Origin of the sequence: Streptomyces sp. NPDC085524 (assembly GCF_044541755.1) — a bacterium.
In the GTDB taxonomy this organism is placed as follows: domain Bacteria; phylum Actinomycetota; class Actinomycetes; order Streptomycetales; family Streptomycetaceae; genus Streptomyces.
Genome location: NZ_JBITTH010000025.1, coordinates 1 through 56,909, shown reverse-complemented (window position 1 = coordinate 56,909; position 56,909 = coordinate 1). Strand labels below are relative to the sequence as shown.

The following is a 56,909-nucleotide window of genomic DNA, read 5'->3' as shown; positions in this document are numbered from 1 at the left end:
ATGCTGCCGATGCGGAAGTTCGCCGCCGGGTCCTGCGACAGCGGACCGGTGGCCCCGGTCCAGCGCACGCCCGAGCCGCCCAGCCGGACCAGCGTCCCGCTCGCCGTGTCGCCCGGGGCCATCAGCCTGGCCAGCTCTGCGGTGTCGGGTGCCTGGGGCCCGTGGGGGGCGGCCGTCACCGGTGCGGGAGCCCGCTCGGCGGCAGAGGCCGGCAGGGCGCCCGCCGCGAGCGATGCGACGGCCGCGCCGGCGGCGACGAGGGTGATCCAACGGGTCCTGCGGGTGGCGGGGTGCGCGGCGTTCTTCGGGTTCGTCATGGCTGTAAGCCTGGCGTGAGCAAGATCCGAAGCCCATGGGTGACCGCCCCCAGCCGCCCCTGAGGAACCCCCGAGTACGCGTAAGGCCCGTACCCCGAGAAGGGGTACGGGCCTCGGCGGTCCACCGGCCGCGGACGAGGCGGACGGACGGAGTCCGGAGCAGCGTCGCGAAGCGCGGGAGGCCCGCCAGGGCCGAGCGCTGCGAGCGGCGCGTCAGAAGGTCAGAAGCGGCGCGTGATCAGCGCACGCTTGACTTCCTGGATCGCCTTCGTGACCTCGATGCCACGCGGGCACGCGTCGGTGCAGTTGAAGGTCGTGCGGCAGCGCCACACGCCGTCCTTGTCGTTCAGGATCTCCAGCCGCTGCTCGCCGGCCTCGTCACGCGAGTCGAAGATGAAGCGGTGCGCGTTGACGATCGCCGCCGGGCCGAAGTACTGGCCGTCGTTCCAGAACACCGGGCACGAGGACGTGCACGCGGCGCACAGGATGCACTTGGTGGTGTCGTCGAAGCGCTCGCGGTCCTCGGCGGACTGCAGGCGCTCGCGCGTCGGCTCGTTGCCCTTGGTGACCAGGAACGGCATGACGTCCCGGTACGCCTGGAAGAAGGGCTCCATGTCGACGACGAGGTCCTTCATCACCGTGAGGCCCTTGATGGCCTCGACGGTGATCGGCTTCTCCGGGTTGATGTCCTTGATCAGCGTCTTGCAGGCGAGCCTGTTCTTGCCGTTGATCCGCATCGCGTCGGAGCCGCAGATGCCGTGCGCGCACGAGCGGCGGAAGGTCAGCGTGCCGTCGAGGTCCCACTTGATCTTGTGGAGACCGTCGAGCACGCGCTCCTTCGGGTCGATCTCGACCTGGAAGTCCTGCCAGGTGGACTCCTCCGAGATCTCCGGGTTGAACCGGCGGATCCGGAAGGTGACCGTGATGAACGGCGAGGCGGCGGCCGCCGCCTCCATCTTGTCCAGGGTGGGGGTGGCCATCAGTACTTACGCTCCATCGGCTGGTAGCGGGTGACGACGACGGGCTTGTAGTCCAGCCGGACGGAGTCCTTGCCGTCGGCGCCGACCTCGCGGTACGCCATGGTGTGGCGCATGAAGTTGACGTCGTCGCGGTTCGGGTAGTCCTCGCGGTAGTGACCGCCGCGGGACTCCTTGCGCGCCAGGGCGGACACGGCCATGACCTCGGCCAGGTCGAGCAGGTTGCCCAGCTCGATGGCCTCCAGCAGGTCCGTGTTGAAGCGCTTGCCCTTGTCCTGGACGGACACGTTCTTGTAGCGCTCGCGCAGCTCCGCGATCTTCTCGACCGCGGTCTTGATGGTCTGCTCCGTACGGAACACCATCACGCAGGCGTCCATCGTCTCCTGGAGCTCCAGGCGCAGGTCCGCGACCCGCTCGCTGCCCGTGGAGGTGCGCAGGCGCTCGACGAGCTCGACCACCTGCTGCGCCGGGTTCTCCGGCAGCTCGACGTAGTCGTTGGCGTGGGCGTAGGCCGCGGCCGCGATGCCCGAGCGCTTGCCGAAGACGTTGATGTCCAGCAGCGAGTTGGTGCCCAGGCGGTTCGCGCCGTGCACCGACACGCACGCGACCTCGCCGGCCGCGTACAGGCCCGGGACGACGGTGGTGTTGTCCGCCAGGACCTCACCCTCGACGTTGGTCGGGATGCCGCCCATGGCGTAGTGCGCGGTGGGCTGGATCGGGATCGGGTCCGTGTACGGCTCGATGCCCAGGTAGGTGCGCGCGAACTCGGTGATGTCCGGGAGCTTCGCGTCGAGCTGCTCCGGCGGGAGGTGCGTCAGGTCCAGGTACACGTGGTCGCCGGCGGGACCGCAGCCGCGGCCCTCGCGGATCTCCGTGTAGATGGAGCGCGAGACGACGTCACGGGACGCGAGGTCCTTCATGACCGGCGCGTACTTCTCCATGAAGCGCTCGCCGTCCTTGTTGCGGAGGATGCCGCCCTCACCGCGGGCGCCCTCCGTCAGCAGGATGCCCATGCGCCAGATGCCCGTCGGGTGGAACTGGAAGAACTCCATGTCCTCCAGCGGCAGGCCGCGGCGGTAGCAGGCCGCCTGGCCGTCACCCGTCAGGGTGTGCGCGTTGGAGGTCACCTTGAAGAACTTGCCGGTGCCGCCGGAGGCGTAGATGACGGCCTTCGCCTGGAACACGTGGATCTCGCCGGTGGCGAGCTCGTACGCGACCACACCGGCCGACTTCTTGACGCCGTCCTCCTCGACCAGGAGCTGGTCCAGGACGTAGAACTCGTTGAAGAACTCCACGCCCTCCTTGACGCAGTTCTGGTACAGCGTCTGGAGGATCATGTGGCCCGTGCGGTCCGCGGCGTAGCAGGACCGGCGGACCGGCGCCTCGCCGTGGTTGCGGGAGTGGCCGCCGAAGCGGCGCTGGTCGATGGTGCCGTCCGGGGTGCGGTTGAACGGCAGGCCCATCTTCTCGAGGTCGAGGACCGCGTCGATGGCCTCCTTCGCCAGGATCTCGGCGGCGTCCTGGTCGACCAGGTAGTCACCGCCCTTGACCGTGTCGAAGGTGTGCCACTCCCAGTTGTCGTCCTCCACGTTGGCGAGCGCGGCGGCCATGCCGCCCTGCGCGGCGCCCGTGTGGGAGCGGGTGGGGTAGAGCTTCGTCAGCACGGCGGTGCGGCTGCGCTTCGTCGCCTCGATGGCGGCGCGCATGCCCGCGCCGCCGGCGCCGACGATGACGGTGTCGTACTTGTGGATCTTCATTTGGTTCGCCTCAGCCCCGTTGCCTAGCGGATGTTCGGGTCGAAGGTGAAGATCACCAGCGTGCCCAGAAGGATGGTGAACACCGTGGCGGTGTAGAGCAGGCCCTTCAGCCACAGCCGCGTGTTGGCGCGCTCCGCGTAGTCGTTGATGACGGTACGCAGACCGTTGGCGCCGTGCAGCATCGCCAGCCACAGCATCAGCAGGTCCCAGACCTGCCAGAACGGGGAGGCCCAGCGACCGGCGACGAAGGCGAAGCCGATCTTGGACACGCCGCCGTCGAGCACCAGCTGGATCAGCAGGTGGCCGATGACGAGGACGACGAGGACGATGCCCGAGAGGCGCATGAAGAGCCACGCGGCCATCTCGAAGTTGCCGCGGGTCGAGCGCGGGGTCTTGCCCGTGCGCTTGCGCGGGGCCTCGATGTACGGGGCCGGGTTGTCGACGTCGTAGAGGGAAACGCCCTCCACGGAACCGACCTGAGCGGAAGAAGTGTCAGAGGACATGCGTGTCACTTCCCGAACAGTTCGAGGTAGGCGTGGCTCAGGACGGGGTACACGGCCCCGGCCATCAGCACGATCCAGACGCTCACGACAGTCCAGAGCATCTGCTTCTGGTAGCGCGGGCCCTTGGACCAGAAGTCCACGGCGATGACACGGAGACCGTTGAGCGCGTGGAACAGGATGGCGGCGACGAGGCCGTACTCCAGCAGCGCGACGATCGGAGTCTTGTAGGTAGCCACGACATCGTCGTACGCCTCGGGGGAGACGCGGACGAGAGCGGTGTCGAGGACGTGTACGAACAGGAAGAAGAAAATGAGGACGCCGGTGACTCGATGAGCCACCCAGGACCACATTCCTTCCCGGCCGCGGTACAACGTTCCAGCCGGCACGGAAAACCCTCCGGAAGCGGGGCGGGGGCCAGCCGGCTTCTTTGTCGGTCGGGCCCGGCCGGGTACGGTCCACCGGCCCCGGACATCGTAGCGACGCTTTGTCGGTTCCCTCGCCCGGGGTCCGCCGGTGTGATCAAACAGGCACGGACGGGCTATCCCACAGGAGCAAATAGCCCGAATTCAGCCGCAGCCACCCCATCCGCCGAGGTCAGTCGGCGTGTCAGTTCGGCCAGTCGGGTGCGTGCGACGCGGCGCAGCTCGTCGGCGGAGATGGAGCGCTCCTCGTCCGCCTCGTGGGCCATCCGGTGCCGGATCGCCGCCAGCAGCTGGTTCGCCCGCTCCTCCAGGGGGTGCTCGTCGAGGCTGATCACGAAGGCGTGCCCGAACTTGCGCGCGTACTCGGCGTTGGCCGCGTCGAGCGCCAGCAGGGCCGCGTACGGTGCATCGTGTCCCAGTTCCGCCGGGCACTCGACGGCCAGCGCCTCCGTCAGATCCCCCTGCGAGAGGTCGTACGAGGCCTCGTCCGCGGCGGCGAGCAGGGCGCCGACGTCGGGATACGGGCGGTGCGCGGCCACCCGGTGGGCCCAGCGCCGGCTTCCGCAGCAGTGCAGCAGGACGGCCCGGGCGGCATCGGGGGTGAGGGCGTTGAACCGCGCCAGTCCGGAGCAGTGGGCAGGGTCGGAGCAGCCGCGGGCCTGTGCCGGAAGGTGGCTGGACAGCGGGGGGCTCCTCGGGGCGCGACGCGGGTGTCCCGCCACGCTATCGACGCGGGGCCGGGAGTGTCGTACCCATTCGGGGTTTTCACCCGGAAGTGAGCCGAAAGGATGACGTGGGCGAGGAGAGTGACGCGAGGGGCGTGCGGGACGGCCGTGGTGGCCGTGCGCCTCGCGGAGGGAGAGGGGTGGAGGACGACCGAGGCCGCCACCCCCCACAGGAGAGGCCCCGGTCGCCATCCGTCACGGGCTCGTGCGACAAGCCCGTACTCCTGTCAGCGCCCCGAGTGCGTTTTGTGTCACACCCCGCTCCGCGCAGGAATGGTTGCAGGTTGTACAACACATGGACGAGGGGTGCGGAAAGCCGTAACGTGCTGATTTGCGCCACACGGACAGGACGTTGAACGGGTTGGGGACTTTGCTGGGGGACGACGCGGAGCTGACCGCCGCGGTGCTCGCGGCACAGGACGGCGACGAGAACGCGTTCCGTGCTGTGTACCGCGCCGTGCACCCGCGCCTGCTCGGATACGTACGCACGCTCGTCGGGGACGGCGACGCGGAGGACGTGACCTCCGAGGCCTGGCTGCAGATCGCCCGCGACCTCGATTCCTTCACCGGCGACGCCGACCGCTTCCGCGGCTGGGCCGCCCGCATCGCGCGCAACCGGGCCCTCGACCACATCCGCATGCGCGGCCGCCGCCCCGCCATCGGCGGCGACGAGACGGAGCTGACCGGCTGGGCCGCCGAGTGCGACACCGCCTCCGCCGCCATGGAGTCGCTCTCCACCGGCTCGACCATGGCCCTGATAGCCCAGCTGCCCCAGGACCAGGCGGAGGCCGTGGTCCTGCGGGTCGTGGTCGGACTCGACGCCAAGAGCGCGGCCGAGACCCTGGGCAAGCGCCCCGGCGCCGTGCGCACCGCCGCCCACCGCGGTCTGAAGAAGCTCGCCGAACTGCTCGGCGCGCAGGACGGCGAGGGCGGGGGCCCTCCCGACGCCGACCTCGGCATCACCGTCGGCCATAATGCCGGTGGCCGGCCACGGGGCGGCGGGGGCAGGAGGGATCTCGACGCCGTTCCCGCGCAACGCGGCCACAGTGGGGGCCTCGTGGAACAAACCGGTGTGACGCATTCACGTTGGCGGACGCAGAAGGACATGTGATGGCCGACGAGCGCGACAGGCGGTGGCTCGACGAAGCCGCGGCTGAAAAACTGCTGCGCGGTGAACCGCTGGAACCCGTGGGACCGGCCGCCGACCCCCGCGCCCGGGCCGAAGCCGCCCGGCTGCGGGCCGCACTCGACTCGCTCGCCCGGCCGCAGGCCCCCGGGGGCGCACTCGCAGGCGAAGCCGCGGCGATGGCCGCCTTCCGCGCCGCACGCGGCACCGGCCGCCCGGCGGGCCTGCCCACCACCGTGCCGTCCCTCGAACCCCTGGTAAAGCTCGGCCACGCGGGCCCTGCCGGCCACGCCCCCACCTCCGCGCCCGCGTTCCGGCGCGGCCGGGCCGTGCGCTTCGGCCTGGCGGCCGCCGTGGCGAGCGTCACGGTCGGCGGACTGGCCGCCGCGGCGGCCGCGGGACTGCTGAGCCAGAACCGGTACGACGCGGCAGGGCCCGGGCCGGCCGTTTCCGTCAGCATCGACGAGGACCCGGCGAAGGGCATCGGCAGCGGCGCCCCGACCCACTCCCCGCAGGTCCGGCCCACCCCGCACCGGGGCGACGGCGCGGTCCCGGAGACGACCCCGGACCTGACGCAGTCCCCGGGGACGGACGGGCGCACCTTCCCGGACGGCTCCGGAATTGGCGGAAACTCGTCGGGTACCTCCGCCACGGGAGGCCCCGGCCGCGAGACCCGCGGCACCCGGGACGGCGAGATCGGCGGCGGGACCGGAACCCGGGAGACCCTCGGCACCGAGGGCGGCGTCAAGGAGAAGGACAGGGGCGGACAGGGGCAGGACGACGTCCTCCTCAAGGCCGCGGACCTGTGCAAGGAGTACCGGGCGGGCCGCCTCACCATCGAGCGCCGCGACCGGCTCTCGCTGCTGGCCCGCGGGATCTCCCGGATACCGGCCTACTGCGAGTCGCTGCTGAGCGGCGTCAGCACGGGCGGCCCGCGCGGGAACTCCCCGGTGGAGGGCGGCCGGGCGAAGCCCGGGACCCTCGCCCCGAGCGCCCCGGCGGCGACTCTCCCGACGCCGTCCGAAACTCGTGTCGGATCGCTGTAACACTTTTCGAGGCGGCGGCGCAGTACATAACGAGCCGACTGGTCATCGGCCGCGCATGAGCCGGGGTTCCCCCCGTACCCCTGGGCTCTGCGCAACCGGCGCGGGCGGGGCACGTTCCCCCGGCCCCGCCCGCGCCCTCTACTTCACGACCTGCCCGGCCCGGCCCGGCAAGCTGCATTCCGCGGCCCGGCCCCGGGCAGCCCGGCCCGACGCGGCCCGGCCCCGGCATCCCGGCCCCGCACCACGACCCCGCCCTTGCGCGGGCAGCACTGTACGGCCCGGCCGGAGCGATCCGCCCGGCCAGGCAGTACCGGCCGGACTCACCAGTAGACGACGACCTTGTCGCCGGTCTGCACCTGGGCGAAGAGCGCGGACAGCTTGCCCTTGTCCCGGACGTTCACGCAGCCGTGCGAGGCGCCGGCGTAGCCGCGGGCCGCGAAGTCGGCCGAGTAGTGCACCGCCTGGCCACCGCTGAAGAACATCGCGTACGGCATCGGCGTGTGGTAGATCGTCGAGACCCAGTCCTTCTCCTTGCGGTCCACCTTGAACTCGCCCTCGCGGGTCGGAGTGTTCTCCGAGCCGAAGCGCACGTCCATCGTGGAGACGATCTTTCCGTCGATCATCCAGGCGAGGGTCCGGCTCTCCTTGCTGATGCACATCACCCGGCCCGTCATGCAGCGCGGGTCCGGAGCGTCGACCTCGTTGACGGTCGGCGGGCGCAGCTCGTCGTCGGTGGGCTTCTTCGAGAGCTTCTGGATCTTCTTCCAGGTGTCCTCGTCGACCGCACCGCTGGCGGTCAGCGCGTTCTTCGACTGGAAGGACTTGACCGCGGCGGTCGTCTTCGAGCCGTAGAAACCGGTCGGTGCGACCGTCATCAGCTTGAGCTGCTTCAGCCGCGCCTGGAGCTCGCGCACCTGCTCGCTCTCGTCGCCGTTGGCCATGATCGACTTCACCGAAGGCGTGGCGGACGGCGAGGGCGAGGCGGAGGCGGACGCCGACGGCGAGGCCTCGCCCGGCTTGTTGTCCGTGGAAGGAGAGGCTTCAGGGGTCGCACCCGCCGTGGGCGACGACGAGACCGAGGAAGAGGAGCCTGCCGACTCCGACTTCTGCGGCCCGCAGGCGGTCGCGGCGAGCGCGACGGCGGTGGCGACCCCGAGCGTGCGGATTATGACTCTCTGGCGGTGCATGAGCGGTCCCCCGATTTCTACGTTGTGTATCTAGGTGATGCCTCACGCGCGTGGAGAGTTGCACTGGGCCGGGGGATGTTGCGCCATTGTGACCAGCGGCCGTCCGCAGCCTTACGAGGACATGTGCGCGTCGGTTGTACCAGTCCCGGGCCCCACTGCTCCACGGAGGATCGACGTGACGGCGCACACCGAGAGCGGAACCCCCATCGAACCCGTCTACGGACCCGGCGACCTGACGGGGTGGGACCCCGCCCAGTCCCTCGGGGAGCCCGGCGGGTTCCCCTACACGCGCGGGGTCTACCCGAACATGTACACCGGCCGGCCCTGGACCATGCGGCAATATGCCGGATTCGGGACGGCCGCCGAGTCCAACGCCCGGTACCGGCAGCTCATCGAGGGCGGCGGCACCGGGCTGTCCGTGGCCTTCGACCTGCCGACCCAGATGGGGCACGACTCCGACGCCCCGCTCGCCCACGGCGAGGTGGGCAAGGTCGGCGTCGCCGTCGACTCCGTCGACGACATGCGCGTCCTGTTCGACGGGATCCCGCTCGACCGGGTCTCCACCTCGATGACGATCAACGCACCCGCCGCGCTGCTCCTGCTGCTCTACCAACTGGTGGCGGAGGAACAGGGCATCTCGGGCGCACAGCTGACGGGCACGGTCCAGAACGACGTCCTGAAGGAGTACATCGCCCGCGGGACGTACATCTTCCCGCCCGGCCCCTCGCTGCGGCTGACGGCCGACACCTTCCGCTACTGCCGGGCCGAGATCCCCAGGTGGAACACCATCTCCATCTCCGGCTACCACATGGCCGAAGCGGGGGCCTCGCCCGCTCAGGAGGTGGCCTTCACCCTCGCGGACGGGATCGCGTACGTCCGTACGGCCCTGGCCGCGGGGATGGCGGTCGACGAGTTCGCGCCCCGGCTCTCCTTCTTCTTCGTCTCCCGCACCACCCTGCTGGAGGAGGTCGCGAAGTTCCGCGCGGCCCGTCGGATCTGGGCCCGCGTCATGCGCGAGGAGTTCGGTGCGCGCGACCCGAAGTCGCTGATGCTGCGCTTCCACACCCAGACGGCGGGGGTCCAGCTGACGGCGCAGCAGCCCGAGCTGAACCTCGTACGGGTGGCCGTGCAGGCACTGGCCGCGGTCCTCGGCGGCACCCAGTCGCTGCACACCAACTCCTTCGACGAGGCCATCGCGCTGCCGACGGAGAAGTCCGCCCGCCTCGCGCTGCGCACCCAGCAGGTGCTCGCGTACGAGACGGACGTGCCGCACACCGTCGACCCGTTCGCCGGGTCGTACGCGGTGGAGCGGATGACGGACGAACTGGAGGCGGCGGCGCTCGCGCTGATGCGCCGGGTCGAGGACCAGGGAGGGGCGGTGGCCGCGATCGAGAACGGCTTCCAGAAGGCCGAGATCGAGAAGAACGCCTACCGCATCGCGCAGGAGACCGAGAGCGGCGAGCGCGTCGTCGTCGGGGTCAACCGCTTCACGCTCGAACAGGAGGAGCCGTACGAGCCGCTGCGCGTGGACCCGGCGATCGAGGCGCGGCAGTGCGAGGCCCTCGCCCGGCTGCGCGCGGAGCGGGACGGGGCGGCGGTGGATGCGGCGCTCGCCGCCCTGCGGGAGGCGGCGGCCGGGACGGAGAACGTGCTCTACCCGATGAAGGAGGCGCTGCGGGCGCGGGCCACGGTGGGGGAGGTGTGCGGGGCGCTGCGGGAGGTCTGGGGGACGTACGAACCGGTCGATTCCACGTGGTGAAACACAGTGGACCGACAGGTGCGTCCCTATGGGACACTCCTGCCCATGCTGGGTGTGACAGATCTTCCGACTTATCTCGCCGGCCTGGTACTGATCATTCTGCTGCCGGGCCCGAACTCGCTCTACGTGCTGTCCGTGGCCGCCCGCCGCGGCGTCCGCACCGGGTACAAGGCCGCAGCCGGGGTGTTCACCGGCGACGCCGTGCTGATGCTGCTGACGGCCCTGGGCGCCGGGGCGCTGCTCAAGGCGAGCCCGCTGGTGTTCACCGTGGTGAAGTTCCTCGGCGCCGGGTACCTGGCCTGGCTGGCCGTGGGCATGATGCGCGGCGCCTGGGCGCTGTGGCGCACCCGCCGGGAGCGGGCCGCGGTGCTGGAGGAGGCCCCCGCCGAGGCGGGCGAGCACGAGCGGCCCTATCGGCGGGCGCTGCTGATCAGCCTGCTCAACCCGAAGGCCATCCTCTTCCTGATGTCCTTCTTCGTGCAGTTCGTGGACCCGTCCTACGGCTACCCGGCGCTCTCGTTCCTGCTGCTGGGCGGTCTGCTGCAGACCGGCAGCTTCCTGTACCTGACGCTGCTGATATTCGGCGGCACCCGCCTCTCGGACGCCTTCCGCCGCCGCAAGCGGCTGTCGGCCGGGGCCACCTCGGCGGCGGGCGTGCTGTTCCTCGGCTTCGCGGCCAAGCTCGCCGTCAGCTGAGGCCGGCCGAGGGGCGCCGGGCGGGGCTTGCCGGCCGAGGTCCGTCGGCCGAGGCCCTCAGCCGAGGGCGCGCCGCAGCCGGCGGGCCACGCGCCGCACCACCCGGCTCCGCGGCAGGAACGACAGCCGGGCGGGGACGCCGCCCGGCAGGCCCAGGCCGGTCAGCCGGCGCCGGGTGAAGTAGCGCCGGGTGCGCGGGGTCAGGTGCCGGGCCAGGTAGGCCTCGGCGTCGGCCCGGCGCCCGGCGAGCATCTGGGGCTGCATCGTGAAGCCGACGGCCGTGAGCAGCCCCGCCGTCTCCTCCCGCACCCGCTCGGGGGCGGGGAAGGTCCAGGACCGCACCGCACCGGCGTCCGCGAGGTCGGGGAGCAGGGCGTCCACCAGCGCGAGCGGGACGCGGTTGCTGTTCGGGTACGGGGTCAGGCGGGCCAGGACGGCGTCCGTGCCGGTCCGGGCCACCGGGAGCCCGTACAGCGTGGCGGCGGTCAGGAGCCCGGTGGAGAAGCAGCCGACGACCAGCGCCGGGCGCAGCCGCTGGTAGAGGGCCTCGGCCAGGACCGGGGTGCCGATCACGGTGATCCGCGCGCCGAGCCGCTCGGCCTCCGCCTCCGCGCGGCGCGAGTAGGCGGCCGGGGCGCCGGGGTGCGGCTTGAACACGAGCTCGGTGTGGCCCAGCGCGTGCGCGCCCCGGACCATCGAGACGTGCAGCTCCTCCTCCTCGTCCGGGCTCATCAGGTCGAGCGCGGAGAGGTACTGGCCCAGGAGCAGGGCGGGGGCTTCCCCGGCAGCTTCCGCAGGCTCGGCCGACCCGGCCAGTTCGGCCATGACCTTGTGGAAGGCCTCCGTCGGCACCAGTTCGGCCCGGGCCCCGAACTCCGTCAGCAGCAGCGGCTCCAGCCCCGGTACGAGGTCCAGGTGCAGCACCCGCCGGACGCGCATCCCGAGCTGCGGGTCGAGCCGGAAGCGGGTGGGCCCGTAACTCATCAGACCGTCGGCGTAGACGTCGACGGCCGCCCCGGGGAAGAGCCGGCACAGCGTCTGCGCGGGCGGCACCTGGAGGGATTCCACGATCAGTTCGACGCGGTCCTCGCCCAGCCCCCACAGGGCGCGCAGCTGCCGCTCCCACAGCGGGACGTCCTCCGCGCGCGGGGCCCAGGTGCTCGGGTGCTGCGGTTCGACGACGCGGTTCCAGTCGAGCACCTCGTCGAACCGGGAGCGCAGGGCGGCGAAGCCCGGCATGTCGGCGACCCCGGGGGTGACCTCGGCGGCGACCGCGTGGTTGCTGGTCAGCAGGATCCGCCGGCCGGCGGGCGGGAAGGAGCCGGCGTCGACGCCCGCGGCGAGCGTGGCCGCGCCGTAGAGGGTGGAGGCGAGGAAGATCTGCGTGGGCATCAGGCGGTCGCCCCCGACGGGGTGCGGCGGCCGCCGCGCACGCGGCGCAGGACGCCGGCGCGTTCGGCGTCCATCGAGTCGAGCACCCGGTCCAGTACGTCCTGGGGCATGCGTGCGAGCGCGGCCGCGCTCATCGCGCGGAGTTTCCTGGCCACGGCCGGTTCGAACCTCTCAATGGAACCGAAATGGTGCGCGATAATGGCGCAATATGTTCGTACGGCTTTCGGCAGCAAAATCCCGGATTCGCGGTCGCCGTGCACCCCGGTGAGGACCTCGTCGAATGCCTTGATGAAATCGAGCTGCCGTTCGTCCCCGATCTGCGTGAGCGAGGTGGGAACTCCGCGCCGGTAGAAGATCCCCGGCAGCCCCACCGCGGCGAAGGACTCCGCCTCCCGGTGCAGCCGCCAGATCCACGGCCGGTCCTCCGCCGTCCGCAGCCCGTCGGTGAAACGCAGCAGGCCGCTGTCCAGCAGCCGCCGGTGGTACAGGCCGGCCCAGGCGTACGGATAGTCCACCGAGGTGGCCCGGTCGGCGGGCAGGATCGCGGTCCGCGGATCGGCGACGACCCCCTGCGGCCCGTACGGGACCCGCTGCACGCTGCGCGCCCGGCCGGTGACCTTCACATGGTCGGTACGGATGAAATCGCAGCTCAGAGCCTCGATGGCGGCCAGCATCCGGGCCAGGTGGCCGGGTGCCAGCCAGTCGTCCCCGTCGAGGAAGGCGAGGTACTCGCCACGGGCCGCGTCCAGCCCGGTGTTGCGCGCCGTCGCCAGGCCGCCGTTCCGCTCGTGTCTGAGGTGCACCGCCCCGGGCAGCTCGCGCGCCGCCCGCTCCAGCAGACCGGGGGTCCCGTCCGTGGAGCAGTCGTCGACCAGCACGAACTCGAAGTCGCCCCGGGCGTTGAGGGCGAGGCTTTTCAGGGCATCCGGTGCGTATGTCTGCACGTTGTAGAACGGCACGACAACAGAGAGCTTGGGCACCCGCGAGACATTAGAGTGGCGCCCGGCATTCATCATGGCCCCGATGCGTATTCCATGTGAACGACGCACGGCAGGCGTGTTAACCCGTCCGGTTTCGCATTCAATCGACGCGTTGTTAACCCGCTGTTGTGCGCTCGTTGGGCCGATCAATCAATTCGCGGAATAGCTTCTGCGGCGTGTCGATCCGCAAACGCGTCGCCGTACTGGCCGATTCCGATACGCGATGGAAATGGGGTGCGCTCACCGCCCGCCGTCTCGTCCCCGACGACCACGACCTCACCGGATACCTGCTGCGCGGCCGGGCCACGCCCACCGCGCGCCAGCTCGGAGAGGTGGGAGTGCGGGCCGACCGGCTGTCCGAGGTGACCTGCGCCGGATTCCTCGCCGAAATCGGGCGCGAGCGGCACGACGTGGTCGTACTCGCCCTCGTCGGCGGGGCCGTCCAGGCCGTCCTGCACGGGGCCCGCGCCCTGTGGCCGGACCCGGCGCGGCGGCCCGTGTTCGTCACCGGGTACGTGGGCGTCGTGTACGAGAAGCTCGCCGACGGGCTGCTGCTGCGGCACGGGGCGGACCTCGTACTCGCCAACTCCCGCCACGACGCCGAGCGGTTCCGCGCCGTGTACGAAGGGGTCGGCGCGGACGCCGCCGCCGTCACCGAGACCGTGCTGCCGTTCCTCGGCGGAGCCCCGTACGAGCAGGCCGGGAGCCGGGCCCGCACGGTGGTCTTCGCCGTGCAGCCCTCCGTGCCCGACAGCCGCGCCGACCGCGCGTACCTGCTGGAACGGGCGGCCGGGCACGCGCGGCTGCACCCCGGCCGCGAGGTGCTGATCAAACTCCGCAGCAAGCCCGGGGAGCACACCACGCACCTCGAGGAGCAGCCGTACCAGCGCCTCGCGGAGCGGATCCCCGGCGGGCTGCCGGCCAACTGCCGCCTGGTCTACGGGAACATGGGCGAGGTCCTGGACGGCACCGACCTGCTGGTCACCGTCTCCTCCACCGCCGCCCTCGAATCCCTGCACCGGGGCATCCCCACGGCCGTCCTCACCGACCTCGGCATCCGCGAGGCCCTCGGCAACCACCACTTCCTCGGCTCGGGCTGCCTGGCCTCGTGGGACCAGCTCGACGCCGGCCTGCTCCCGCAAGGGGACCCGGACTGGCTGCAGGCGCAGGGAGTCCGCCATTCGGCTGCGCCGGCGCTCCCAGGGCAGCCCCCTGCCGACCCGGCCGCGCCGACCGCGCGGGCCTCGGCCGCGCCGACCGACGCCGCCCGGGCCTCGGGCGGGGACGCCTACGCCGGCGCGCGGGCGAGGCTCGGGGCGCTGCTGGCCGAGCCGGTGCTGCCGTCCCCCGCGCCGTACTACACGCTCGAGACCGCCCCCGGATACCTGCCCGGGATCCTCGCGCGGCAGCACCTCGGGCCCGACGGCACACCGCTGCCCGGCGCGGTGCGGGAGGCGGCGGGGGAGTCCCGGCTGCGCCGCTGGGTCCGCTCGCACCTGCGCGAGGCCGCCCGCGGGGCGTACCGGCACGGGGTGCAGCGTGTGGCCCCGGTGATCCGGCGGCTGGGGGAGCTGTGAGGGTCCTCGCCGTGATCCCGGCCCGAGGCGGCTCCAAGGGGGTCCCCGGGAAGAACACCGCCCCCGTCGGCGGGGTGCCGCTCGTGGCCCGCGCCGTGCACGCCTGCCGCTCCGCGCCCACCGTCACCGACGTGGTCGTCTCCACCGACTCCGAGTCGATCGCCGCCGCCGCCCGCGCGGCCGGCGCCGACGTCATCGCCCGCCCCACCGCGATCTCCGGCGACACCGCGAGCAGCGAGGCCGCCGTCCTGCACGCCCTCGAATCCTTCGAGGAACTGCACTCCCTCACCGTGGACGTGGTCCTCCTCGTCCAGTGCACCAGCCCCTTCCTGACCCCCGGGGAGGTGGAGTCCGTCGCCGCGGCCGTGGCCACGGGAGCCGCCGACTCGGCCCTGACCGCGGCCCCCTTCCACGGCTTCCTGTGGCGTGCGGACGCCGACGGCTCCGCGGCCGGCGTCAACCACGACGAGGCGTACCGCCCCCGCCGCCAGGACCGCCCCCAGGACCTGCTGGAGACCGGCGCCGCCTACGCGATGGACGCCGCCGGCTTCCGTGCCGCCCGCCACCGCTTCTTCGGCCGGACCGTGCCCGTCGCCACCGACCCGGCCCGGGTCCTGGAGATCGACGACCCGCACGACCTGGCCCGCGCCCGCCTCCTCGCCCCCCTGTTCGACGGCGAACGACCCGACCCGCAGCGCACACCCCTCCAGCACACGCCCCCGCACCGGACATCCCCGCACCGAAGGACGCCTCCTGCCATGACCTCCACCCCCGCCGACCCCCGCCACCGCACCTTCGGACCGCGCACCGCCGGCCCCGGCCGCCCGGTCTACGTCGTCGGCGAGATCGGCATCAACCACAACGGCGACCTCGGCAACGCCTTCGCCCTCATCGACGCCGCCGCCGAAGCCGGCTGCGACGCCGTCAAGTTCCAGAAGCGCACCCCGGAGATCTGCACCCCGCGCGACCAGTGGGACATCGAGCGCGACACCCCCTGGGGCCGGATGACGTACATCGACTACCGCCACAAGGTCGAGTTCGGGGAGACCGAGTACCGCGCCATCGACGAGCACTGCGCCAAGCGCGGCATCGACTGGTTCGCCTCCCCGTGGGACACCGAGGCCGTCGCCTTCCTGGAGAAGTTCGACGTCCCCGCCCACAAGGTGGCCTCCGCCTCCCTCACCGACGACGAACTGCTGCGCTCCCTGCGCGCCACCGGCCGCACGATCGTCCTGTCGACCGGCATGTCCACCCCGAAGCAGATCCGGCACGCGGTCGAGGTGCTCGGCAGCGACAACATCCTGCTCTGCCACGCCACTTCCACGTACCCGGCCAAGGCGGAAGAGCTCAACCTGCGGGTGATCAACACCCTGCGCGAGGAGTACCCCAACGTCCCGATCGGCTACTCCGGCCACGAGACGGGCCTGCAGACCACGCTGGCCGCCGTCGCCCTCGGCGCCACCTTCATCGAGCGCCACATCACCCTCGACCGCGCGATGTGGGGCTCCGACCAGGCCGCCTCCGTGGAGCCCGGCGGCCTCACCCGCCTGGTCCGCGACATCCGCACCATCGAGACCGCCCTCGGGGACGGCGTCAAGCGCGTCTACGAGTCCGAGCTCGGGCCCATGAAGAAGCTCCGCCGCGTCCAGGGAGACCTGGTCACCGCCTGACCCCCGGTTCCGCCGCGATGAGGTTCCGTCCCCTGACGAGGAGTACGCCGTGCCCCGTTCCGCCTCCACCCTGGCGTTCGTCGAGAGCCCGGTCCAGCTGCTGAACGTGCTGGAGTGGGCCCATGCGCGCAGCACCGTCCCGGCGGACGGACGACCGCTGCTCGACGGCGTCCCCCGCCAGGCGCGGAGCGCGCGGACACCGCAGGGCGGACCCGATGCCGGGTCCGCCGTCCCGCGCGGCGCGGCCGGCGTCCCGCACGGCGCTGCCGCCGCAGCCGGGCCCGATCCGCGTGCAGCCGGCGCAGCGCGAACGCGGATCGTCGTCCTGCCGCCCACCGACCCCATGTCCCGCGGCCAGTTGCGCCGGATGGCGGCGCTGGCCCGGGACGAGGGGCACGAGGTCCGCTGGCAGGAGGCGCGCGGCGGCCGTCTCGCACCCTTCAAGGCACTCGCGGCGCTGGCCCGCGACGTCCGCGCCGCCCGCACCGTCGTCGTCGGCGACCCCTTCTCGCGCTACGTGCAGCTGCTGCTCACCCTCGTACGGGCCGAAGAGCTCGTGGTGGTCGACGACGGCACCGCCACCATGGAGTTCGTCGCCCAGACCGCCCGCGGCGAACGCCTCGTACGCTGGCACCGCGTCGGCGGCGGAGGGCTGCCGGCCCGCGTGCGCGAGCTGGCGTACGCGCCGGTCTCGGCGACCGCGCGGCGCCGCTTCACACCGGCCGCGGGCAGCGGCCGCACCGTCGAGGTGTTCAGCTCGATGCCCGTCACCCCGCACGGCGGCATGACCCTGCGGCTCAACGACTTCGCCTGGACCCGCGCCCGGTTCGGCCCGCCGCGCCTGACCAAGGGCACCGACCTGGTCGGCACCTCCCTGGTGGAGACCGGCGTGGTGGACCCGGACCGCTACCTGGACGCCGTGCGCGCCCTGACCCGCGAGCACGGTGCCACCCGCTACTTCGCCCACCGCCGGGAGTCCGCCGAGAAGCTGCGCGCGCTGAGCGAGGCGACCGGGCTGGAGATCGTACGGCCGGACCTGCCGCTGGAGCTGATCGCCCGGCGCGGTCCCGTCGGCCGGACCGTCGCCAGCTTCCCGTCCACGGTCGTGCACACGCTGCCCTACGCCCTGGCCGGCACCGGAGTCACCGTGGCCGTATGCGATGTGGACCCGGACTGGCTGACCGCCGCCGCTTCGCCCCGGGCCCGCGGATTCCTCGCGGGAGTCACCGACACGGCCCGCGACGTCCACAGACTTCCTGCTCAGGCGGCACCCGCGGCCGGATGAGCGCGTGAGTCTACCCGCGGGCCGACCCGGTCATGCGTCCAGAGGCCGGGAATCTTTCCCCTAACGGCATGAACTTTTGTGGATCCCCAGTCAGTTGACCTATCCGTGCGCCTAGGCTTCAACGGGTGAACCAGTTGATGTCCCGCGAGTCCCAGACCGCCCAGCCCGCCGTGTCCGACCGGTCCGAGCTGCCCGGCAAGCTTCCGGACCACCTGCGTGCCGAACTGATCGCCTTCCGCCGGGACTTGCACATGCATCCCGAGCTCGGGCACCAGGAATTCCGGACCACGGCCGCCATCAAGGCCCGACTGGAGAAAGCCGGCCTGCGACCACGGGTACTGAAGTCCGGCACGGGCCTCATCTGTGACGTCGGCACCGAAGAAAATGGGGCGCGAAGCTCGTTCGAGGGTGGTGGCGGGCGACGGGCGGGCGGAGTGCGCCCCATGCTGGCGCTGCGCGCGGACATCGACGCCCTGCCCATCCCGGATGCGAAGACGCACGTCTCGTACCGCTCGACCTTCCCGGACCGCGCCCACGCCTGCGGCCACGACGTGCACACGGCCGTGGTCCTCGGTGCCGGCCTGGTCCTCGCCGAGCTCGACCGCCAGGGCCTCCTGCCCCGCCCCGTGCGGCTGCTCTTCCAGCCCGCCGAGGAGGTGCTCCCGGGCGGGGCCACCGATGCCATCGACTCGGGGGTGCTGGACGGCGTCGGCAAGATCATCGCCGTGCACTGCGACCCCCGGGTCGACGCGGGGAAGATCGGGCTGCGGCCCGGACCGATCACCTCGGCCTGCGACCGGCTGGAGGTCGCCCTCTCCGGCCCCGGCGGGCACACCGCCCGCCCGCACCTGACCACCGACCTGGTGACGGCCGCCGCCCGCGTGGCCGTCGACGTGCCGGCGCTGCTGGCCCGCCGTATGGACGCCCGCTCGGGCATGTCCGTCACCTGGGGCCGGATCGAGGCCGGGCACGCCTGCAACGTCGTCCCGATGCACGCCGAGCTCTCCGGAACCGTGCGGTGCCTCGACCTCGCCGCCTGGCACGAAGCCCCGGACATGATCCACGCGGCGATCGACGAGGTCGCGACGATGCACGGGGCGAAGTTCGAGATCAACCACGTGCGCGGGGTGCCGCCCGTGGTCAACGACCCCGTGGTCACCGAACTGCTCCGCGAGTCGATGGCGGCCCGCCGCGGCGCCGAGTCGGTCGAGGACACCGAGCAGAGCCTGGGCGGGGAGGACTTCTCCTGGTACCTGGAGCACGTCCCCGGCGCGATGGCCCGGCTGGGGGTCCGTACCCCCGGCGACCTCGCCAAGCGGGACCTGCACCGGGGCGATTTCGACGTGGACGAGTCCGCGATCGCGGTCGGCGTCGAGTTCTTCACGGCCGCCGCCCTGCTCGACGGCCGACGCGCGAGGTAGCCGGTGAGGCCCGGATCCGGGCCGGGCCGAACCGAAATTCCTACCCCATCGGCGAGCCTCCCGGGGGACGCGTCCAGCCCTTGGTACACAAGGGTTGGGCGTGTGACTCGTTACCGATCGGTCACTGTCTGATTCGCGACGATCCGATAACGACTCATGAACGGGCCTTTAACTGACATCTACGCGCGTTACGATCGCCGCGAAACCAGCGCCGGTCGTGGCGCTTCGGTCAGGTTTTTAAGGAGCCTCCCCTTGCGCCGGATCACCAGGATCGCCACCGTGGGCATCGCGTCCGCGGCGCTGGCCCTCTCGGCCACCGCCTGTGGCGGTAAGAAGTCGTCTGACACCTCCGCCGACAGCACCTCCAAGGCCGAGAGCGTCGCGATCGCGTACGACATCGGCGGCCGCGGCGACCAGTCGTTCAACGACGCCGCCTACGCCGGCATGGAGAAGGCGAAGACCGACCTCAAGGTCAACACCTCCGAGGCCGAGCCCACCGACGGCGAGGGCGAGGCCGACAAGGTCCAGCGCCTGACCGAGCTGGCCCGCAAGGGCAACAACCCGGTCATCGGCGTCGGCTTCTCCTACGCCCCGGCCATCAAGAAGGTCGCGCCGAAGTTCCCGAACACCACGTTCGGCATCATCGACGACACCTCGGTGACCGGCCCGAACGTCGCCAACATGGTCTTCAACGAGGAGCAGGGCTCCTACCTGGCCGGCGTCGCCGCCGCCAAGGCGTCCAAGACCGGCACGGTCGGCTTCATCGGCGGTGTCGAGGTTCCGCTGATCAAGAAGTTCGAGGCCGGCTTCGCGCAGGGCGTCAAGGACACCAACCCGAACGCCAAGGTCCTGGTCCAGTACCTGACCCAGCCGCCGAACTTCGATGGCTTCTCGAAGCCCGACCTGGGCAAGGCCGCCGCGCAGGGTCAGATCGACGCGGGCGCCGACGTGGTCTACGCCGCCGCCGGTCTCGCGGGTTCCGGTGCCATCGAGGCCGCTTCGGCCAAGGGCAAGTGGGCCATCGGCGTCGACTCCGACCAGTACAACCAGGCCGGTCTGGCGAAGTACAAGGACGCCATCCTGACCTCGGTCACCAAGGACGTCTCGGACTCCGTCTACAACCTGATCAAGTCGGTCAAGGACGGCAAGCCGACCACCGGTGAGATCCGCTACGGCCTGGACAAGGACGGCGTCGGCCTGGCCGACTCCAACCCGAAGTACAAGGAGATGACGGACGTCGTCGCCGCGGTGGAGAAGGCCAAGGCCGACATCATCGCCAAGAAGATCAACGTCAAGACCGCCCCGTAAGGCCGTTCCTGACATGTAGTCGCGTCTCCGGGGTCCGGGCAGTGGTCTCATCCGCTCCCGGGCCCCGAGCCGCGTTCTGTGGGGCTCGTGGCCAGTTGGCCGCAAGTTTTCACTTCTGACAGTGCTACGCGCGTAGAAGCATCGTGGACGCGATACTTTCACTCCCCGCCCTGTCCCCCTGCCTTCCGCTCCTTCCGCGCCAAGGAGAGTGCGTCATCAACGCGTCCAGCCCGCCCCCCGCCGTAGAACTGCACGGCATCACCAAGCGCTTCCCCGGCGTCGTCGCCAACAAGGACATCGCGATCACCGTCCGCAAGGGCACGGTCCATGCCTTGATCGGCGAGAACGGCGCCGGCAAGTCGACCCTGATGAAGATCCTCTACGGCATGCAGAAGCCGGACGAGGGCACCATCGCCATCGACGGGGAGCAGGTCGCCTTCGCCAGCCCCGGCGAGGCCATCGCCCGCGGCATCGGCATGGTGCACCAGCACTTCATGCTCGCCGACAACCTCACCGTCCTGGAGAACGTGGTCCTCGGCGGCGAGAAGCTGTACGGCATCGGCGCCAAGGCCCGTAAGAAGATCAAGGAGATCTCGGACGCGTACGGCCTCGGCGTGCGCCCCGACGCCCTGGTCGAGGACCTCGGCGTGGCCGACCGGCAGCGCGTGGAGATCCTCAAGGTCCTCTACCGCGGCGCCAAGATCCTCATCCTCGACGAGCCGACCGCCGTGCTCGTGCCCCAGGAAGTGGACGCGCTCTTCGACAACCTGCGCGAGCTCAAGGCCGAAGGCCTGACCGTCATCTTCATCTCGCACAAGCTGGGCGAGGTGCTGAAGGTCGCCGACGACATCACCGTCATCCGGCGCGGCACCACGGTCGGCACCGCCGACCCGAAGACCGCCACCACCAAGCAGCTCGCCGAGCTGATGGTCGGCTCCGAGCTCCCCTCGCCCGAGACCCGCGAGTCCACGGTGACCACCACGCCGATGCTCGAGGTCGACGGCCTGCGGCTGGCCGCCACCGACCCGGACGGCGTCGTCCGCGAGGTGCTCGCCGGCATCGACTTCACCATCCACAAGGGTGAGGTGCTCGGCATCGCCGGCGTCGAGGGCAACGGCCAGACGGAGCTCATCGAGGCCCTCATGGGCATGAGCATCCCGGACGGCGGCACGATCACGCTGGACGGCACCGACATCTCCACCTCCCCGACGCGCAAGCGCCGGGTGGACGGCATCGGCTACATCCCCGAGGACCGACACCGCCACGGCCTGCTGCTGGACGCCCCGCTGTGGGAGAACCGCATCCTCGGCCACGTCACCGAGGCGCCCAACTCCAAGCGCGGCATCCTCGACACGAAGGCCGCCCGCAAGGACACCGCGCGCATCGTCGTCGAGTACGACGTCCGCACGCCGGGCATCGACGTGACCGCGGCCTCGCTCTCCGGCGGCAACCAGCAGAAGCTGATCGTCGGCCGCGAGATGAGCCACAACCCGAAGTTCCTGATCGCCGCCCACCCCACCCGCGGTGTGGACGTCGGCGCGCAGGCGCAGATCTGGGACGCGATCCGCGAGGCCCGCCGCGAGGGCCTGGCCGTCCTGCTGATCTCCGCGGACCTGGACGAGCTCATCGGCCTCTCCGACACCCTGCGGGTGATCTACCGCGGCCGCCTGGTGGCGGAGGCCGACCCGGCGACCGTCACCCCGGAGGCCCTCGGCACCGCCATGACGGGCGCCGCGTCCGGGCACCTGGAAGCAACCGACAACCACTCCGCCGCCGGTACCGAGGCCGGTACCGATGCACCGGAGGACGAGGCCCGATGAAGAAATTCGACAAGGACCGGCTGATCCTCGGCATCGCCGGACCGGTGCTGGCGCTGGTCAGCGCCTTCCTGCTGACCATGATCGTGCTGGCCGCGACGGGCATCGACCCGATCGAGCCGCTGCGCCTGATGGTGGAGAACGCCGGTTACGAGGACGTCCAGGTCCTCATCGTGAACCAGGCCGGCACGTACTACCTGGCGGCCATGGCCGTGGCCATCGGCTTCCGGATGAACCTCTTCAACATCGGCGTCGACGGCCAGTACCGCCTCGCGGCGATGCTGTCCGCCGTGGTCGGTGCGGCCGTGACCCTGCCGGGTCCGCTGCACCTGCTGCTGATCGTCCTCGTGGCGATGCTCGTCGGTGCCTTCTGGTCCGGCATCGCCGGTGTCCTCAAGGCCAAGCGGGGCGTGAGCGAGGTCGTCTCCACGATCATGCTGAACGCCATCGCGACCGCCCTGATCGCGTGGCTGATGCTGACGAAGAACCTCGGCGTCCAGCTCGAGGGCTCCAACGACCTGACGACCGGCGACATCGCCGAGTCCGGCTGGTTCCCGGCCGTGTCCCTCGGCGACGGGCTGGAGATCTACGGCTTCACGTTCGTGGCCTTCGCCCTCGGCATCGTGTACTGGTTCACGCTCAACCGGACCCGCTTCGGCTTCGACCTGCGCGCCACCGGCGCCAGCGAGTCCGCCGCGCAGGCCTCGGGCGTCGACGCCAAGAAGATGATCATCACCGCGATGCTCATCTCCGGCGCGGTCGCCGGCCTCGCGGGCATGCCGCAGCTGCTGGGCGAGACGCACACGTACAACCTGGCCTTCCCGACCGGTGTCGGCTTCACCGGCATCACCATCGCGCTGCTCGGCCGCAACAACCCGGTCGGCATCTTCTTCGCCGCGTTCCTGATGGCCTTCATCGACAAGGCCTCGGCCTCGCTCGACCAGGCCGGGTACGCGAAGGAGATCGGCACGATCATGAAGGGCCTGATCGTCATCGCGGTCGTCGTCTCGTACGAGCTCATCCGCCGATACGGCATCCGCCGCCAGCAGCAGAAGGTCGGCGAGGAACTGGCCGCGGGCCACGCCATCAAGACCGAGAAGGAGGTCGCGGCGTGAGCACCAGCACCGTTTCCGCGACGGCCGCCGCCCCGAAGAAGTCGGCGGGCCGCAAGAAGCTCACCCTCCCGTGGATCATGCTGATCATCGCGGGCGGCCTCGCACTGGTCTCGCTGGTCCGCGTGATCAGCGGCGCGAACGACCTGACCTCCGTCGGCCAGGTCTCCGGCGCCCTCTCGCTCGCCGTGCCGATCGGCCTCGCCGGCCTCGGCGGTCTGTGGGCCGAGCGGGCGGGCGTCGTCAACATCGGCCTCGAAGGCATGATGATCCTCGGCACCTGGTTCGGTGCCTGGGCCGGCTTCCAGTGGGGCCCGTGGACGGGTGTCGTCGCCGGCATCGTCGGCGGCGCCATCGGCGGCCTGCTGCACGCGATCATGACGGTCACCTTCAACGTCAACCACATCGTCTCCGGTGTGGCGGTCAACATCCTGGCGCTGGGCTTCACCCAGTACCTGTCGAACTTCACCTTCGACGAGATGCCGGGCGGCTCCTCGAAGCAGTCGCCGCAGGTCGAGCCGATCTACAAGATCACGGTGCCGGGGCTGTCCGACTGGATGGCCGAGCTCCAGGCCAAGCACTGGTTCTTCGTCTCGGACCTCGCCGGCGTCATCGGCGGCCTGGTCACCGAGCTGTCGCTGCTGACCGTCGTCGCCCTGCTGCTGATCCCGGGCACCTGGTGGGTCCTGTGGCGCACCGCCTTCGGCCTGCGGCTGCGCTCCTGCGGTGAGAACCCCACCGCCGCGGAGTCCCTCGGCGTCAACGTCTACAAGTACAAGTACATCGCCGTGATCGTCTCCGGCGGCCTCGCCGGTCTCGGCGGCGCGTTCCTGTCGATCGTCGCCAGCCCGATCTACCAGGAGGGCCAGACCGGCGGCCGCGGCTACATCGGCCTCGCCGCGATGATCTTCGGTAACTGGATGCCGGGCGGCATGGCGCTGGGCGCGGGCATGTTCGGCTACATCGACGGCCTCAAGCTGCGCGGTGGCGCCACCAACGTCCACGCGATGCTGCTGCTCCTCGCGATCGTGCTGGTGCTGGTCTGCGTCTGGCAGCTCTACAAGCGCAAGCACTTCCAGGCCGCCATCGCGCTGGCCTGCGCGGGCGGGCTGTCCGCCTGGTACGCGCTGACCGACCAGGTGCCCAGCCAGTTCGTGGACGCGGCCCCGTACGTGACCACGCTGCTGGTCCTCGCGCTGTCCTCGCAGCGCCTGCGGATGCCCAAGGCGGACGGCATGCCGTACCGCAAGGGCGAGGGCAAGTGACGCCGGTGCCCACCGTCGACTGGGAGGCCCTGCGCGAGGCGGCCCGGGACGCCATGTCCCGGGCGTACGCCCCCTACTCGGGCTTCCCGGTCGGCGTCGCCGCCCTCGTCGACGACGGCAGGACGGTCGTCGGCTGCAACGTCGAGAACGCGAGCTACGGCCTCGGCCTGTGCGCCGAGTGCGGCCTGGTCTCCTCCCTGCAGGCCACGGGCGGCGGCCGGCTGACGCACTTCACCTGTGTCGACGGCCGGGGCGAGATCCTCGTACCGTGCGGCCGCTGCCGGCAACTGCTCTTCGAATTCGGCGGACCGGAACTGCTGGTGGAAACCCCCAAGGGGGTCCTCCCGCTGGCGGAGATGCTGCCGCAGGCCTTCGGGCCCGACCATCTGAGATAACCGTGCCGACGGCCCTCCACCCCCTGGGCGGAGGGCCGTCGTACTTCCGCAACCCCCTCTCTCTATGCGCGTAGAAGGAAGCACCACATGGACGTCATCTCCGTCATCCGGACCAAGCGTGACCGCGGCGAGCTGAGCCCCGAGCAGATCGACTGGGTCATCGACGCGTACACGCGCGGCATCGTCGCCGACGAGCAGATGTCGGCGCTGGCGATGGCCATCCTGCTCAACGGGATGAACCGCACCGAGATCGCCCGCTGGACCGCCGCGATGATCGCCTCCGGCGAGCGCATGAACTTCGACGCGCTCTCCCGCCCGACCGCCGACAAGCACTCCACCGGCGGCGTCGGCGACAAGATCACCCTCCCGCTGGCCCCGCTCGTCGCCGCCTGCGGCGCGGCCGTCCCGCAGCTCTCCGGCCGCGGCCTCGGCCACACCGGGGGCACCCTCGACAAGCTGGAGTCCATCCCCGGCTGGCGCGCGCTGCTGTCCAACGAGGAGATGATGCACGTCCTCGACACCACCGGCGCGGTCATCTGCGCGGCCGGCGACGGCCTGGCCCCCGCCGACAAGAAGCTCTACGCCCTGCGCGACGTCACGGGCACGGTCGAGGCCATCCCGCTCATCGCCTCCTCGATCATGTCCAAGAAGATCGCCGAGGGCACGGGCTCGCTCGTCCTGGACGTGAAGGTCGGCTCCGGCGCCTTCATGAAGAACATCGACGACGCCCGTGAGCTCGCCCGCACCATGGTGGGCCTCGGCACCGACTCCGGCGTCAAGACCGTCGCCCTGCTCACCGACATGTCCACCCCGCTCGGCCTGACGGCCGGCAACGCCCTCGAAGTCCGCGAGTCGGTCGAGGTGCTGGCCGGCGGCGGCCCCGCGGACGTGGTCGAGCTGACCATCGCCCTGGCCAAGGAGATGCTGGAGGCCGCCGGCATCAAGGACGCCGACCCGGAGAAGGCCCTGGCCGACGGCTCCGCGATGGACCACTGGCGCCGGATGATCGCGGCCCAGGGCGGCGATCCGGACGCGGCCCTGCCGGTCGCCCGCGAGCAGCACGTGGTCACCGCCCCCGAGTCGGGCGTCCTGACCCGCCTGGACGCGTACGGGGTCGGCGTCGGCGCCTGGCGCCTGGGCGCCGGCCGCGCGCGCAAGGAGGACCCGGTGCAGGCGGGCGCCGGCATCGAGCTCCACGCGAAGCCGGGCGACACCGTGACGGCCGGCCAGCCGCTGATGACCCTGCACACGGACACTCCGGAGAAGTTCGACTACGCCCTGGCCTCCCTGGAGGGCACGTACGACATCGCCCCGGCGGGCACGACGTTCTCCGCCACGCCGATCGTGCTGGACCGCATCGCCTGACCTGCGGCTTCCCTTTCGGGTGAACGGGATCGGTGGACCCCCACCGGTCCCGTTCGGCATGCTGGGACCGGTGACGAACCAGTTGTGAGGAGCACACCGTGAGCGCACTCACCACGCGGCGGCGACGGCTGGGACGACCAAATACCGGCTTCTGCACGCGGGCAAGTTCGGCGAGACCGTCCACCTCCCCGAGCCGTTCGACCTCACGCTCGACACCTTCGGCTTCCCCCGCCCCTGAGCGGTCACGGCCTACCGATGAGTTCCGGGTGGCCGGGCGGTCAGAGTCTCGTGGAGATGAGACGACTCGTGCTGCCCGGACCCACCCCGACCGCCACGGACGGCGCGCGCCTGTGCGCGCGCCTGGCCCGGATGTACGACGACGGGGCGCGCACGGTGGAGTGCGACGCCGGGGCCGTCACCGCGCCGGGTCTGGCGGCGGTGGAGGTCCTGGCCCGGCTGCGGCTGACGGCCCGGGCACACGGCGGGGCCCTCACCATGACCGGCGCCGGGCCCGCCTACCGCGCGCTGCTGGACCTCGTGGGCCTCGTCGAGCTGCTCGGGGATTCCGGAGAGCGGGAGCCACAATTCGGTCGCCGGGAGTAGAAGGGCCTTCTGAGTGGATCCGGCCGCGGTCGCCGTGGCGCCGCCCTCCCCGGCCGGGCGGGGCTGTCAGAGTGCTGCCTTGCCGGGCTGCGGGAGAGGGCGGCGGTTCACGCCCGCCCACCTCGCCACGCCCGCCGCCGCAATGTCCAGGTGTCGGGTGCACGGTGTGGTGCTCATGCTCTGGTGTTCCCGGCCGGTCAGCCGTGAATGAGGGTGTCGCGTGTTCCATCTGTCGGTCTGCCGCGCAACCAGAACCACCGGGTCTCATGAACGGGACGGGGACCCTGCCGCACGGCGCAGACGCAGGGGCGTCCTGGCCGGTGTGACGGGCGCACTGCTCCTCACCGCCCTGGCCGGCGCTCCGGCGGCGCATGCCCAGGACTTCGCCCCGCCGGCCAACTACCCCGTCGGCCTCGCCCCGCAGTCGGTGGCGACGGGGAACTTCGACGGGGTCAACGGCCTCGACCTGGTCACCGCGAACCCCAACAGCGACAACGTCTCGGTTCTGCTGAACACGGGCTCGGGCACGTACGGCGCGGCCACGAACACCGCGGTGGGCGACCTGCCGGTCAGCGTGGCCGTGGCGGACGTCAACGGCGACAGCAAGGCCGACCTCATCGTCGCGAACGCGCTCGACGACGACGTGTCAGTACTGCTGGGCGACGGGTCCGGTGCGTTCCCGACGCGCACGGACTTCGCCGTGGGCGATGTGCCGGTCTCGGTGGCGGTCGGCGACTTCGACGGCGTCAACGGTCCCGACCTGGCCGTCGCGAACGCCGGCGGCGACAGCGTGTCGGTGCTGCTGAACAACGGGTCCGGTGGGTTCGGCACCCAGCCCGCCGGCTCGCCCTTCGCTGTCGGCGACAACCCGTTCTCGGTGGCGGTGGGCGACTTCAACGGCGATGCCAAGCAGGACCTCGCCGTGGCGAACTCGACCGGCGACAGCGTGTCGGTGCTGCTGAACACCGGGTCCGCCGTGTTCGCCCCGGCTGTGAACTATCCGGTCGGCAACAACCCGTTCTCGGTGGCGGTGGGCGACTTCGACGGCGTCAGCGGTCCCGACCTCGCCGTCGCCAACCTCGACGACGACACCGTGTCGGTGCTCCTGAACAACGGCTCGGCCGCCTTCGCCCCGGCACCCGGGAGCCCTCACGCCGTGGGAGACAGGCCGTTCACGGTGGCAGTGGCCCAGCTCGACAACGTCGGCGGACCCGACCTCGCCGTGACGAACGAGGGGCCCGCGATGGACCCGGCGGACGACACCGTGTCCGTGCTGCCGAACACCGGCTCCGGTACGTTCGGCACGGCCGAGGACCACGCCACGCACGATGCGCCGACGGGACTGGCGGTGGGCGACTTCAACGGTGACTCCCTCCTCGACCTGGCCACCGCGAACTCCGGCAGCAACGACGTTTCGGTGCTGCTGCAGGTCAGGGCCGCGTCGACCACCCTGCTGGTCTCCTCGCCCAACCCGTCCGTGGTCGGCCAGACGGTGACCTTCACGGCCACGGTCAGCGGTGACCAGGGCACCCCGACCGGGACGGTCACCTTCAAGGACGGCGCCACCACCCTGGGCACGGACTCCCTCGACGGCACCGGTACGGCGACGTTCCCCACCAACGCTTTGAGCGTCGGTACTCACTCCATCACGGCCGAGTACGGCGGGGACACCACGTACGAGCCCTCCACCAGCAACACCGTCCTCCAGGTCGTGAGCCCGAAGACCTGCGCCAACGCCACCCCCACGATCGTCGGCACCGACCGCGCGGACAACCTCGTCGGTACCTCCGGCGACGACGTGATCTTCGCCCTCCGCGGCAACGACACGGTCAACGGACTCGGCGGCGACGACCTCATCTGCGGCGGCCCGGGCAACGACGTCCTGATGGGCGGCACCGGCAACGACCGCATCGAGGGCGCCGACGGCAACGACACCATCAGCGGCAACGACAACGACGACACCCTCCTCGGCGGCGACGGCAAGGACACCGTCAACGGCAACGCCGGCAACGACTCGCTGTTCGGCGAGGCGGGCAACGACACCCTTGACGGCGGCACCGGCACCAACACCAACAACGGCGGTCCCGGCAGGAACATCTGCACCAACCCCACCACCGGACCCGGCTGCCTCGTCTGACGCGTCCACCCACACACGTGAGCCCCCTGGAACACTCCAGGGGGCTCACGCCTGCACGACGGGTTCCTAGGCCAGCTCCTCCGGCAGCCCGAACAGCGGGAACCAGCGGGCGGTGTCCAGGAAGGCGTTGAGCCCGACGATCTTGCCGTCCGAGATCTCCAGGACCTGCAGCGCCCACGGCACGTGGCCCGTGCCCGACTCGGCCGGGCGGTACTGGCCGAAGGCCGGCATGCCGTTCGCCGTCGTCGGGACCAGGCGGGAGCCCTTGCAGCCGATGCCCTGGTTCAGGTGCCACGCCGCGATGTCCGCGTGGCCCTGCAGCCACAGGTCGAACGGCGGCATCGACAGCACCGCGTCCTCGTGCAGCAGGGTGGTCAGCCGCGAGATGTCGTAGGCCTCGAAGGCGGACAGGTACTGCTCCAGCAGCTTCGCCTGGTCCGCGTCCAGCGGGTCCGCCGCATCGCTGTCGCGGATCCCGTGCGAGGCCAGCGTGGCCCGGGCCCGCTGCAGAGCGCTGTTCACCGACGCCACCGTGGTCTCCAGCAGCCCGGCGACCTCGTCGGCCTTCCAGGCCAGCACCTCGCGCAGGATCAGCACCGCCCGCTGCTTCGCCGGCAGGTGCTGCAGCGCCGCGACGAAGGCCAGGCGTACGGATTCCTTCGCGAGGGCCATCTCCGCGGGGTCGGCGGTCTGCGGCAGCACCCGGCCGTCCGGCACCGGCTCCAGCCAGGTCACCTCGGACCGCTCGTTGAGCACGGCGGAGGCCTGGTGCTGCGGCGCCGTCAGGTCCATCGGGCGGGCCCGCTTGTTCCCCGCGTTCAGCAGGTCCAGGCACACGTTCGTGGCGATCCGGTACAGCCACGACCGCAGCGACGACCGGCCCTCGAACTTCTCGTAGCTGCGCCAGGCACGGATGTAGGTGTCCTGCACCGCGTCCTCGGCGTCGAAGGAGGAGCCCAGCATCCGGTAGCAGTAGCCGGTGAGCTCGACCCGGTACCGGTCCATCGCCGCATCGAGGTCCAGGTCCTGCGGTGTCGTCGCGAGCTCGCTCATGGTGCCTTCCCCCTGCCGGATCCGATACCTCGGAAACTACCGGAGGGGTCCGACAGCGGCAGCCCGAACGGCCCACACGACGGGCCCGGCGTGTCTCAGCGCGCGGCGGCCGCGGCCACCGGCAGGCGCCGCTCCGCGCGGGCCGCGTGCGATCCGTACAGGGTGATCGACACGACGCCGAGCACCGCCAGCAGCGCGATGCCCACGGTGGCAGCCCAGCCCGCCGAGTGGTAGGCGAGCGCACCCAGGGTGCCGCCCGCGCTGGAGCCCAGGTAGTACGCCGACTGGTACAGGGCGGAGGCCTGAGCCCGGCCCGTCTTCGCCGTCCGGCTCACCGACGACGACGCCACCGCGTGGCCCGCGAAGAAGCCCGCCGTGATCAGCACCAGGCCCACCAGGATCGCGGCCAGCGAATCCGCCAGCGACAGCAGCAGCCCCAGCGCGGTCGTGGTCACCGCCAGGTACAGCGCACCGCGCCGCCCCGTCCGGGCCACCAGCCGGCCCGCGGCCGCCGAGGAGACCGTACCGACCAGGTAGATCAGGAAGATCGACCCGATCACGCCCTGCCCGAGGGAGAACGGCTCGTCGACCAGGCGGTAGCCGATGACGGTGTACACCGCGCCGAAGACGGTCATGAACAGCGCGCCGATCCCGTACAGCCGCAGCAGCAGGGGATCGCGCAGGTGGCCGGCGACGGTACGGCCCACCGCGCGCGGGTTCAGCGACGCCGGCCGGAAGAACCGCGCCCGGGGCAGCAGCACCAGGAACGCCACCGCGCAGGCCAGCGACATCAGGGCGACGGCCGCCAGCCCGGCCCGCCAGCCCCACAGCTGCGCGGCCCAGCCGGTGACCAGACGGCCGCTCATGCCGCCGATGGAATTGCCCGCCACGAACAGGCCGATCGCGGCGACCAGCGCCTTCGGCTTGACCTCCTCCGCGAGGTACGCCATCGCCGAGGCCGGGATGCCGGCGATCGCCGCGCCCTGGACGGCGCGCAGCCCGATCAGCCACTCCAGGTTCGGCGCGAGGGGGATCAGCAGGGCGACGCCCACGGCCACCACCATGGAGCAGGTCATCATCCGGGTCCGCCCGAAGCGCTCGGAGAGCGCACTGAGCGGCAGGACGAACAGCGCGAGCGCACCGGTGGCCGCGGACACCGTCCAGCTGGCCTGACCCGCCGTCACGCCGAAACCGGCGGAGACCGCGGGCAGCAGCGCCTGGGTGGAGTAGAGGAGGGCGAAGGTCGCCAGTCCGGCGGCGAAGAGCGCGAGGCTCATCCGGCGGTAGCCGGGGAGGCCGGGGGAGAGGGCTTCGCGCGTCTGGTCCAGAGGCGCGGGGGACGACGGGATGGAGGCACCCGTGGTGACGGATGCCCCGGTATGAGCGGGAGGCATGCTTCGACGGTAGGCCCGTCCTTTTCATGCGTCCAATGCACAGAATCGCGATAATCGATCCACTCATGCATCAGCACAGCTCAGGGCGGCGCACGTCGATGAACCGTTACGAAGAAGACTTGTCCGTGACACAACTGCTGGCCCCCCGGCTCGCGTACTTCGCGGCCGTCGCCCGGCACGAGCACGTCACCCGTGCCGCACACGAACTGGGCGTCCCGCAGTCCACCCTCTCGCGGGCGATGGTCCGCCTCGAACAGGACCTGGGCGTCACGCTGTTCGCCCGCAAGGGCCGCACCGTCGCCCTCACCACCGCCGGCCGCACCTTCCTGGCCTCCACCGAACAGGCCCTCGACGGCATCGCCCGCGCCGCCGAATCCGTCCAACAGGACGCCGACCCGGCCTACGGCAAGGTCGCCTTCGGCTTCCTGCACACCCTGGGCTCCGAGACCGTGCCCGGCCTCATCCGCGCCTTCCGCGCCGACCACCCCCGGATCCGCTTCTCCCTCGTCCAGAACTACGGCGAGGCCATGCTGGAGAAGCTGCGCTCGGGCGAACTCGACCTCTGCCTCACCTCACCCGTCCCGGACGCCCCCGACCTCGTCGCCCGCCGCCTCGACGAACAGCGCCTGCGCCTCGTCGTCCCCGACGACCACCGCCTCGCCGGCCGCAAGCGCATCCGCCTCGCCGAGGCCGCCGAGGAAACCTTCGTCACCCTGGAACCCGGCTACGGCATGCGCCGCATCACCGACGACCTCTGCGCGGAAGCCGGCTTCACCCCCCGGGTCGCCTTCGAGGGCGAGGAGGCCGAAACCCTGCGCGGCCTGGTCGCCGCGGGCCTGGGCGTGGCCCTCCTGCCGCCCCCGGCCGTGGCCCGCCCGGGCGTGGTCGAGCTGACGGTCACCGCCCCGCGCGCCGTCCGCGAGATCGGCGTCGCCTGGCTCGACGGCCACCCGGACACACCCCCGGTGGCGGAGTTCAAGCGCTTCCTCCTCTCCCGCCGCGGCCGCCTCATCCCGGAACTGGAGCCGCCGGCCTAGGGGCAGACGGGAGTTCGACGAGAGTCCCTAGGCCTCGGGTGCGGGCGGGGGTGACGGTGTGGCGGGCGGGCCCAGCAAGTACCCCGCCTGGAAACGGGACTTCGCCCCGACCGCCCGCATGATCTCGGCGATGTGCCGCTGGCAGGTCCGCTCCGACATGCCCAGCCGCCGCGCGATCACCTTGTCCTCCAGGCCCTCCGACAGCAGCCGGACGATCGTCTGCCGCAGCTCGTCCGAGATCGACCGGGCCGCCTCCGGGCTCACCGACGTCGGGAACGGCTCCGCGCCCAGCCAGGACCGCTCGAACGCCGCCGTCATGAAGTGGACGACGTTCGGCTCCCGCACCACCAGCGCCGCCCCGGTCCGGTCCGGCACCGCCATCAGGCCCGTGTGGCCGTCGAAGACCAGCATCCGCATCAGCCCGTCGCCCAGCGTCCGGACCTGCGCGCCCAGCGCCGTCACCCGCTCCACGTACGCCGCCGTGGGCCGCGAGTAGCGCGCCGTGTGCTGGTAGATCGTCCGCATCCGGACCCCGCGCGCCAGCAGCGACTCGTCCCGCCCGATCGCCTCCTCCAGGGTCTCCAGCGGCCGCCCGCCGCCCGGCTGCGAGGTCAGCAGTTCCTGCTCGCACGCCGCGACCAGCTCCGTGATCAGCCCCCGTACCGCCCCCAGGTCCGTGACCAGCTCCAGGCGCCCCGAAGCGCTGACGTCCCGGTGCGCGGTCCCCGCCTCGTACGCGGGTACCAGCGCCTCCAGCCGCCCCCGCAGCCGGTCCATCTCGTCGTGGGTCTCCCGCACCAGCAGCGCCAGCGGGGCCAGGGCCCGGGCCGCCGCCGCCCGGGGCGCCACCGCGCTCCACCGCTCGGGACCGCAGCCCGGGGCCCGCTGGAGCAGGTGTGCGGCCGCCAGCTCGGTGATCGCGGTGGCCGCGCGCACGCCCAGCGCCTCCGTGGCCTCGGCGGCGTCGAAGGCGTGCCGCTCGACCGCGTACGCGTACAGGCGCCGCGCAGCGGGGCTCAGCTCCCCGGGTTCCCCAGTCGCTCCGGCTTCCCCGGCTGCATCGGTCGGCATATGCGTATTGGTCCCTGTATGCAGTGATCTGTAAACCCCTCGTGTTCCCGCAAGGCGGCAAGACGACCCCTGCCCCGAGCCATTCGGCATATGCCGAAGAGGCACAGTGTCAGGACGGCGTGAGGGGGGAGCGCGGTATGCGGCAGCAATGGACACCCGACGGGGGACGGGGGCCCGTTGCCGTCCTGCTGAGCCCGCGACCAGCCGTGGTGGCGGCCGCCCGCCGTGCGGGCGCGCACACCGTGGTGGTCGCGCCGGTTCCATCGGTGTCCACCGACCGTGAGGGGGCGGAGCGGCGGGTACGGACGGACTGGCGCGACCACCGTCACCTCATCGGGGCGTTAGGCCGCATGGAGGCCGTCCGCCGCGGCCGCGCCGCCGTGTTCGGCTTCGACGCCGCAGGGGCCCTCGCCGCCGCCCGGGCCAACGAGGAACTCGGACTCCCCGGCACCCCCACCGCAGCCGTCACCGCCCTCATGGACAAGGCCGCCCTGCGCGCCCGCACCAACACCCTGCACCCGGCCCGGCCCGTGTCCTTCGCCCGCTGCGGCCGCTCCGACACCCTCCCCTTCATCACCACCCTCATCGGCTACCCCTGCGTCATCAAGCCCCGCGCGGGCGCCGACGGCGAGGGGGTCCGGCTCGTCCACGACGAGGCCGAGGCCCGGGCCGCCGCCCACGGCTACCCCGAGGTCACCGACCTCCTCGTCGAGGAATACCTCGAAGGCCCCGAGCTCACCGTCGAAGCCCTCTCCCGCGGCGGCCGCCACCGCATCCTCGGCTGGGCCCGCCGCCGCACCGGCCCGGGCCCCTGCCTCACCGCCGCCGGCCACGACCTGCCCGTCGCCCTCGACCCCGCGACCGCGCAGGCCGTACGCACCTTCGTACGCGGAGTCCTCGACCTCGCCGGGCACCGCGACGGCCCCTCCCACACCGAGGTCATCCTCACCCCGCACGGCCCCCGCCTCGTCGAGGCCCACGCCCGTCCCGGCGGGGAGGAGCTGAGCCGCCTGCTGCGGCTCGGGAACGGCACCGACGTCCTCGGCCTGGCCCTCGCCGCCGGACTGGGCCTGCCCGACCCGGCGCGCGGCCCGCACGCCACCCATGCCGGGCTGCGGTACGTGGACTTCCCGCCCGGCCCGCTCCCGGGCGGCGTCCCCGCCGGGCTCGCCGCGGCCCGCCGCGTGCCGGGAGTGGTCCGGGTGCAGCTGGAGATCCCGCCGGGCGCGGTGGTGCGCAGCGCCCCGACGGGGGCGCTGCACCACGCGTACGTCCTCGCTGCCGGCCCCACGGCGGCCGGTCTCGGCCGCACCCTGGACCGCGCGGTCACGCACCTCGGGCAGAACCGGAGCCGGAGCCAGGGCCCGCCGGCAGGCCGGACGCGTCAGCCGGACGCGGGCCTCGCGTAGTCGACGTAACCCGTCCAGTCCAGCGCGACGCACGGCTCGTCACCCAGGACCCAGGCGTCGTGCCCCGGCGCGATCTGGATGAAGTCGCCGGGACCGATCTCGGCGCTCTCCCCGTCATCCATGACGACCTTCATCCGCCCGCTCACCACGTACCCGGTGTGGGCGGACTGGCAGCTGTCCGTGCCGGCGATCGGCTTGACGTGCATCGACCACCGCCAGCCGGGCTCGAAGACCGCGCGCCCCACGGCACCGCCCTCGGTGTTGAACAGGTCCAGCCTGCCCGTGCCGGCCTCGAACGGTCGCGTCTCGTCAGGCTTGTCGAAGTTCTTGTGCAGCAATCCGCCCATGGTCGATCGCCCTCCGGGAGAGGTGAGCACCCCGAGTCCATTCCTCACGGTACGCCCGGGGCCCCCGCCCCGCTCACCCCCTCAGCGACCGCCCGAAGCCGGAGGCCAGCGGCATCCGCAGACCCAGCGGCGGGGGAGCGGCGAGGGCGTCCGTCACCGGGCGGGAGTACCGGCCCGAGGCCAGGGCGCCCACGATGAAGTCCACGGCCAGGGCCACCACTTCCGCCTGGTGCTCGCGTAACCGGTGCCCGTCCGAATGCACCTCGAACCGGCAGGTAGAACGATTCGCCTTCTTCGCCCGGGCCGCCAGCCGGAACGAGCCCTCCGGGTCGCTGCGCGCGTCGTTGGTGCCGTGGACGATCAGCACCTGCCGCCCCGACAGCTGTTTCACCGGTTCAGGGGAGTCCGAGCCCGCCGTCTCCTCCAGCGAGGGGGCCATCGCCAGGACGGAGTTGACGGCCTCGTGGCCCGCCGCCCGAAGTGCCGTCAGCCCTCCCGCGTCATAGCCGGCCAGACACACCGGCACGTCCCCGTACCGCCGCCCCACCTCGTCCGCGGCCCACCGCGCCTGCTCCTCCCGGGAGGCCTCGCCGCCGTGCACCACGGTGTGCGCCACCAGCCCGTTCGCCGCACCCGCCCGGCCCAGCGCCCGCGCGAGCGGACGCAGCGGACCGGGGAAGAATCTGGACGCCCCCGGGAGCAGGAGCACCACACCACTGACCGTCGATACCGAGCCGTTCGCGCCGGCCACCCGCCCCAGACGGGCCCCGCGCGCCGGCGGCGCATGCTGTGCCATGGCGGAACAGTCTCAGACCCGGAGGTGTACGCCATCCGTCCGCGCGGTCACTGTTACATATCGGCGGACGCCGTCTGCATGCCGCTCTACGCGCGTAGGAGCTAGAGTGCCCAGATGACGAGCGAGACCCCCACCCTGCCGACCCCGGATCAGATCCGCCGCTCCCCGAAGGTGCTCCTGCACGATCACCTCGACGGCGGCCTGCGCCCCGGGACCATCATCGAGCTGGCCCGCGAGGTCGGCTACGAGAACCTGCCCGAGACCGACGCCGACAAGCTCGGCATCTGGTTCCGCGAAGCCGCCGACTCCGGCTCCCTGCCGCGCTACCTGGAGACCTTCGCACACACCTGCGCGGTCATGCAGACCAAGGAGGCCCTGTACCGGGTCGCCGCGGAGTGCGCCGAGGACCTGGCCGAGGACGGCGTCGTGTACGCCGAGATCCGCTACGCCCCCGAACAGCACCTGGAGAAGGGGCTCACCCTCGAAGAGGTCGTGGAGGCCGTGAACGAGGGCTTCCGCGAGGGCGAGCGCCGCGCGAAGGCCAACGGCCACCGCATCCGCGTCGGCGCCCTGCTCACCGCGATGCGCCACGCCGCCCGCGCGCTGGAGATCGCGGAGCTGGCCAACCGCTACCGCGACCACGGCGTGGTCGGCTTCGACATCGCCGGCGCCGAGGCCGGGTTCCCTCCCACCCGCCACCTCGACGCCTTCGAGTACCTCAAGCGCGAGAACAACCACTTCACCATCCACGCGGGCGAGGCCTTCGGCCTGCCGTCGATCTGGCAGGCCCTGCAGTGGTGCGGCGCCGACCGCCTCGGCCACGGCGTGCGGATCATCGACGACATCGAGGTCGCCGACGACGGCTCCGTGACGCTGGGCCGGCTGGCCTCGTACGTCCGGGACAAGCGCATCCCCCTGGAGATGTGCCCGACCTCGAACCTGCAGACGGCCGCGGCCGCCTCGTACGGCGAGCACCCGATCGGTCTGCTGCGGAAGCTGCACTTCAGGCTCACGGTCAACACCGACAACCGCCTGATGAGCGGCACCAGCATGAGCCGCGAGTTCGAGCACCTGGTCGACGCCTTCGGGTACTCCCTGGACGACATCCAGTGGTTCACCGTCAATGCGATGAAGTCCGCGTTCATTCCTTTCGATGAACGACTGGCCATGATCAACGAGGTCATCAAGCCGGGCTACGCGGAGCTGAAGTCCGAGTGGCTCTTCCAGCAGACCGCCTCCACCAGCGGTTCCGTCCTGGCGTAGGCCATGGCATGACGTACCGAAAGCGCCCGGGAGGAGCAATTCCCGGGCGCTTTCTCGTATTTAAGGATGTTTGCGGCCCGGGGTTTGAAGTGACTAGTTTGCGGAGCCGCCCAATTCCCCGTCGCAAGGACGATTCTTCATGAAGCAGTCAGCTGCCAAGACCCTCGGTGTCGCCGCTCTCGGTGCCGCCTTCGCCGCCGTCGCCGCGGGCACCGCTTCGGCCGCCGTGCCGGCCGTCGGCCTCACCGACACGCTGGGCACCGCCACCACCGCCGTCCAGGGCCTCACCAGCCAGCAGCACATGGGTGCCGAGGAAGGCCAGCAGTCGAGCGACCCGGCAGCCGCGCTCGGCCCGGTGACCGGCCTGCTCGGCGGTCTGCCGACCAGCGGTCTCGGCGCCTGATCCGTACGCGCGTACCCGTGGCGCACGCCCCTTCGAACGGGTGGGCGCCACGGCGCGCCGTATGCCACGATCATCGCCAACTGCCCACCCAGGTAACGGGTATGAGGTCTCGATCATGCGCATGAAGGCACGAGCGACGACGGTCGCGCTGCTCCCCGCCCTGCTGTTCGCGGCGGTGGGATGCAGCAGTACGGACGCCCCCGCGGGCGGCAAGGCCCCGGACCCGAAGGGGTCCCCGGGCACGCCCGCCGCGTCGTCCGCAGCCCCGGCCCCGTCGGGCCCGGCCACGGGGAAGACCGGCGGGAGCAGGCTGGAACGGGCCTCGCTGGAGCAGGGCGACCTGGCGGGCTACCAGATTTCCGCCCAGGGCAAGAACCCCAACGCCCCGGACGGCCAGCCGCAGGCCGACAAGAAGGCCTGCCAGCCGCTCGCCGACATCATGGGCGACGAGCCGGACCCGGCCGCACGCGAGACCGTCAACCGGGGCATCGGCTCCCAGAAGCAGCTCGGACTCGCCGTCTCCGCCTCCGTCAGCTCCTACGCGGAGCAGGACGCCAAGGCGCTGCTCTCCCGGCTCAAGGCCGCCGTGGCCGCCTGCGGCACGGGCTTCTCCGCCACCGTCGAGAAGCAGACCGCCGGCTACCGCGACGTGCGCGCCGCCGACTACCGCACGGCCGGCGACGAGAGCGTCAGCTGGACCATGACCGCGGCCGGCCAGGGGGTCTCCGCCCAGGTCCACCTGGTCGTCGTGCGCCAGGCCGACACCGTCGTGCGGCTGATGGCCCTCAACGTGGCCTCGGGCCAGAAGCAGGTGCAGGTGCCGCAGGAAGTGGCGGACAAGCAACTGGAGAAGATCAAGCGCGCCGCCTGACCCCTCCCCGCATCCGCTACCAGGCGGTGGACGCGGGCTTCTCGTTCGGCAGCAGCAGCCAGAGCGCCAGGTAGATCAGGAACTGCGGACCGGGCAGCAGGCACGAGGCGACGAATATGACGCGCATCGTGTTCGCCGAAATTCCGAAGCGGCGCGCCAGCCCCGCGCACACTCCACCGATCATTCGGCCGTTACGGGGGCGGACAATGGCGCTCATGGGTTCTCCTTCGTCGGGATCGCTGCCGTGCGGATCTGCACCGCCTTGCGATGTCTCAATACTCCCGGGGAACCGCTGACAGAACGTCGGTCCAGGGGCCGAGCCCGACCCTGGTAATTTTCGGGGTCGCCCCCTGATAAGCGGCGCGTGAGCGGCGCCTCCGCGCCCGCAGCGCGGGTACGACGGCCACGTGCGCGAGCAGCACGCCGACGGTGTTCAGCAGCACCGAGTCCACGTCGACGACCTGCCCGGGGGCGGCGGTCTGGAAGATCACGATGCTCGCCGAGACCAGCGCGCCCGCGGCGGCGGTCCGCACCAGCGAGGACCACGCGGACAGCGCCGACGGCGCGAGCCGCCCGCTGACCAGTGGCAACAGCACCCCGAGCGGGGCCAGCAGGGCCAGCCCCTCCCCGACCTTCCGGGCGCCTTCGAGGGGCCCGGCCGCAAAGGCCGCCCTGATCCCCTCCAGCGGGGTCAGATTGGCGGCCGCGGCCCACGGCACGTCGAGGGGGCGGAGGGTCAGCCAGCCGACGACCACGAGGTGCGCGGCCAGCAGGATCCCGGCCAGGAGCCGGAGCCGGAGGGAGACGGCGGGGGCGGTGCCGGTGCTTTCGCCGGCCTCATTGCGCTGCACACCTGCGAGGACGCACCATGCGGCAGCGGCGGTTCCGTCGGTCGTGCGGGCTCGGTGAGGAAGGTACGAGAATCCGACCGGACGCGCCGGAACCGTCGGGCGAACGGGCCGCGGTGGGCCCGGTGGAGGGCTCAGCGGGGGGCTCAGCGGAGCGCGATCAGCACGATCAGCAGGACCGCTCCGGCCACGGCCGGCGCGATGATCTCGTACGACCAGTGCACCCGTACGGAGCCCTGGGCGCCGGCCCGCGAGGCCCCGCGCTCCGCGAGTTCGCTCAGCTCGTCCACGACCTGGTCGGCCCGGGCCCGCTGCGGGGCGGCGGGGGCGGCGGTCTTCTCGTCGGAGGCGTTCAGCCCGCGCCCGCTCAGCCCGCCGCGGCGGCTCAGCTGCTGCCGGCTCGCCCGCTTGCGCTCCCGCAGCGAGACGGGCACGGACCAGAGCTGGAACTTCGACCCCTCGGCCAGCACCTCGGCCGAGTACCCGGCGCGCACGGCGTCCACGGCCGCCCAGGGCAGCTCGATGACCCGGAAGGGGTTGCGCACGCGCATCCGGTCCGCATTGGCGAAGACGGCCGGACGGATCGTGAACGCCACGATCAGGGGGACGGCGAACAGCGCGATGGCGAGGGCGATCCACGGGGTGTTCCCCGTGCCGCGGACCACCGCGTCCCCGCACAGCCAGGCGGTCAGCCCCAGCAGCAGCACCCCGGAGGCCACGGACAGGGGGGAGCGGTAGACCCGGTCCGCGTACACCGGCTCATCAGGGGGCTGCTGGCTGCTCATGCGGTCGATTCTGCCCCACGGCGTCTCAGCTGACGAGATCGGCGTACAGGTTGATGCTGTCGGGCCGGTGGCCGTCCGTGATCCCGCCGATCTCGCCCCCACAGATGATGACGCCCAGCTCGGGGCGGGGGGGGGGTGTCCCCGTGCAACGGAGAGTGGAGGTGTCGATTCCATCCCGATCCGGCCGAATCGGAAGGAGGGGGTGACAGGCTGCTACGCGCGTAGATATGCTCATGTGGTGACCATGCCCACCACCCTCTCCGCATTCGCCGACGTGACGACGTCCGACAGTGCGCTGCGCCGCTTCCTGCACGGGCTGCCCGGCGTAGACCCTGTCGGCCTGGAGGCCCGCGCGGCCTCGCTCGGTACCCGTTCGATCAAGACGACGGCCAAGGCGTACGCCATCGACCTGGCCATCTCGATGATCGACCTGACGACGCTGGAAGGCGCGGACACCCCGGGCAAGGTCCGGGCGCTCTCCGCCAAGGCCGTCAACCCCGACCCGACCGACCGCACGACCCCCATGACGGCCGCCGTCTGCGTCTACCCCGACATGGTGGCCACCGCGAAGGCCGCCCTGAACGGCGCCGACGTCAAGGTCGCCTCCGTCGCCACCGCCTTCCCGGCCGGCCGCGCCGCGCTGCCCGTCAAGCTCGCGGACACCCGTGACGCCGTCGCCGCGGGCGCCGACGAGATCGACATGGTCATCGACCGTGGCGCCTTCCTCGCCGGCCGCTACCTGGAGACGTACGAGCTGATCAAGGCGGTCAAGGAGGCCTGCGTCCGCGAGGACGGCAGCGCCGCCCGCCTGAAGGTCATCTTCGAGACCGGCGAGCTGTCGACCTACGACAACATCCGCCGCGCCTCCTGGATCGGCATGCTCGCGGGCGCCGACTTCATCAAGACGTCGACCGGCAAGGTGGGGGTCAACGCCACCCCGGCGAACACCCTGCTCATGCTCGAGGCCGTACGCGACTTCCGGGCGCAGACTGGAATCCAGATCGGCGTGAAGCCGGCCGGCGGCATCCGTACCACCAAGGACGCGATCAAGTTCCTCGTCCTGGTCAACGAGACCGTGGGCGAGGACTGGATGAGCAACCACTGGTTCCGCTTCGGCGCCTCCAGCCTGCTCAACGACCTGTTGATGCAGCGCCAGAAGCTGAGCACCGGCCGTTACTCCGGTCCCGACTACGTGACGGTGGACTGATCACCATGGCATCCCTCTTCGAGTACGCACCGGCTCCCGAGTCCCGCTCGGTCGTCGACATCGCCCCCTCCTACGGGCTCTTCATCGACGGTGAGTTCACCGACGCCGCCGACGGCAAGGTGTTCAAGACCGTCTCCCCGGCCTCCGAGGAAGTCCTCGCCGAGGTCGCCCAGGCGGGCGCCGCCGACGTGGACCGCGCCGTGAAGGCCGCCCGCAAGGCATTCGAGAAGTGGTCCGCGCTGCCCGGCTCCGAGCGCGCCAAGTACCTCTTCCGCATCGCCCGGATCATCCAGGAGCGCAGCCGCGAGCTGGCCGTCCTGGAGACCCTCGACAACGGCAAGCCGATCAAGGAGACCCGCGACGCGGACCTCCCGCTGGTCGCCGCGCACTTCTTCTACTACGCGGGCTGGGCCGACAAGCTCGACCACGCGGGCTACGGCCCGAACCCCCGCCCGCTGGGCGTGGCCGGCCAGGTCATCCCGTGGAACTTCCCGCTGCTCATGCTCGCGTGGAAGATCGCCCCGGCGCTCGCCACCGGCAACACGGTCGTGCTGAAGCCGGCCGAGACGACCCCCCTCTCCGCGCTGTTCTTCGCGGACATCTGCCGCCAGGCGGGCCTTCCCAAGGGCGTCGTCAACATCCTCACCGGCTACGGCGACGCGGGCGCGGCCCTCGTCGAGCACCCGGACGTCAACAAGGTCGCCTTCACCGGCTCCACGGCCGTGGGCAAGAAGATCGCCCGCCACGTCGCCGGCACCGACAAGAAGGTCACGCTGGAACTGGGCGGCAAGGGCGCCAACATCGTCTTCGACGACGCCCCGATCGACCAGGCCGTCGAGGGCATCGTCAACGGCATCTTCTTCAACCAGGGCCAGGTCTGCTGCGCCGGATCCCGTCTCCTCGTCCAGGAGTCGATCCACGACGAGCTGCTCGACAGCCTGAAGCGACGGCTGTCCACCCTGCGCCTCGGCGACCCGCTCGACAAGAACACCGACATCGGCGCGATCAACTCCGCCGAGCAGCTCGCCCGGATCACCGCGCTCGCGGACACCGGCGAGGCCGAGGGCGCCGAGCGCTGGTCCCCGGCGTGCGAGCTGCCGTCCGCCGGCTACTGGTTCGCCCCGACGCTCTTCACCAACGTCACCCAGGCGCACACCGTCGCCCGCGACGAGATCTTCGGCCCGGTGCTGTCCGTGCTGACCTTCCGCACGCCCGACGAGGCCGTCGCCAAGGCCAACAACAGCCAGTACGGCCTGTCCGCCGGCATCTGGACGGAGAAGGGCAGCCGCATCCTCGCGGTCGCCGACAAGCTCCGCGCGGGCGTCGTCTGGGCCAACACGTTCAACAAGTTCGACCCGACCTCGCCGTTCGGCGGCTACAAGGAGTCCGGCTTCGGCCGCGAGGGCGGTCGCCACGGCCTGGAGGGCTACCTCGCCCCGTCGAACCCGAAGGGTGAGCGCAAGTGAGCACAGTTGAGTCGTCGTCGGCGCGTCTGAGCGTCTTCAAGACCTACAAGCTGTACGTCGGGGGCAAGTTCCCGCGTTCCGAGAGCGGTCGGGTGTACGAGGTGACGGACTCCAAGGGCAACTGGCTGGCCAACGCACCCCTGTCCTCCCGCAAGGACGCCCGTGACGCCGTCGTCGCCGCCCGCAAGGCCTTCGGCGGCTGGTCGGGCGCGACCGCGTACAACCGCGGGCAGATCCTCTACCGCATCGCCGAGATGCTGGAGGGTCGCCGCGACCAGTTCGTCCGCGAGGTCGGCGAGGCGGAGGGCCTGTCCAAGTCGAAGGCCGGCGCCGTCGTCGACGCGGCCGTCGACCGGTGGGTCTGGTACGCGGGCTGGACCGACAAGATCGGCCAGATCACGGGCGGGACCAACCCGGTCGCGGGCCCGTTCTTCAACCTCTCCACCCGCGAGCCGACCGGTGTCGTCACGGTCATCGCCCCGCAGGCCTCGTCCTTCCTGGGCCTGGTCTCCGTGGTCGCCCCGGTGATCGCGACCGGCAACACCGCCGTCGTCATCGCGAGCGAGAAGTCCCCGCTCCCCGCGCTCTCCCTGGGCGAGGTGCTCGCCACCTCCGACCTGCCGGGCGGTGTGGTCAACATCCTGTCCGGCAAGGCCTCCGAGATGGGCCCGCACCTGGCCTCCCACCAGGACGTCAACGCGATCGACCTGGCGGGCGCCGACACGGCGCTGGCCAAGGAGCTGGAGATCGCCGCCGCGGACAACCTCAAGCGCGTCCTGCGTCCACAGCCTGTGGACGACTGGAACGCCGACCCGGGCACGTCGCGCATGACGGCGTTCCTGGAGACCAAGACCGTCTGGCACCCCACGGGGTCGCTGGGCTCCGGCGGATCGTCGTACTAGATCCGCCCCACGGAACCGCCGTACCAGGACCGTCCTCCTGGTACGGCGGCCCGAGACCGGCCCCGGCAGCGTTCCCCCGCCTGCCGGGGCCTTCCCGTGCCCGCCTCACCCCTTGGGGAGCACCGGCCCGAGCAGCGAGGACACCGCGGCGGTCGGCAGCTCGCCCACCGAGGAGCCGCGCGTCAGACTGCCGGTGACCATCTCCGTCCCGACCGAGGGGAAGTCCGCGACCTGGGTGGCGACCCCGTTGTCCAGCGGATCCACACCCGTGTTGGCGAGGGGGTTCACCTTCAGGTTCGCGACGGGGTTCGCGACCCCGGCCAGCGCCGCCGGGACGTCGAGCTCACCGGCCTGCGCCCCGCCGGCGGCCATCGCCAGGGCCGCACCGGCCATCGAGACCGTCAGACCCGCGCTGCGGAGCCGGTTCGGTACGGAAGGGGCTGCGTGACGTGCCATGGGTTCCCGCCCTGAGGTGCCTGGTGCCTGGAGTGGTAATCGTGCGCGCACGCAGCGTAGTCGAGGTGTGATATCGACACCAACCGGCCACCGGGAGGATCCCCTACGCGGGGTAATGCTTCACACTGGTGTCCCGTGAGCTGTTCTTCTCCCCTGCCTACGCGCGTCGTCCTGCTGACCGGCCCCTCGGGCTCCGGCAAGTCCTCGCTGGCCGCCCGCTCGGGCCTGCCGGTGCTGCGCCTGGACGACTTCTACAAGGAGGGCGACGACCCCACCCTCCCGCTGGTCGACGGCAGCTCCGACATCGACTGGGACTCCCCGCAGTCCTGGGACGCGGACGTCGCCGTCGCCGCCGTCGCCGAACTGTGCCGCACCGGCCGCACCGAGGTCCCGGTCTACGACATCGCGACCAGCTCCCGCACCGGCACCGAAACCCTCGACATCTCCCGCACCCCGCTGTTCATAGCGGAGGGCATCTTCGCCGCCGACATCGCCGCCCGCTGCCAGGAACTCGGCCTCCTCGCCGACGCGATCTGCCTGCGCGGCCGGCCGTCCACCACCTTCCGCCGCCGCCTCGCCCGCGACATGCGCGAAGGCCGCAAGTCCCTGCCGTTCCTGCTGCGCAGGGGCTGGCGCCTGATGCGCGCCGAGCGCGGCATCGTGGCCCGGCACACCGCCCTCGGCGCCCACGCCTGCGGCCGCGACGAGGCACTCGGACGCCTCGCGGCCGCAGCCGCAGGCCGCCACCGCTCACCGAGCGCCGCCGCGGCCTGACCCCGGACACATGAAAGCGCGGGACCGATCGGACCCCCGTCCGACCGATCCCGCGCTTGTCCCCCCATGGCCGCCGCCCCACCCCCGCAGGACGGCCCCCCGGCCGTTGGTCTCTCAGGCGACGAGCTCCTCGAAGGACTCCGCCTCGTCGGCGCCGAAGCTCAGCGCCTCGTCCTCGCGCAGACGCCGCAGCGAACGCCAGATGCTCGACTTCACCGTGCCCACGCTGATCCCGAGGATCTCCGCGATCTCCGGGTCCGTGCGGCCCTCGTAGTAGCGCAGCACCAGCATCGTGCGCTGCGGCTCCGGGATCCGGGCCAGCGCCTGCCACAGCACCGCACGCAGCTCCGTACCGCGCATCGCGTCCGTGTCGGAAGCCGTCTCCGGCAGCTCCTCCGTCGGGTACTCGTTCAGCTTGCGCCGACGCCACGCGCTGATGTGCAGGTTCGTCATGGTCCGCCGCAGGTAGCCGCCGACCGCCGCCTTGTCACTGATCCGGTCCCAGGCGCGGTACGTGGAGAACAGCGCGCTCTGCAGCAGGTCCTCGGCCTCGTGGCGGTCGCCGGTGAGGTGGAAGGCCGTCGCGTACAGGGCGGCACGCCGCTCCTGGACGTACGCCGTGAACTCCGCCTCGGACGACGAGGACGGGGTGCGCTGTGCGGGAACCGCTTCGTACTTCTGAGCGTCAATGGCTACGACGTGCGCCGGTCGAGGACGGGCGACCGCCACCGAACGGACACCCGCCCGGCGGTTCACATCGTGCAGCCGCGTGACAACCGCGCTGGTCGTGGTGCTGTGCAGCGTGTTCATCTCGCGCCCCCCGTCGTGGAGTGTGTCTGCTTCGGACCGTCGTGCTCCGTGCGTTGGTAGAAGCCTGCCCCGCCGACTTAACCGGGGTGTCCGTCGACTGTCACAGCACTGTCACAGCGGCCTTCGTGCGGATCGCGTCCTCCTTACGGTCGAACTCCCGACTACCGATGGGACAGAATGAGCCCGTGCCTTTCCTGTTGCTGATCGAGGACGACGACGCCATCCGCACGGCCCTCGAACTCTCCCTGTCACGCCAGGGCCACCGTGTGGCCACCGCGGCGACGGGCGAGGACGGCCTGAAACTGCTGCGCGAGCAGCGGCCGGACCTGATCGTGCTGGACGTCATGCTGCCCGGGATCGACGGCTTCGAGGTGTGCCGGCGGATCCGCCGCACCGACCAGCTGCCGATCATCCTGCTCACCGCGCGCAGCGACGACATCGACGTGGTCGTCGGGCTGGAGTCCGGTGCCGACGACTACGTGGTCAAGCCCGTCCAGGGGCGGGTCCTCGACGCCCGCATCCGCGCCGTGCTGCGCCGCGGCGAACGCGAGTCCAGCGACTCGGCGAGCTTCGGCTCCCTCGTCATCGACCGCGCCGCCATGACCGTGACGAAGAACGGCGAAGACCTCCAGCTCACCCCGACCGAGCTGAGGCTGCTGCTGGAACTCAGCCGCCGGCCCGGACAGGCGCTGTCCCGCCAGCAACTGCTGCGCCTCGTCTGGGAACACGACTACCTCGGCGACTCGCGACTCGTCGACGCCTGCGTGCAGAGGCTGCGCGCCAAGGTCGAGGACGTGCCCTCCTCGCCCACCCTGATCCGCACGGTCCGGGGCGTCGGCTACCGCCTGGACTCCCCGCAGTGATCCGCGCGCTGCTCGCGGGCCGGCGCTGGACCAGCCTGCGGCTGCGGCTCCTCATCGTCTTCGCGCTGGTCGCACTGACCGCCGCGGTCTCCGCCTCCGGGATCGCGTACTGGCTCAACCGCGAAGCGGTCCTCACCCGTACCCAGGACGCCGCCCTCGGCGACTTCCGGCGGGAGATGCAGGACAGGGCCGCGGCCCTGCCCGCGGACCCCACGGCGGACGAGCTCCAGCGCACCGCGGAACTCATGGCGGGCAAGAGCCCCGGCTACAGCGTGCTGCTGGTCGACGAGACCAGGGACCACGGCCAGGTCGTCGGCACCGGCGGCTCCGACTCCTTCGGGCTGGCCGACGTACCGAAGTCCCTCCAGCGCGCGGTGAACGACCGTCAGAAGACCACCTCGGCCAACGACGCCGAGTACCACATGTACTGGCAGCGCACGAAGCCCAACGGCAATCCCTACCTGGTCGGCGGGACGCGGATCGTGGGCGGCGGGCCGACCGGCTACATGTACAAGTCGCTCGCGCAGGAACGGGACGACCTCAACGCGCTCGCCTGGTCCCTGACCATCGCGACGGGCCTCGCCCTGCTCGGCTCCGCGCTGCTCGCACAGGCCGCGGCCCGGACCGTGCTCAAGCCCGTACAGCGGCTCGGCGACGCGGCCCGGCGGCTCGGCGAGGGCGAACTCGACCACCGGCTCGACGTGCGGGGCACGGACGAACTCGCCGACCTCTCCCACACCTTCAACAAGACGGCGGAGGCGCTGGAGAAGAAGGTCGCCGACATGAGCGCGCGCGAGGAGGCGAGCAGGCGCTTCGTCGCGGACATGTCCCACGAACTGCGCACGCCGCTCACCGCGCTCACCGCGGTGGCCGAGGTGCTGGAGGAGGAGGTCGACGACCTCGACCCGATGATCGCGCCGGCCGTGGCGCTGGTCGTCAGCGAGACGCGCCGCCTCAACGACCTGGTGGAGAACCTGATGGAGGTCACCCGCTTCGACGCGGGAACGGCCAAGCTGGTGCTGGACGACGTCAACGTCGCCGACCAGGTCACCGCGTGCATCGACGCGCGGGCCTGGCTCGACGCGGTCGAACTCGACGCCGGACGCGACATCGTGGCCCGCCTCGACCCGCGCCGCCTCGACGTGATCCTCGCCAACCTCATCGGCAACGCGCTCAAGCACGGCGGCTCGCCGGTGCGGGTGTCGGTGTCGGTGGAGGAGGAGTGGCTGGTCATCGCCGTCCAGGACAACGGCCCGGGCATCCCGGAGGACGTCCTGCCGCACGTCTTCGACCGTTTCTACAAGGCGAGCGCGTCCCGCCCGAAGTCGGACGGCAGCGGCCTCGGACTGTCGATCGCCATGGAGAACGCACACATTCACGGCGGCGACATCACCGCCGCCAACGTGCCCGGAGGCGGTGCGCTGTTCACACTGCGGCTGCCCGTCGACGTGGGGAAGGTACTGGCGGGTGAGCAGGATGCGTAGGACGCTGCCGGTGACTTCGGCCCTGCTCGTCGCCCTCGTCGCCGCTTCGGCGACGGGGTGCGGGATCAGGGCGACGACCGTGCCGGTCGACGTCGGCGCGGCGCCCTCCCGGGTGTCCTGCGACACCCCGGCGCAGCCGAGCGGGCAGAGCGGGGTACAAGGCTTCCGCGCCACGGTGGAACTGGTCTGCGGATCGCAGCTGGTCGGCGTGGAACGGGTCGTCCCGGTGCCCGAGAAGCGGGGGGCGCTGAAGGACCCCGTGGCACTCGTCGCGCAGGCGCTGCTGGAGGCACTGGAGAAGCCGCTGTCCGCCCAGGAACGGGACGCCGGCTTCACGACCGGGGTCCCGGACGAACTCATGGCCACCGCGCCGCGCCCGGGCGACCCGGCGGGCACGGTACGGCTGAGCCGCAAGCCGGAGGACCTCCCGCCGGTCGCGCTGTCCCAGCTGGTGTGCACGCTGGCGGGCAACGAGACGATCTCCGCGGGCCCGGGCCGACCGGTCACCCTGGGCGGCCCGGACGCCGATCCGCCGCGCACATGGGAATGCACGGAAGCCGTCCGCTCCCGCCCCGAGTCGGTCCCGACCCTGGGCGAAATCGCCCGCCCGTCGGGCACGGCGGGGGCTACGGCGAAGTGAGGGGGAGGGGCTCGTGGCGCGGGCGCGCCATCACCCCCTCGACCACCCGGGCGCATCCGGCGCCTGCCCACCCGCCCCCGGGCGCGGGCCCGTTGCACGCCGTCCCACGGCGCGGCGCCGCCTGAACCCGTCGGGGCACCGGAGCAGGGGGTACCACCGGGACGGAGGAGAACAGCGGAACAGCCGGCCGGCACCCAGGAGACCGGACCTGCGCCGGCCGGAATCAGAGAGGGCTTGGGGCTTTCCCGTCAGTCCCATAGTCCTTCCGTGTCGGGCCGGCCTGTCAAGGGCGCTCCTCCTTCGTCGTCGCGTCGCTTCGCGATCGCCTACGGCGACCCTTGACAGGCCGTCCCGCCCCGGAAAGACAAGGACTGCCGGGAAACCCCCAAAAGAACGGGCCGGGGGAGACGACGACAAACGGCCATGTCAGCGATGTCCAGCCCTGCTTCGCCGGGCGCATCAAATCGCTACGCGCTCCTCATTTCTCGGCGTCTGCGGCCCGTCTGGGGCTGGTCTCGCCCCAGATCGCTACGCGCTCCTCGATAACAGCGTCCGACGGCAGTCTGGGGCTGGTCATAGGCCGCCCAAGGGCCCGGTTTCCTCCTCCATGACCGCGTCCGACGGCCGTCGAGAGGAGAAAAGTGACCAGACAGCGGCTATGTCGAGGTGTACTCACGTCAGAGCCGGTCGGCGACCAAAAAGGCTGGCGTTATGCCCTAATTGGGATGTTATGGGTGTGGGTTGGTGGGGACGGTCTCGTCCTGACACGACTACACCTCGGCCAGGGCGAGCATGTGCCCCTTTGGGCCCCTGATCGGCGCCATTTCGTGGTCTCTCAGCCCCGGACGGGGGTCAGCCGCCATGATCGAGGAGCGCGTAGCGATCGATGGCGGCTTATGACCAGCCCCAGACGGGCCGCAGACGCCGAGACGGAGAAGCGCGTAGCGATCTGCCGCGCCACGCCGGAGCGGGGCCGAGCATCGCCGATACGGCTGGTTGTTTGCCTTCCGCCCGGCCCGTTCTTTTGGGGGTTTCCCGGCAGTCCTTGTCTTTCCGTGTCGGGACGGCCTGTCAAGGGTCGCCGTAGGCGATCGCGAAGCGACGCGACGACGAAGGAGGAGCGCCCTTGACAGGCCGTTTCGACACGGAAGGACTATGGGACTGACGGGAAATCCCCAAGACTTCTCTGATTCCGGGCAGGGCAGGTCCCGCCCACCCCCGACCCCCCGCGCCCGGGGGTGGGTGGGCAGTCGCCGAGTGCGCTCGGGGGGTCGAGGGGGTGATGGCGCGCCCGCGCCGGGAGCTGCGTACCCCCCGGACACGCCGACGGCCCCCCGGGCCGTTGGCTCGGGGGGCCGTCGCAGTCGCAGCAGTCGCAGCCGTCGCGCGCGCCGCACGCGTACCGCGGGCGGGCGGTCAGATGCCTGCTGCGGCCGCCAGGTCCTTCTTGATGGCGTCCAGGACTTCCTGGCCCCGCGTGCGGGACGGGGCGAGGTCGGAGGCCTCGGGGACCGGGACCACCACCTCCAGGTAGCACTTCAGCTTCGGCTCCGTGCCCGACGGGCGGACGATCACGCGGGCCTTGTAGTCGCCGTCGAGGTAGTAGCGCAGGCCGTCCGTCGGCGGGAGGGCGGGCGAGCCCACCGCGAGGTCCTCCGCCGAGACGACCCGCAGCCCCGCCAGGGACGTCGGCGGCTCCGCGCGCAGCGCCGCCATCGCCGAGGCGATGACCGAGAGGTCCGAGACGCGGACGGACAGCTGGTCGGTGGCGTGCAGGCCGTGGGCCATCGCCAGGTCGTCCAGCAGGTCGGTCAGGGTGCGGCCCTGCTCCTTGAGCTCCGAGGCGAGCTCGGCGACGAGCAGCGCGGCGGTGATGCCGTCCTTGTCGCGGACGCCCTCGGGGTCCACGCAGTAGCCGAGCGCCTCCTCGTAGCCGTAGCGCAGGCCCTCCACGCGGGAGATCCACTTGAAGCCCGTGAGGGTCTCCTCGTACGGCAGGCCCGCGGCCTCCGCGATCCGGCCGAGGAGGGAGGAGGAGACGATCGATTCCGCGAACGTGCCCTGCGCCCCCTTGTGGACCAGGTGCGCGGCCAGCAGCGCGCCGACCTCGTCGCCGCGCAGCATGCGCCAGCCGCCGTTGTCGGGCACGGCCACCGCGCAGCGGTCCGCGTCCGGGTCGTTGGCGATCACGATGTCCGGGTTGACCTCGGCGGCCTTCGCGAAGGCCAGGTCCATCGCGCCCGGCTCCTCCGGGTTGGGGAAGGCGACGGTCGGGAAGGCCGGGTCGGGCTCGGCCTGCTCGGCCACGAGGACCGGGTCCGGGAAGCCGGCCCGGGCGAAGGCCGCGAGGACGACCTCCTTGCCGACGCCGTGCATGGCCGTGTAGACGGTCCGCACGCCCCGGGGGGAGCCGGGGGTCAGGACGGCGTCCGTACGGGCCAGGTAGGCCTCCAGGACCTCTTCGTCGAGCTGCAGCCAGCCGTCCTTGGGACGGTCGACCGAGTCGAGCGTCGTCACGCGGGCGATGTGGCCCGCGATCTCGGCGTCCGCGGGGGAGACGATCTGCGAGCCGTCGCCGAGGTAGACCTTGTAGCCGTTGTCCCGGGGCGGGTTGTGGCTCGCGGTGACCTCGACGCCGGCGACGGCGCCCAGGTGCCTTATGGCGTACGCGAGGACGGGCGTCGGCAGCGGTCGGGGCAGGATGGCCGCACGCAGCCCGGCGCCGGTCATCACGGCCGCGGTGTCGCGGGCGAAGTCCTCGGACTTGTAGCGGGCGTCGTAGCCGACGACGACGAGACCGCCGTCGTGGCCCTGGGCCTTCAGGTAGGCCGCGAGGCCCGCCGCGGCCCGGATGACCACCGAGCGGTTCATCCGCATCGGGCCCGCGCCGATCTCACCGCGCAGCCCGGCCGTGCCGAACTGCAGGGTGCCGGAGAACCGGTCCGCGAGCTCCGCGGTGTCGCCCGCCTCGATGAGCGCGGCGAGCTCGGCCGCGGTCTCCGGGTCGGGGTCCTCCGCCAGCCAGGCCTGGGCCCGGGTGATCAGGTCGTCCTGTTCCTGCACTGCTTCCGCCTTACCTCTCGTGACCTTCCGTGGCCTGCCTCGTACGTCGACCAGTCGATCAGATACGGGCGAGGACCTGCGTGAGGAGCGTGCCCATGCGGGCGGCCGAGTCGCGGCCGGCCTGGAGGACCTCTTCGTGGTTGAGGGGCTCGCCGGACAGGCCCGCCGCCAGGTTGGTGACCAGGGAGATGCCGAGCACCTCGGCGCCGGCCTCACGGGCGGCGATGGCCTCCAGCACGGTGGACATGCCGACCAGGTCGGCGCCCATCACGCGGATCATGTTGATCTCGGCCGGGGTCTCGTAGTGCGGGCCGGGGAACTGGACGTAGACGCCCTCTTCGAGGGTCTCGTCGATCTCCTTGCACATCGCGCGCAGGCGGGGCGAGTAGAGGTCGGTGAGGTCCACGAAGTTCGCGCCGACGATCGGCGAGGTGGCCGTGAGGTTGAGGTGGTCGCTGATCAGGACCGGCTGGCCGGGCTTCATGCCCTCGCGCAGACCGCCGCAGCCGTTGGTCAGGACGATGGTCTTGCAGCCGGCCGCGACGGCCGTGCGGACGCCGTGGGCGACGGCGGCGACGCCGCGGCCCTCGTAGTAGTGGGTCCGGCCGAGGAAGAGCAGCGCGCGCTTGTCGCCGATCTTGTACGAGCGGATCTTGCCGCCGTGGCCCTCGACGGCGGGCGGCGGGAAGCCGGGCAGCTCGGTGACCGGGAATTCGGCCTCGGGCGCGCCCAGCGCCTCGGCGGCGGGGGCCCAGCCGGAGCCCATGACGAGGGCGACATCGTGGGATTCGACGCCGGTGAGCTCGCTCAGGCGGGCGGCGGCGGCGTCGGCGGCGGCGTAGGGATCGGTAACAGATGCGTTCACGCGGACGAGCGTAGCTCCTTCCGGCCTACGCGCGTAGATGGCACAGCTCACGGTGTTCGGATCGTTGCCTTGTCGTTTCCGCCGAATCGTCCCCGAACGGCCCTGCGGGCCTGGTCAGGCGGGGGGAGGGGTGGGAAGGGGCGTCAGCAGGGGCGCTTGCGGAGTTCCATCACATAGTCGTGCGGGGCGCCGGCGGACTCGGCCGCGTCGGCGATCTCGCCCAGGTAGCGGGCGGAGGGCAGGCCGCCCTCGTAGCCGTTGAGGACGTAGCACCAGGCCGCCTCCTCGCCGTCCAGCGTGTGGACGCGGATGCGCATGCGGCGGTAGATGTCGAGGCCGACGCCCTCCCAGCGGTCCATCGAGTCCTCGTCCAGGGGCGCGATGTCGTACAGGGCGACGAAGACCTGGTGCCGTGGCGCCTCCACGATGGTGGCGAGAGCACCCTCCCAGCCCATCTGCTCGCCGCCGAAGGTCAGCCGCCAGTCGTTGATCCAGCCCGTGCCGCGCAGCGGCGAATGCGGGGCGCGGCGCGTCATCAGCCGCGGGTCGAGGTTGCCGGCGTACGCGGCGTAGAGCGACATGCGTCCGAGGGTACGGGAGGGGTGCCGGTGCACGCGTTCCGGCTGCCGTCCCGGCCCGGGTACCCCCGGACGGAGTCCCGGCGAGGGACCGGGCGCGAAGCACCTTGATGAGTGCGGGACAATGGGGCACGGAATGCATCCCCCGGGGAGACCCCCCGGAACACCGGCCGGGGCGGCAGCCGGCCGGGTAGACGTGAGGCGGACTTTTCGTGACCCGGATCGTGATCATCGGCGGCGGACCCGGCGGGTATGAGGCAGCCCTGGTGGGCGCCCAGCTCGGTGCGGAGGTGACCGTCGTCGACTGCGACGGTCTCGGCGGGGCGTCGGTACTGACCGACTGCGTGCCCTCCAAGACGCTCATCGCGACCGCCGAGGTCATGACGACCTTCGACTCGTCGTACGAAGAGCTCGGCATCGTCGTCGCGGACGACACCCCGCCGCTGGAGCAGGCCGCGCGGGTCGTCGGCGTCGACCTCGGCAAGGTGAACCGGCGCGTCAAGCGCCTCGCGCTCGCCCAGTCCCACGACATCACCGCCTCGGTCACCCGGGCCGGAGCCCGCGTCATCCGCGGCCGCGGCAAGCTCGGCGGTCCGCAGGGCATCGACGGCACGCGCGACGTCATCGTCACCGCCGCCGACGGCACCGAGACGATCCTGACCGCCGACGCGGTGCTGATCGCGACCGGCGGCACCCCGCGCGAGATCCCGGACGCGATGCCCGACGGGGAGCGCATCCTGAACTGGACACAGGTCTACGACCTGGAGGAGCTCCCCGAGGAGCTCATCGTGGTCGGCTCCGGCGTCACCGGCGCCGAGTTCGCCGGCGCGTACCAGGCCCTCGGCTCCCGCGTGACCCTGGTGTCCTCCCGCGACCGCGTGCTGCCGGGCGAGGACCCCGACGCGGCCGCCGTCCTGGAGGACGTCTTCCGCCGCCGCGGCATGAACGTCGTGGGGCGCTCCCGCGCCGAGTCCGCCAAGCGGGTGGGCGACCGGGTGGAGGTCACGCTCTCGGACGGCCGCGTGCTGACCGGTACGCACTGCCTGATGGCCGTCGGCGCGATCCCGAACACCAAGGACATGAACCTGGAGGAGTCCGGGGTCCGGCTCAAGGAGTCCGGGCACATCTGGACCGACAAGGTGTCCCGCACCTCCTCGCCGGGCGTGTACGCGGCCGGCGACGTCACCGGGATCTTCGCGCTCGCGTCGGTGGCGGCGATGCAGGGCCGCATCGCGATGTACCACTTCCTCGGCGACGCGGTGGCCCCGCTGAACCTGAAGACGGTCTCCTCGAACGTCTTCACCGACCCCGAGATCGCCACCGTCGGCTACACCCAGGCGGACGTGGACGCCGGCAAGATCGACGCCCGCGTGGTCAAGCTCCCGCTGCTGCGCAACCCGCGCGCGAAGATGCAGGGCATCCGGGACGGCTTCGTGAAGCTGTTCTGCCGTCCGGGCACCGGGATCGTGGTGGGCGGCGTGGTCGTCTCCCCGCGAGCGAGCGAGCTGATCCACCCGATCTCGATCGCGGTCGACAACAACCTGACGGTCGAGCAGATCGCAAACGCGTTCACCGTGTACCCCTCGCTGTCCGGATCGATCGCCGAGGTGGCCCGCCAGCTCCACACGCGGAAGGCCGCCGGAGAGGCCTGATCCGCCCCAACCGCCGCATACCGCAAGGGATTTGAGGGCGGGGCGCAGTGGTGTGGCCGGACGTTCACCCAAGTCTCGGGCTGCGTATACCACTAGTCGCCCCGCCATATGGACAACTTCGGTATTCCGGCGCAAGGAGCTGAAACCAGACGGTCGTTGGGGTTACTGTCAGTTTCGTGTTCGCTGCAGAACGTCGCCAATTGATCCTCGAAATGGTGCGGGCCAACGGAGCGGTTTCGCTCCGGGAGCTCGCCCGCGTCGTCCAGACCTCCGAAGTGACCGTACGGCGGGACGTGCGGGCACTGGAGGCAGAAGGACTCCTCGACCGCCGGCACGGCGGTGCGGTGCTGCCGGGGGGTTTCACCCGTGAATCCGGCTTCCCGCAAAAGTCCCACCTCGCGACGGCGGAGAAGACCGCCATCGCCGATGTCGCCGCCTCCCTCGTCGAAGAGGGCGAGGCCGTCGTCGTCGGCGCGGGCACCACGACCCAGGAGCTGGCCCGCCGGCTCGCCCGGGTGCCCGGACTGACCGTCGTGACCAACTCGCTGCTCGTCGCCCAGGCGCTGGCCCATGCCAACCGGGTGGAGGTCGTCATGACCGGCGGCACCCTGCGCGGCTCCAACTACGCCCTCGTGGGCAGCGGTGCCGAGCAGTCCTTGCAGGGCCTGCGGGTCTCCCGGGCCTTCCTCTCGGGCAGCGGCCTGACGGCCGAGCGCGGCCTGTCGACGTCCAACATGCTCTCCGCGAGCGTGGACCGGGCGCTGGTGCAGGCGGCGGCGGAGGTGGTCGTCCTGGCCGACCACACGAAGCTCGGCACCGACACCATGTTCCAGACCGTGCCGACGGACGTCATGACGCGGCTGGTGACGGACGAGCCGCCGCCGCACGACGACCGGGCCGCCACGGAGCTGCAGGCGCTGGCGGACCAGGGCGTGCAGATCACCGTGGCCGGTGCGTCCGCTGCGGGCGCCGTGGACGGCATGCCGAGCCGCCGGCCGCGCCGGGAGTCGCCCCTGCCGGTCCAGCGGCGGGGCGGCCCGACGGCCCAGCTCCGCACGGCGGGCCTGATCCCGGACCCCCAGCCGGGGGAGCGGGCGCGGGTCGCGGACATGCGGCGCCGCTAGCCGCGGTGCGACCGGGCCCGGATCGCGGGTGCGGCGCCGCCGCCGGGGCTCCGGCCCGGACCCCGCGCCTCGAACGCGGGCGAGGCTGGTTTTGCCCCGGGCCGGGTCTGTAACGCGCTCGGCAGGGCTGGACGTGCTCGGCCGGCGGATTTGCCCTGCGGGGGCGGATCCGGCCGCGCAGGGGTGCATTCCAGCCCCGCCGGCGTTTGAGGCGCGGGGGTGCGGGGGTGGAGCCCCCGGGGCGGTGGCGCGCCTGCGTACGGCGGTGTCCGCACACGGGTGAGGCCCGGCACCCCAGAAGGGGTGCCGGGCCTCACCCGCGGGTCAAGGACGTCAGTCCTTGATCTCGCAGATCGTCGCGCCGGACGTCAGGCTCGCGCCCACCTCGGCCGTCAGGCCGACGATGGTGCCCGCGCGGTGCGCGTTCAGCGGCTGCTCCATCTTCATGGCCTCGAGTACGACGATCAGCTCGCCTTCCTCGACGCGCTGGCCCTCCTCGACCGCGACCTTGACGATCGTGCCCTGCATCGGGGAGGCGAGGGTGTCGCCGGAGGCGGCGGGGCCGGACTTCTTGGCCGCGCGGCGCTTCGGCTTCGCGCCGCCCGCGGCGGCCGTGCGGGCCAGGGTCATGCCCAGGGAAGACGGCAGGGAGACCTCGAGGCGCTTGCCGCCGACCTCGACGACCACCGTCTCGCGGCCCGGCTCGTCCTCGGTGTCGTCCGCGGCCGGGGCCGCGAACGCCGGGATCTCGTTGACGAACTCGGTCTCGATCCAGCGGGTGTAGACCGTGAACGGGTTGCCGTCGGTGGGCGCGAACGCGGGGTCGGTGACGACCGCGCGGTGGAAGGGGATGGCGGTGGCCATGCCCTCGACCTCGAACTCCGCCAGCGCACGCGCGGCGCGCTG

General features: G+C 71.7%; 53 protein-coding genes and 1 pseudogene (1 of these 54 running past the window's edge). 31 read left to right on the top strand and 23 right to left on the bottom strand.

The genetic code is table 11. The annotated features are described in order from the left end of the window. From ACIGFK_RS31585 to ACIGFK_RS31560, 6 genes are all read right to left on the bottom strand, one after another. Positions 1–317: the beginning of a serine hydrolase domain-containing protein gene (locus ACIGFK_RS31585; protein WP_400054556.1), read on the bottom strand. Its footprint begins 805 nt before the window's first position; the window shows 317 of its 1,122 coding nt (coding positions 1–317); it begins with the start codon at positions 315–317; its stop codon lies beyond the left edge, outside the window. Between the two features lie 221 nt (positions 318–538). Then, on the bottom strand, positions 539–1,297 hold the full coding sequence (locus ACIGFK_RS31580) for a succinate dehydrogenase iron-sulfur subunit (RefSeq protein WP_189733159.1): 759 nt from the start codon (positions 1,295–1,297) through the stop codon (positions 539–541). Beyond that, on the bottom strand, positions 1,297–3,051 hold the full coding sequence (sdhA, locus tag ACIGFK_RS31575; RefSeq protein WP_376661265.1) for a succinate dehydrogenase flavoprotein subunit: 1,755 nt from the start codon (positions 3,049–3,051) through the stop codon (positions 1,297–1,299). The genes ACIGFK_RS31580 and sdhA overlap by 1 nt, the downstream gene beginning before the upstream one ends. A 23-nt stretch (positions 3,052–3,074) precedes the next feature. Further along, positions 3,075–3,554: a succinate dehydrogenase hydrophobic membrane anchor subunit gene (locus ACIGFK_RS31570; protein WP_376661266.1), complete on the bottom strand. Its 480-nt coding sequence runs from the start codon at positions 3,552–3,554 to the stop codon at positions 3,075–3,077. A 5-nt stretch (positions 3,555–3,559) separates the two neighbouring features. Then, a complete protein-coding gene (gene sdhC, locus ACIGFK_RS31565) occupies positions 3,560–3,940 on the bottom strand; it encodes a succinate dehydrogenase, cytochrome b556 subunit (RefSeq protein ID WP_376661267.1) in 381 nt (126 codons plus the stop codon). 152 nt (positions 3,941–4,092) lie between these two features. After that, the gene (locus ACIGFK_RS31560) at positions 4,093–4,698 is read right to left on the bottom strand and encodes a 2-oxo-4-hydroxy-4-carboxy-5-ureidoimidazoline decarboxylase (protein WP_376661268.1); all 606 of its coding nucleotides are present in this window, start codon (positions 4,696–4,698) and stop codon (positions 4,093–4,095) included. Between the two features lie 373 nt (positions 4,699–5,071). Here ACIGFK_RS31560 and ACIGFK_RS31555 point away from each other — a divergent pair, with 373 nt between their 5' ends. Both ACIGFK_RS31555 and ACIGFK_RS31550 read left to right on the top strand, forming a co-directional pair. Further along, positions 5,072–5,812: an RNA polymerase sigma factor gene (locus ACIGFK_RS31555; protein WP_376661270.1), complete on the top strand. Its 741-nt coding sequence runs from the start codon at positions 5,072–5,074 to the stop codon at positions 5,810–5,812. Continuing rightward, entirely contained in the window at positions 5,812–6,873 is a 1,062-nt protein-coding gene (locus ACIGFK_RS31550) for a hypothetical protein (RefSeq protein WP_400054552.1), read from the top strand. The genes ACIGFK_RS31555 and ACIGFK_RS31550 overlap by 1 nt, the downstream gene beginning before the upstream one ends. A gap of 320 nt (positions 6,874–7,193) precedes the next feature. Here the strand turns inward: ACIGFK_RS31550 and ACIGFK_RS31545 are convergent, their stop codons facing one another. Beyond that, on the bottom strand, positions 7,194–8,060 hold the full coding sequence (locus tag ACIGFK_RS31545) for a peptidoglycan-binding protein (protein ID WP_400054550.1): 867 nt from the start codon (positions 8,058–8,060) through the stop codon (positions 7,194–7,196). Positions 8,061–8,235: 175 nt separating this feature from the next. Between ACIGFK_RS31545 and ACIGFK_RS31540 the strand changes: the two genes are divergently transcribed. Beyond that, on the top strand, positions 8,236–9,819 hold the full coding sequence (locus tag ACIGFK_RS31540) for a methylmalonyl-CoA mutase (protein WP_376657573.1): 1,584 nt from the start codon (positions 8,236–8,238) through the stop codon (positions 9,817–9,819). A gap of 45 nt (positions 9,820–9,864) precedes the next feature. After that, positions 9,865–10,515, top strand: coding sequence for a leucine efflux protein LeuE (gene leuE, locus ACIGFK_RS31535; RefSeq protein WP_376657572.1), 651 nt, complete (start codon positions 9,865–9,867; stop codon positions 10,513–10,515). Positions 10,516–10,572: 57 nt separating this feature from the next. Here the strand turns inward: leuE and ACIGFK_RS31530 are convergent, their stop codons facing one another. Together ACIGFK_RS31530 and ACIGFK_RS31525 are read right to left on the bottom strand one after the other, a co-directional pair. Beyond that, complete coding sequence (locus tag ACIGFK_RS31530) at positions 10,573–11,907, bottom strand: polysialyltransferase family glycosyltransferase (protein WP_376657571.1); 1,335 nt, start codon at positions 11,905–11,907, stop codon at positions 10,573–10,575. Further along, the gene (locus ACIGFK_RS31525) at positions 11,907–12,887 is read right to left on the bottom strand and encodes a glycosyltransferase family 2 protein (protein ID WP_376657570.1); all 981 of its coding nucleotides are present in this window, start codon (positions 12,885–12,887) and stop codon (positions 11,907–11,909) included. Before ACIGFK_RS31525 ends, ACIGFK_RS31530 begins: the two co-directional genes overlap by 1 nt. A 176-nt stretch (positions 12,888–13,063) precedes the next feature. Here ACIGFK_RS31525 and ACIGFK_RS31520 point away from each other — a divergent pair, with 176 nt between their 5' ends. From ACIGFK_RS31520 to ACIGFK_RS31460, 13 genes and pseudogenes are all read left to right on the top strand, one after another. Then, on the top strand, positions 13,064–14,464 hold the full coding sequence (locus tag ACIGFK_RS31520) for a DUF6716 putative glycosyltransferase (protein ID WP_376657569.1): 1,401 nt from the start codon (positions 13,064–13,066) through the stop codon (positions 14,462–14,464). Further along, a pseudogene (locus ACIGFK_RS31515) lies at positions 14,461–14,829 on the top strand (cytidylyltransferase domain-containing protein); the annotation flags it as partial. The gene ACIGFK_RS31520 and the pseudogene ACIGFK_RS31515, both read left to right, overlap by 4 nt. A gap of 393 nt (positions 14,830–15,222) precedes the next feature. Continuing rightward, positions 15,223–16,134: an N-acetylneuraminate synthase family protein gene (locus ACIGFK_RS31510; RefSeq protein ID WP_376657581.1), complete on the top strand. Its 912-nt coding sequence runs from the start codon at positions 15,223–15,225 to the stop codon at positions 16,132–16,134. Positions 16,135–16,183: 49 nt separating this feature from the next. After that, positions 16,184–17,419: a hypothetical protein gene (locus ACIGFK_RS31505; RefSeq protein ID WP_376657568.1), complete on the top strand. Its 1,236-nt coding sequence runs from the start codon at positions 16,184–16,186 to the stop codon at positions 17,417–17,419. A 137-nt stretch (positions 17,420–17,556) separates the two neighbouring features. Next, positions 17,557–18,840 (top strand): amidohydrolase, encoded by a 1,284-nt coding sequence (locus ACIGFK_RS31500; protein ID WP_376657580.1) that lies wholly within the window; start codon positions 17,557–17,559, stop codon positions 18,838–18,840. A 252-nt stretch (positions 18,841–19,092) separates the two neighbouring features. After that, entirely contained in the window at positions 19,093–20,148 is a 1,056-nt protein-coding gene (locus ACIGFK_RS31495) for a BMP family protein (protein WP_376657567.1), read from the top strand. A 215-nt stretch (positions 20,149–20,363) separates the two neighbouring features. Beyond that, positions 20,364–21,968, top strand: coding sequence for an ABC transporter ATP-binding protein (locus ACIGFK_RS31490; protein WP_376657579.1), 1,605 nt, complete (start codon positions 20,364–20,366; stop codon positions 21,966–21,968). Beyond that, entirely contained in the window at positions 21,965–23,080 is a 1,116-nt protein-coding gene (locus ACIGFK_RS31485; protein ID WP_376657566.1) for an ABC transporter permease, read from the top strand. Before ACIGFK_RS31490 ends, ACIGFK_RS31485 begins: the two co-directional genes overlap by 4 nt. Next, complete coding sequence (locus tag ACIGFK_RS31480) at positions 23,077–24,342, top strand: ABC transporter permease (RefSeq protein ID WP_376657565.1); 1,266 nt, start codon at positions 23,077–23,079, stop codon at positions 24,340–24,342. The genes ACIGFK_RS31485 and ACIGFK_RS31480 overlap by 4 nt, the downstream gene beginning before the upstream one ends. Positions 24,343–24,347: 5 nt before the next feature. Then, complete coding sequence (locus tag ACIGFK_RS31475) at positions 24,348–24,737, top strand: cytidine deaminase (RefSeq protein WP_376657578.1); 390 nt, start codon at positions 24,348–24,350, stop codon at positions 24,735–24,737. A gap of 87 nt (positions 24,738–24,824) precedes the next feature. Then, entirely contained in the window at positions 24,825–26,102 is a 1,278-nt protein-coding gene (locus ACIGFK_RS31470) for a thymidine phosphorylase (protein WP_376657564.1), read from the top strand. 294 nt (positions 26,103–26,396) lie between these two features. After that, positions 26,397–26,705, top strand: a complete 309-nt coding sequence (locus tag ACIGFK_RS31465; protein ID WP_386467449.1) for an STAS domain-containing protein — start codon at positions 26,397–26,399, stop codon at positions 26,703–26,705. 322 nt (positions 26,706–27,027) lie between these two features. Beyond that, positions 27,028–28,842: an FG-GAP-like repeat-containing protein gene (locus ACIGFK_RS31460; protein ID WP_376657561.1), complete on the top strand. Its 1,815-nt coding sequence runs from the start codon at positions 27,028–27,030 to the stop codon at positions 28,840–28,842. A gap of 66 nt (positions 28,843–28,908) precedes the next feature. Here ACIGFK_RS31460 and ACIGFK_RS31455 read toward each other — a convergent pair whose 3' ends face one another. Then, complete coding sequence (locus ACIGFK_RS31455) at positions 28,909–29,895, bottom strand: sigma-70 family RNA polymerase sigma factor (protein WP_376657560.1); 987 nt, start codon at positions 29,893–29,895, stop codon at positions 28,909–28,911. A gap of 95 nt (positions 29,896–29,990) precedes the next feature. After that, on the bottom strand, positions 29,991–31,289 hold the full coding sequence (locus ACIGFK_RS31450) for an MFS transporter (protein ID WP_400054543.1): 1,299 nt from the start codon (positions 31,287–31,289) through the stop codon (positions 29,991–29,993). Positions 31,290–31,387: 98 nt separating this feature from the next. On the opposite strand from ACIGFK_RS31450, the gene ACIGFK_RS31445 reads away from it, so the two are divergent. Further along, a complete protein-coding gene (locus ACIGFK_RS31445; protein WP_400054540.1) occupies positions 31,388–32,326 on the top strand; it encodes a LysR family transcriptional regulator in 939 nt (312 codons plus the stop codon). A gap of 27 nt (positions 32,327–32,353) precedes the next feature. Here ACIGFK_RS31445 and ACIGFK_RS31440 read toward each other — a convergent pair whose 3' ends face one another. Continuing rightward, on the bottom strand, positions 32,354–33,397 hold the full coding sequence (locus ACIGFK_RS31440) for a LuxR C-terminal-related transcriptional regulator (RefSeq protein ID WP_386467455.1): 1,044 nt from the start codon (positions 33,395–33,397) through the stop codon (positions 32,354–32,356). A 137-nt stretch (positions 33,398–33,534) separates the two neighbouring features. Here ACIGFK_RS31440 and ACIGFK_RS31435 point away from each other — a divergent pair, with 137 nt between their 5' ends. Next, positions 33,535–34,806, top strand: a complete 1,272-nt coding sequence (locus ACIGFK_RS31435) for an ATP-grasp domain-containing protein (protein ID WP_376657556.1) — start codon at positions 33,535–33,537, stop codon at positions 34,804–34,806. Here the strand turns inward: ACIGFK_RS31435 and ACIGFK_RS31430 are convergent. After that, complete coding sequence (locus ACIGFK_RS31430) at positions 34,782–35,153, bottom strand: cupin domain-containing protein (protein WP_376657555.1); 372 nt, start codon at positions 35,151–35,153, stop codon at positions 34,782–34,784. The genes ACIGFK_RS31435 and ACIGFK_RS31430 overlap by 25 nt on opposite strands. A 73-nt stretch (positions 35,154–35,226) precedes the next feature. Then, on the bottom strand, positions 35,227–35,949 hold the full coding sequence (locus ACIGFK_RS31425; RefSeq protein WP_400054537.1) for an alpha/beta hydrolase: 723 nt from the start codon (positions 35,947–35,949) through the stop codon (positions 35,227–35,229). A gap of 114 nt (positions 35,950–36,063) precedes the next feature. Between ACIGFK_RS31425 and ACIGFK_RS31420 the strand changes: the two genes are divergently transcribed. The 3 genes from ACIGFK_RS31420 (at position 36,064) to ACIGFK_RS31410 (ending at position 38,486) form a co-directional block, all read left to right on the top strand. Continuing rightward, positions 36,064–37,212 carry an adenosine deaminase gene (locus tag ACIGFK_RS31420; protein WP_385127484.1) on the top strand — a complete coding sequence of 383 codons (1,149 nt, stop codon included), beginning with the start codon at positions 36,064–36,066 and terminating at the stop codon, positions 37,210–37,212. A 139-nt stretch (positions 37,213–37,351) separates the two neighbouring features. Further along, entirely contained in the window at positions 37,352–37,615 is a 264-nt protein-coding gene (locus ACIGFK_RS31415; protein ID WP_376657552.1) for a hypothetical protein, read from the top strand. A 121-nt stretch (positions 37,616–37,736) separates the two neighbouring features. Further along, positions 37,737–38,486 (top strand): hypothetical protein, encoded by a 750-nt coding sequence (locus ACIGFK_RS31410; RefSeq protein WP_400054535.1) that lies wholly within the window; start codon positions 37,737–37,739, stop codon positions 38,484–38,486. A 16-nt stretch (positions 38,487–38,502) separates the two neighbouring features. On the opposite strand, the gene ACIGFK_RS31405 is transcribed toward ACIGFK_RS31410, so the two are convergent. The 3 genes from ACIGFK_RS31405 to ACIGFK_RS31395 form a co-directional block, all read right to left on the bottom strand. Then, a complete protein-coding gene (locus tag ACIGFK_RS31405) occupies positions 38,503–38,703 on the bottom strand; it encodes a PspC domain-containing protein (RefSeq protein WP_376657550.1) in 201 nt (66 codons plus the stop codon). 55 nt (positions 38,704–38,758) lie between these two features. After that, positions 38,759–39,337 (bottom strand): VanZ family protein, encoded by a 579-nt coding sequence (locus ACIGFK_RS31400; RefSeq protein WP_376657549.1) that lies wholly within the window; start codon positions 39,335–39,337, stop codon positions 38,759–38,761. A gap of 143 nt (positions 39,338–39,480) precedes the next feature. Continuing rightward, positions 39,481–40,119, bottom strand: coding sequence for a PH domain-containing protein (locus ACIGFK_RS31395; protein WP_376657548.1), 639 nt, complete (start codon positions 40,117–40,119; stop codon positions 39,481–39,483). Positions 40,120–40,363: 244 nt separating this feature from the next. Between ACIGFK_RS31395 and deoC the strand changes: the two genes are divergently transcribed. From deoC to ACIGFK_RS31380, 3 genes are read left to right on the top strand one after another with little or no spacing between them, the layout of a single operon-like run. Continuing rightward, positions 40,364–41,326 carry a deoxyribose-phosphate aldolase gene (deoC, locus tag ACIGFK_RS31390; protein ID WP_400054597.1) on the top strand — a complete coding sequence of 321 codons (963 nt, stop codon included), beginning with the start codon at positions 40,364–40,366 and terminating at the stop codon, positions 41,324–41,326. A 5-nt stretch (positions 41,327–41,331) separates the two neighbouring features. Beyond that, the gene (locus ACIGFK_RS31385) at positions 41,332–42,792 is read left to right on the top strand and encodes an aldehyde dehydrogenase family protein (RefSeq protein WP_376657547.1); all 1,461 of its coding nucleotides are present in this window, start codon (positions 41,332–41,334) and stop codon (positions 42,790–42,792) included. Continuing rightward, a complete protein-coding gene (locus ACIGFK_RS31380; protein ID WP_400054532.1) occupies positions 42,789–43,694 on the top strand; it encodes an aldehyde dehydrogenase family protein in 906 nt (301 codons plus the stop codon). The genes ACIGFK_RS31385 and ACIGFK_RS31380 overlap by 4 nt, the downstream gene beginning before the upstream one ends. Before the next feature lie 105 nt (positions 43,695–43,799). Here the strand turns inward: ACIGFK_RS31380 and ACIGFK_RS31375 are convergent, their stop codons facing one another. Further along, entirely contained in the window at positions 43,800–44,150 is a 351-nt protein-coding gene (locus ACIGFK_RS31375) for a hypothetical protein (protein ID WP_376657545.1), read from the bottom strand. A 72-nt stretch (positions 44,151–44,222) separates the two neighbouring features. On the opposite strand from ACIGFK_RS31375, the gene ACIGFK_RS31370 reads away from it, so the two are divergent. Next, complete coding sequence (locus tag ACIGFK_RS31370) at positions 44,223–44,924, top strand: uridine kinase (RefSeq protein WP_376657576.1); 702 nt, start codon at positions 44,223–44,225, stop codon at positions 44,922–44,924. Positions 44,925–45,038: 114 nt separating this feature from the next. On the opposite strand, the gene ACIGFK_RS31365 is transcribed toward ACIGFK_RS31370, so the two are convergent. Then, positions 45,039–45,734, bottom strand: coding sequence for a SigE family RNA polymerase sigma factor (locus tag ACIGFK_RS31365; protein WP_386467470.1), 696 nt, complete (start codon positions 45,732–45,734; stop codon positions 45,039–45,041). 185 nt (positions 45,735–45,919) lie between these two features. On the opposite strand from ACIGFK_RS31365, the gene afsQ1 reads away from it, so the two are divergent. The 3 genes from afsQ1 to ACIGFK_RS31350 are packed head-to-tail and all read left to right on the top strand — an operon-like array spanning position 45,920 to position 48,721. Beyond that, positions 45,920–46,597 carry a two-component system response regulator AfsQ1 gene (afsQ1, locus tag ACIGFK_RS31360; RefSeq protein ID WP_063754818.1) on the top strand — a complete coding sequence of 226 codons (678 nt, stop codon included), beginning with the start codon at positions 45,920–45,922 and terminating at the stop codon, positions 46,595–46,597. After that, on the top strand, positions 46,594–48,081 hold the full coding sequence (locus tag ACIGFK_RS31355; RefSeq protein ID WP_376657543.1) for an ATP-binding protein: 1,488 nt from the start codon (positions 46,594–46,596) through the stop codon (positions 48,079–48,081). Before afsQ1 ends, ACIGFK_RS31355 begins: the two co-directional genes overlap by 4 nt. Continuing rightward, the gene (locus ACIGFK_RS31350; protein WP_376657575.1) at positions 48,074–48,721 is read left to right on the top strand and encodes a hypothetical protein; all 648 of its coding nucleotides are present in this window, start codon (positions 48,074–48,076) and stop codon (positions 48,719–48,721) included. The genes ACIGFK_RS31355 and ACIGFK_RS31350 overlap by 8 nt, the downstream gene beginning before the upstream one ends. A gap of 1,416 nt (positions 48,722–50,137) precedes the next feature. On the opposite strand, the gene ACIGFK_RS31345 is transcribed toward ACIGFK_RS31350, so the two are convergent. The 3 genes from ACIGFK_RS31345 to ACIGFK_RS31335 all read right to left on the bottom strand — a co-directional run bounded on the left by ACIGFK_RS31345 (position 50,138) and on the right by ACIGFK_RS31335 (position 53,230). Further along, on the bottom strand, positions 50,138–51,784 hold the full coding sequence (locus tag ACIGFK_RS31345) for a phospho-sugar mutase (protein ID WP_376662089.1): 1,647 nt from the start codon (positions 51,782–51,784) through the stop codon (positions 50,138–50,140). A gap of 58 nt (positions 51,785–51,842) precedes the next feature. Continuing rightward, positions 51,843–52,649, bottom strand: a complete 807-nt coding sequence (locus tag ACIGFK_RS31340; protein WP_376662090.1) for a purine-nucleoside phosphorylase — start codon at positions 52,647–52,649, stop codon at positions 51,843–51,845. A gap of 143 nt (positions 52,650–52,792) precedes the next feature. Then, the gene (locus ACIGFK_RS31335) at positions 52,793–53,230 is read right to left on the bottom strand and encodes a gamma-glutamylcyclotransferase (protein ID WP_053786320.1); all 438 of its coding nucleotides are present in this window, start codon (positions 53,228–53,230) and stop codon (positions 52,793–52,795) included. A 209-nt stretch (positions 53,231–53,439) separates the two neighbouring features. Here ACIGFK_RS31335 and ACIGFK_RS31330 point away from each other — a divergent pair, with 209 nt between their 5' ends. Then, positions 53,440–54,879: an NAD(P)H-quinone dehydrogenase gene (locus ACIGFK_RS31330; RefSeq protein WP_376662091.1), complete on the top strand. Its 1,440-nt coding sequence runs from the start codon at positions 53,440–53,442 to the stop codon at positions 54,877–54,879. Positions 54,880–55,055: 176 nt separating this feature from the next. Continuing rightward, complete coding sequence (locus tag ACIGFK_RS31325) at positions 55,056–56,003, top strand: DeoR/GlpR family DNA-binding transcription regulator (protein WP_376662092.1); 948 nt, start codon at positions 55,056–55,058, stop codon at positions 56,001–56,003. Positions 56,004–56,336: 333 nt separating this feature from the next. Here ACIGFK_RS31325 and ACIGFK_RS31320 read toward each other — a convergent pair. Next, positions 56,337–56,909: biotin/lipoyl-containing protein (locus ACIGFK_RS31320; protein ID WP_386473747.1), on the bottom strand; the 573-nt coding region annotated here is incomplete at its 5' end.

Bases quoted from the DNA above. Each gene is read 5' to 3' on its own strand.
- ACIGFK_RS31485 (WP_376657566.1), top strand. From the start codon at position 21,965: ATGAAGAAATTCGACAAGGACCGGCTGATCCTCGGCATCGCCGGACCG.
- ACIGFK_RS31430 (WP_376657555.1), bottom strand. From the start codon at position 35,153: ATGGGCGGATTGCTGCACAAGAACTTCGACAAGCCTGACGAGACGCGA.
- ACIGFK_RS31335 (WP_053786320.1), bottom strand. From the start codon at position 53,230: ATGTCGCTCTACGCCGCGTACGCCGGCAACCTCGACCCGCGGCTGATG.
- ACIGFK_RS31470 (WP_376657564.1), top strand. From the start codon at position 24,825: ATGGACGTCATCTCCGTCATCCGGACCAAGCGTGACCGCGGCGAGCTG.
- ACIGFK_RS31435 (WP_376657556.1), top strand. From the start codon at position 33,535: ATGCGGCAGCAATGGACACCCGACGGGGGACGGGGGCCCGTTGCCGTC.
- ACIGFK_RS31375 (WP_376657545.1), bottom strand. From the start codon at position 44,150: ATGGCACGTCACGCAGCCCCTTCCGTACCGAACCGGCTCCGCAGCGCG.
- ACIGFK_RS31550 (WP_400054552.1), top strand. From the start codon at position 5,812: ATGGCCGACGAGCGCGACAGGCGGTGGCTCGACGAAGCCGCGGCTGAA.
- ACIGFK_RS31445 (WP_400054540.1), top strand. From the start codon at position 31,388: ATGAACCGTTACGAAGAAGACTTGTCCGTGACACAACTGCTGGCCCCC.
- ACIGFK_RS31570 (WP_376661266.1), bottom strand. From the start codon at position 3,554: ATGTCCTCTGACACTTCTTCCGCTCAGGTCGGTTCCGTGGAGGGCGTT.
- ACIGFK_RS31580 (WP_189733159.1), bottom strand. From the start codon at position 1,297: ATGGCCACCCCCACCCTGGACAAGATGGAGGCGGCGGCCGCCGCCTCG.
- ACIGFK_RS31510 (WP_376657581.1), top strand. From the start codon at position 15,223: ATGACCTCCACCCCCGCCGACCCCCGCCACCGCACCTTCGGACCGCGC.
- ACIGFK_RS31465 (WP_386467449.1), top strand. From the start codon at position 26,397: ATGAGACGACTCGTGCTGCCCGGACCCACCCCGACCGCCACGGACGGC.
- ACIGFK_RS31530 (WP_376657571.1), bottom strand. From the start codon at position 11,907: ATGCCCACGCAGATCTTCCTCGCCTCCACCCTCTACGGCGCGGCCACG.
- ACIGFK_RS31395 (WP_376657548.1), bottom strand. From the start codon at position 40,119: ATGAGCAGCCAGCAGCCCCCTGATGAGCCGGTGTACGCGGACCGGGTC.
- deoC (WP_400054597.1), top strand. From the start codon at position 40,364: ATGCCCACCACCCTCTCCGCATTCGCCGACGTGACGACGTCCGACAGT.
- leuE (WP_376657572.1), top strand. From the start codon at position 9,865: ATGCTGGGTGTGACAGATCTTCCGACTTATCTCGCCGGCCTGGTACTG.
- sdhA (WP_376661265.1), bottom strand. From the start codon at position 3,051: ATGAAGATCCACAAGTACGACACCGTCATCGTCGGCGCCGGCGGCGCG.
- ACIGFK_RS31440 (WP_386467455.1), bottom strand. From the start codon at position 33,397: ATGCCGACCGATGCAGCCGGGGAAGCCGGAGCGACTGGGGAACCCGGG.
- ACIGFK_RS31425 (WP_400054537.1), bottom strand. From the start codon at position 35,949: ATGGCACAGCATGCGCCGCCGGCGCGCGGGGCCCGTCTGGGGCGGGTG.
- ACIGFK_RS31365 (WP_386467470.1), bottom strand. From the start codon at position 45,734: ATGAACACGCTGCACAGCACCACGACCAGCGCGGTTGTCACGCGGCTG.
- ACIGFK_RS31450 (WP_400054543.1), bottom strand. From the start codon at position 31,289: ATGCCTCCCGCTCATACCGGGGCATCCGTCACCACGGGTGCCTCCATC.
- ACIGFK_RS31405 (WP_376657550.1), bottom strand. From the start codon at position 38,703: ATGAGCGCCATTGTCCGCCCCCGTAACGGCCGAATGATCGGTGGAGTG.
- ACIGFK_RS31385 (WP_376657547.1), top strand. From the start codon at position 41,332: ATGGCATCCCTCTTCGAGTACGCACCGGCTCCCGAGTCCCGCTCGGTC.
- ACIGFK_RS31500 (WP_376657580.1), top strand. From the start codon at position 17,557: ATGTCCCGCGAGTCCCAGACCGCCCAGCCCGCCGTGTCCGACCGGTCC.
- ACIGFK_RS31415 (WP_376657552.1), top strand. From the start codon at position 37,352: ATGAAGCAGTCAGCTGCCAAGACCCTCGGTGTCGCCGCTCTCGGTGCC.
- ACIGFK_RS31420 (WP_385127484.1), top strand. From the start codon at position 36,064: ATGACGAGCGAGACCCCCACCCTGCCGACCCCGGATCAGATCCGCCGC.
- ACIGFK_RS31410 (WP_400054535.1), top strand. From the start codon at position 37,737: ATGAAGGCACGAGCGACGACGGTCGCGCTGCTCCCCGCCCTGCTGTTC.
- ACIGFK_RS31545 (WP_400054550.1), bottom strand. From the start codon at position 8,060: ATGCACCGCCAGAGAGTCATAATCCGCACGCTCGGGGTCGCCACCGCC.
- ACIGFK_RS31350 (WP_376657575.1), top strand. From the start codon at position 48,074: ATGCGTAGGACGCTGCCGGTGACTTCGGCCCTGCTCGTCGCCCTCGTC.
- ACIGFK_RS31455 (WP_376657560.1), bottom strand. From the start codon at position 29,895: ATGAGCGAGCTCGCGACGACACCGCAGGACCTGGACCTCGATGCGGCG.